General features: G+C 48.7%; 33 protein-coding genes. 21 read left to right on the top strand and 12 right to left on the bottom strand.

The window, feature by feature from the left end:
* Positions 1-186 precede the first annotated feature (186 nt).
* Positions 187-1,725 (bottom strand): hypothetical protein, encoded by a 1,539-nt coding sequence (locus PMI05_RS04750; RefSeq protein WP_007717875.1) that lies wholly within the window; start codon positions 1,723-1,725, stop codon positions 187-189.
* A 144-nt stretch (positions 1,726-1,869) separates the two neighbouring features.
* On the opposite strand from PMI05_RS04750, the gene PMI05_RS04745 reads away from it, so the two are divergent.
* From PMI05_RS04745 to PMI05_RS04705, 9 genes are all read left to right on the top strand, one after another.
* A complete protein-coding gene (locus PMI05_RS04745) occupies positions 1,870-3,273 on the top strand; it encodes a sigma-54-dependent Fis family transcriptional regulator (protein ID WP_007717873.1) in 1,404 nt (467 codons plus the stop codon).
* Positions 3,274-3,475: 202 nt separating this feature from the next.
* The gene (gene gabT, locus PMI05_RS04740; RefSeq protein ID WP_007717871.1) at positions 3,476-4,825 is read left to right on the top strand and encodes a 4-aminobutyrate--2-oxoglutarate transaminase; all 1,350 of its coding nucleotides are present in this window, start codon (positions 3,476-3,478) and stop codon (positions 4,823-4,825) included.
* Between the two features lie 26 nt (positions 4,826-4,851).
* Entirely contained in the window at positions 4,852-6,276 is a 1,425-nt protein-coding gene (locus PMI05_RS04735) for an aldehyde dehydrogenase family protein (RefSeq protein ID WP_007717868.1), read from the top strand.
* 263 nt (positions 6,277-6,539) lie between these two features.
* On the top strand, positions 6,540-7,994 hold the full coding sequence (locus PMI05_RS04730; RefSeq protein WP_007717865.1) for a polysaccharide deacetylase family protein: 1,455 nt from the start codon (positions 6,540-6,542) through the stop codon (positions 7,992-7,994).
* Positions 7,995-8,027: 33 nt separating this feature from the next.
* Positions 8,028-9,341: a nucleotide sugar dehydrogenase gene (locus tag PMI05_RS04725; RefSeq protein WP_007717862.1), complete on the top strand. Its 1,314-nt coding sequence runs from the start codon at positions 8,028-8,030 to the stop codon at positions 9,339-9,341.
* Between the two features lie 26 nt (positions 9,342-9,367).
* Positions 9,368-11,251, top strand: a complete 1,884-nt coding sequence (locus PMI05_RS04720) for a glycosyltransferase (RefSeq protein WP_039960258.1) — start codon at positions 9,368-9,370, stop codon at positions 11,249-11,251.
* A 36-nt stretch (positions 11,252-11,287) separates the two neighbouring features.
* Entirely contained in the window at positions 11,288-13,048 is a 1,761-nt protein-coding gene (locus PMI05_RS04715; protein ID WP_007717856.1) for a polysaccharide deacetylase family protein, read from the top strand.
* A 27-nt stretch (positions 13,049-13,075) separates the two neighbouring features.
* Positions 13,076-14,140 (top strand): glycosyl hydrolase family 18 protein, encoded by a 1,065-nt coding sequence (locus tag PMI05_RS04710; RefSeq protein WP_007717854.1) that lies wholly within the window; start codon positions 13,076-13,078, stop codon positions 14,138-14,140.
* Positions 14,141-14,438: 298 nt separating this feature from the next.
* The gene (locus PMI05_RS04705) at positions 14,439-15,272 is read left to right on the top strand and encodes an undecaprenyl-diphosphate phosphatase (RefSeq protein ID WP_039960262.1); all 834 of its coding nucleotides are present in this window, start codon (positions 14,439-14,441) and stop codon (positions 15,270-15,272) included.
* A gap of 42 nt (positions 15,273-15,314) precedes the next feature.
* Here the strand turns inward: PMI05_RS04705 and PMI05_RS04700 are convergent, their stop codons facing one another.
* From PMI05_RS04700 to efeO, 8 genes are all read right to left on the bottom strand, one after another.
* On the bottom strand, positions 15,315-15,782 hold the full coding sequence (locus PMI05_RS04700; protein WP_007717849.1) for an OsmC family protein: 468 nt from the start codon (positions 15,780-15,782) through the stop codon (positions 15,315-15,317).
* A 178-nt stretch (positions 15,783-15,960) separates the two neighbouring features.
* Positions 15,961-17,649 (bottom strand): hypothetical protein, encoded by a 1,689-nt coding sequence (locus PMI05_RS04695; RefSeq protein ID WP_007717847.1) that lies wholly within the window; start codon positions 17,647-17,649, stop codon positions 15,961-15,963.
* 27 nt (positions 17,650-17,676) lie between these two features.
* Positions 17,677-18,117, bottom strand: a complete 441-nt coding sequence (locus PMI05_RS04690) for a divergent PAP2 family protein (protein ID WP_007717845.1) — start codon at positions 18,115-18,117, stop codon at positions 17,677-17,679.
* Between the two features lie 23 nt (positions 18,118-18,140).
* Complete coding sequence (locus PMI05_RS04685; RefSeq protein WP_007717843.1) at positions 18,141-18,497, bottom strand: SMR family transporter; 357 nt, start codon at positions 18,495-18,497, stop codon at positions 18,141-18,143.
* A gap of 64 nt (positions 18,498-18,561) precedes the next feature.
* Entirely contained in the window at positions 18,562-19,491 is a 930-nt protein-coding gene (locus tag PMI05_RS04680) for a decaprenyl-phosphate phosphoribosyltransferase (RefSeq protein ID WP_007717841.1), read from the bottom strand.
* 222 nt (positions 19,492-19,713) lie between these two features.
* Positions 19,714-21,498, bottom strand: coding sequence for an FTR1 family protein (locus PMI05_RS04675; RefSeq protein WP_007717839.1), 1,785 nt, complete (start codon positions 21,496-21,498; stop codon positions 19,714-19,716).
* A gap of 27 nt (positions 21,499-21,525) precedes the next feature.
* Positions 21,526-22,803, bottom strand: a complete 1,278-nt coding sequence (gene efeB, locus PMI05_RS04670) for an iron uptake transporter deferrochelatase/peroxidase subunit (protein WP_007717837.1) — start codon at positions 22,801-22,803, stop codon at positions 21,526-21,528.
* A 4-nt stretch (positions 22,804-22,807) separates the two neighbouring features.
* Positions 22,808-23,719, bottom strand: coding sequence for an iron uptake system protein EfeO (gene efeO / locus PMI05_RS04665; protein WP_007717835.1), 912 nt, complete (start codon positions 23,717-23,719; stop codon positions 22,808-22,810).
* Between the two features lie 370 nt (positions 23,720-24,089).
* On the opposite strand from efeO, the gene PMI05_RS04660 reads away from it, so the two are divergent.
* The 8 genes from PMI05_RS04660 to PMI05_RS04625 all read left to right on the top strand — a co-directional run bounded on the left by PMI05_RS04660 (position 24,090) and on the right by PMI05_RS04625 (position 32,622).
* Positions 24,090-24,878, top strand: a complete 789-nt coding sequence (locus PMI05_RS04660; RefSeq protein ID WP_007717833.1) for an HAD-IIA family hydrolase — start codon at positions 24,090-24,092, stop codon at positions 24,876-24,878.
* Positions 24,879-24,899: 21 nt separating this feature from the next.
* A complete protein-coding gene (locus tag PMI05_RS04655) occupies positions 24,900-26,978 on the top strand; it encodes a glycerophosphodiester phosphodiesterase family protein (RefSeq protein WP_007717831.1) in 2,079 nt (692 codons plus the stop codon).
* A 61-nt stretch (positions 26,979-27,039) separates the two neighbouring features.
* Positions 27,040-28,140, top strand: a complete 1,101-nt coding sequence (locus PMI05_RS04650) for an ABC transporter ATP-binding protein (RefSeq protein ID WP_007717825.1) — start codon at positions 27,040-27,042, stop codon at positions 28,138-28,140.
* Positions 28,141-28,165: 25 nt separating this feature from the next.
* A complete protein-coding gene (locus PMI05_RS04645) occupies positions 28,166-29,482 on the top strand; it encodes an ABC transporter substrate-binding protein (protein WP_007717823.1) in 1,317 nt (438 codons plus the stop codon).
* A 27-nt stretch (positions 29,483-29,509) separates the two neighbouring features.
* Complete coding sequence (locus tag PMI05_RS04640; RefSeq protein WP_007717821.1) at positions 29,510-30,397, top strand: carbohydrate ABC transporter permease; 888 nt, start codon at positions 29,510-29,512, stop codon at positions 30,395-30,397.
* Positions 30,398-30,410: 13 nt separating this feature from the next.
* On the top strand, positions 30,411-31,214 hold the full coding sequence (locus PMI05_RS04635) for a carbohydrate ABC transporter permease (RefSeq protein ID WP_007717820.1): 804 nt from the start codon (positions 30,411-30,413) through the stop codon (positions 31,212-31,214).
* A gap of 18 nt (positions 31,215-31,232) precedes the next feature.
* Complete coding sequence (locus PMI05_RS04630; RefSeq protein WP_039960260.1) at positions 31,233-32,054, top strand: sugar phosphate isomerase/epimerase family protein; 822 nt, start codon at positions 31,233-31,235, stop codon at positions 32,052-32,054.
* A gap of 1 nt (position 32,055) precedes the next feature.
* A complete protein-coding gene (locus PMI05_RS04625; RefSeq protein ID WP_007717818.1) occupies positions 32,056-32,622 on the top strand; it encodes a glycerol-3-phosphate responsive antiterminator in 567 nt (188 codons plus the stop codon).
* A gap of 108 nt (positions 32,623-32,730) precedes the next feature.
* Here PMI05_RS04625 and PMI05_RS04620 read toward each other — a convergent pair whose 3' ends face one another.
* On the bottom strand, positions 32,731-33,594 hold the full coding sequence (locus PMI05_RS04620) for an S-layer homology domain-containing protein (protein WP_007717816.1): 864 nt from the start codon (positions 33,592-33,594) through the stop codon (positions 32,731-32,733).
* Between the two features lie 230 nt (positions 33,595-33,824).
* Here PMI05_RS04620 and PMI05_RS04615 point away from each other — a divergent pair, with 230 nt between their 5' ends.
* From PMI05_RS04615 to PMI05_RS04605, 3 genes are all read left to right on the top strand, one after another.
* Positions 33,825-34,922 (top strand): nitric oxide synthase oxygenase, encoded by a 1,098-nt coding sequence (locus PMI05_RS04615; RefSeq protein ID WP_007717815.1) that lies wholly within the window; start codon positions 33,825-33,827, stop codon positions 34,920-34,922.
* A 204-nt stretch (positions 34,923-35,126) separates the two neighbouring features.
* Complete coding sequence (locus PMI05_RS04610) at positions 35,127-35,531, top strand: hypothetical protein (protein ID WP_007717813.1); 405 nt, start codon at positions 35,127-35,129, stop codon at positions 35,529-35,531.
* Between the two features lie 174 nt (positions 35,532-35,705).
* Entirely contained in the window at positions 35,706-36,671 is a 966-nt protein-coding gene (locus PMI05_RS04605) for an iron-hydroxamate ABC transporter substrate-binding protein (protein WP_007717811.1), read from the top strand.
* A gap of 70 nt (positions 36,672-36,741) precedes the next feature.
* On the opposite strand, the gene PMI05_RS04600 is transcribed toward PMI05_RS04605, so the two are convergent.
* Entirely contained in the window at positions 36,742-38,364 is a 1,623-nt protein-coding gene (locus tag PMI05_RS04600) for a family 10 glycosylhydrolase (RefSeq protein ID WP_007717807.1), read from the bottom strand.
* A 218-nt stretch (positions 38,365-38,582) separates the two neighbouring features.
* Between PMI05_RS04600 and PMI05_RS04595 the strand changes: the two genes are divergently transcribed.
* The gene (locus PMI05_RS04595) at positions 38,583-39,533 is read left to right on the top strand and encodes an acetyltransferase (RefSeq protein ID WP_007717805.1); all 951 of its coding nucleotides are present in this window, start codon (positions 38,583-38,585) and stop codon (positions 39,531-39,533) included.
* 53 nt (positions 39,534-39,586) lie between these two features.
* On the opposite strand, the gene PMI05_RS04590 is transcribed toward PMI05_RS04595, so the two are convergent.
* Positions 39,587-44,053, bottom strand: a 4,467-nt coding sequence (locus PMI05_RS04590) for an LPXTG cell wall anchor domain-containing protein (protein ID WP_007717802.1), incomplete at its 5' end; no start/stop codon positions are given.

Below are 44,053 nucleotides of genomic sequence, written 5' to 3'. Positions count from 1 at the left end.
AACGCGTGGAGCTGACGAATACTAATCGGTCGAGGACTTATCCACACATTTAGCAATTGATCATGCAGATCCAGTTTTGAATGAATGAAGAAGCCATTCCTTTAAGGGATGGCTTTTTTTATGATAAGCGAATGCCTAAGCACAAAAGCCGCCTTCCTGTAGGAGAGGCGGCGTCTTTTTTCACATTCAAAAATCACGCGTCTGATCAAAAATAGCAAAAAGCTCGTCCACATCTACTTCCACACCTGCAGTAGCCAAATTCCGTTTTGCCGACTGAAGCAGTTCATCGAGCACAACGAAAATTTCTTCACGCTCAACCGTTTCAATAAAGCCAGTCCGGCGATCCATTTTGTTGAAAGTCTCTGTGTACTCTTTGACCAATGCACGCAAAGCAGTTTGTATTTCTTCCGCGTTCGTCGCGTCTTCACTACATTGTTTTTCAAGCGCACTGATCGAGGTGTTCATTTTTTTATAGAGACTGGCAGCCTTGTTGGCGTGGGTTGTTGAGATGTGCTCCCTGCCATCCCAATCGCGAAACGGATTGGTCAAATTATTGGCCAGCCATTCGGGCTTGCGTGGCTTGGTGATGGACAAATCTAGCCCATTTTTTACTTCTTTTTTGTAGGCGGCTTTAATGGTCTTGGCCGCTTCTGCTGGGAGGCTCGTCATCCAAAGCGAGGAGAGCTTGGGACATTGATCTGGCGAAGGGAACTCGTCCCCGGAGAAGCCAAACAGATCGTAGGTCGTAAACGTCAGTAGATTCTTCAAGTGCTTGATACTGCCCAGATTGCTAAGGGTACCAGGCTTGCCCCGCAGTCGGATGTCCTGGAGCGAGGGATACCGTTGGACGAGTGGCTGCAAGTCCAGCTCCACTACATTATGCAGATTGAGTCCTCCTAGCTGGTCGAGTCCACGGTGAAGCGGCAGCGAATCTGAGAATGAGGCGGTCAGCCAATGCCCATTCTGCACGGCATCTATGAACAAGTTTGAGGAAATGTCCTTGCCCAGTATGAGCTCTCTTAGACAATCGTTCAGATGCAGTGACTCCAGCCCGTCCGCGTTTTGGAGAGAGAATTTACTGAGATGGCTTCCTGTCAGATCAAGAGAGGAGCCATTGGCTTTTTCCAGGTGAAGCTCCAGAATAAACGGATTGCTTTTGACAAAGGCAAGCAAGGAATCGGTAGGCTCCTCTGCATAGATTCTTGTCAGGCAAGGAAGTTTTTCCAATTCAGAGATGTCCGTCAGGCTTCGCAGGATGTCAGCATGAATGACGTTGTTAGATCGGCGCAGGCTCTTCCCGCCCAGCGAAATGATTTTGTCATCATTTGCGGCCTGTTTAAACTGCTTGCGACGTTCCTCGGGAATTTGATTCCACTTGTGTTGACGGTACAGGCTCCCTCCGACATCCCAACTGCCGTAACTCCTTGTCTCTTCTGTCACGAGAGGTGGTACATTCCCTACTTTTATGTAGCCTTTAGGTACCGCTGGATCAACATAGATGTGATCGAGCTTGTTGTTCCAGAAGAAGTAATCGCAATATAAGGGCTTCATCTCGTACAGCTCTGATTCATCAGGCAATGTATCGCTGCTCCAGTCCAGCTCGAGGATACTGATGAGGTTGGATTTACTCGGGCCAGGCTCTTTTATCGATGTGACCTGGCAGGCTGTGTACTTTTGCAGCTTCTCGACAAAAACACAGTAGATGTCTCCGATTGTGGGCGTCATTCCTACCATCCTTTCCATCTCGCAAGGCTTGTTATTATTGTTATTTTTACATATTTTTCATAGGTTGTCGTTGTTCTTGCTGTTTTCTATAATGAAAAAATAAACACAGGTCGGACATAACGGCGTGTGAGAGGCGGCGAAGAGATGAAGAGAGAAGAGAGCACGGAGAAGTGGATGAGCCGCGTATTGGAGGCCATTGTTGAAACGTCTCGCGATCATTTGTTAATCACGGACCCTGAGGGCTACATCCGGCTGGTTGGCGATTCGTCCTATGAAATATACGGCATTGGAAAGCAAGAGCTCTTGGGCAAAAACGTCATCGAGCTGGAAAAAAGAAAGGTCTTTTCTCCATCTGTCACGCGAAAAGTCATGGATGCCAAGATGCCGCAGACGATCATGCAGGAAATACCCGGCGGCCGAAAGCTGATGGTGACGGCGTTTCCCGTCTGGAATGAGGATGGCAGCATGCACTCGATCATCAGCTATTCCCATGACCTGACTGAAATTATGGAATTGAAACGGCGTTACGAAGGTCTGACAGAGCAGCTCAAGCAGTTTGAAACCGAGATTGAGGAGCTGCGCGAAAAGCACCAGGAGGGCTTCGTGGCCGTGAGCCAGCCGATGCAAGCGATTGAGCGTCTCGTCAAAAAAGTTGCAGCTGTCGATTCGACTGTCCTGATCCTCGGGGAATCGGGTGTCGGGAAAAACGTGATCGCGAAAGAAATTCATCGCAATAGCCGTCGTGTGGGTGGGCAATTCGTGGAGATCAACTGTGGCTCGATCCCGGAGGGCTTGCTGGAATCCGAGCTGTTTGGCTATGAGGCTGGTTCGTTTACAGGAGCCGCCAAGCAGGGTAAGCAAGGGATTATCGAGATGGCGAACCAAGGCACTCTCCTCTTGGACGAACTGGGGGAACTGCCGCTGACCTTGCAGGCGAAGCTGTTGAAGGTGATTCAAGAAAAACGGTTGCAACGCGTTGGGAGCACACAGTACCGCGACGTGGATTTTCGTTTAATTGCCGCCACCAATCGCGATTTAGAGAAGATGGTGAAGGAAGGGAAGTTCCGGCAGGACCTGTATTTTCGCCTGAATGTTGTCCCGATCCACGTCCCGCCGTTACGAAATCGGTCAGAGGATATCGCGGCTCTCCTGAAGCGCGTCCTGCGCTCGCTCAATGAACGATACGGAATGGCCAAGCGTTTGGACCCTGCTGTAACATATGCCTTGATGCAGTACGAGTGGCCCGGCAATGTGCGCGAGCTGGAGAACGTCTTGGAGAGAATGGTGGTCACAGCGGACGAAGAGGTGATCGCTTCTCAACATTTGCCCGCAGAAATCAGGCTGGCAGGGGAGGAGCAGGCGGCTATGGAGCCGAGTCTGGCTACTTCCAAGATGTCGCTTCGCGAAGCATTGGAGCAGGTAGAGGAAAAATGGCTGCGCTATGCATCGGAGCACTGCCGGACCACGGGAGAAATCGCGGAGTTTCTCGGCATTAGCCAGCCATCTGTCGTGCGGAAGCTACAAAAATATCGGATTCGTTCCAGGTAATTCAAAAATGAATCGTTTATTCAAAAATGAATCGAGCATTCGGGTGTTTTGATTCATTTTTGAATAATTTGATGTGATCGTAGTGCCGGAAACGCGATTTCATCAAGCTCTAGCGTTTGGCATAGGTATTGCTACATATCGTGGTTGAGTTTACAAGCAAGCCATACAACTAATACCATCTCGAACGAGGAGAGGAAACGATATGTCCAAACAACGTCAATTTGTAAACGTAGCTGCTGGTGTGCCTGGTCCAAAGGGAGCGGCGCTGATTGAAAAAAGAAAGCAGTTCGTTCCAAAAGGTGTCGGCAACAATACCCCTGTTTTTGTAGAGTCAGCTTCAGGTGCCTTGGTTACGGATGTAGATGGAAATACGTACATCGATTTTGCTGGAGCAATCGGTACATTGAATGCCGGACACTGCCCACCAGAGGTAGTTGAGGCATTAAAAGCGCAGCTGGACAAATACATTCATCCTTGCTTCCATGTAGGGATGTATGAGCCATATGTGGCCTTGGCTGAGAAGCTGACGCAAATCACGCCAGGCAGCTTTGAAAAGAAGACCATGCTCGCAAACAGCGGGGCAGAAGCAGTAGAGAACGCGGTAAAAATCGCCCGCAAATACACCGGACGCCCAGGCATCATTTCCTTTAGCCGCGGCTTCCACGGTCGTACACTTCTCGGCATGTCACTGACTTCCAAGGTGAAGCCGTACAAATTTCAGATGGGGCCATTCGCTCCAGCTACGTATAAAGCTCAGTTCCCGTATCCATTAAATAAGCCGGAATCCATGACAGATGATGAGTACGCGCAATTCTGCGTGCGTCAGTTCGAGGACTTCCTCTTGACTGAGGTTGCACCGGAAGAAGTGGCTGCTGTGATTATGGAGCCGATTCAGGGAGAAGGCGGCTTTATCGTTCCGCCTGTGTCCTTCGTTCAAGGTGTCTATAACATTTGTAAAAAGCATCAAATCCTCTTCATTTCGGATGAGATTCAAACAGGCTTCGGTCGTACTGGCGCCATGTTTGCTTCTACCCATTTCGGTATCGAGCCAGATATCATCACCATGTCCAAATCAATTGCGGCAGGCTTGCCCATCTCTGCGGTTACGGGACGCGCAGAAATCATGGACGCGCCAAATCCAGGTGAGATCGGCGGTACCTATGGAGGAAGCCCGCTTGGCTGCGTAGCGGCATTGGCAGTCATTGAAAAAATGGAGCGCGAAGACCTGTCTGGTCGTGCGCAGGTGATCGGGGACAAGATCAAGGCGCATTTCCACGCGTTGCAAACAGAGTTCCCTGTGATCGCAGAGGTGCGCGGACTGGGGGCGATGTGCGCCGTAGAATTTATCGACCCAACAACCAAACAACCAGCGAAAGAGCTCGTTGCTGGCTTGACCAAAGGCTGCTACGAGTCTGGCGTCATCGTCCTTTCTGCTGGCGTCCACAGCAACGTGCTGCGCTTCCTGTCTCCACTAGTTATTACAGACGAGCAACTGGAAGAGGCGCTGGACATTATGACGGATGTTCTGAAAAGCCAATACGTGACGAACTAAAAAGCCCGAGGGGGTTCTCCATACTCATGAAAAAGCATCTCTACATCAACGGACAATGGAAAGAAGCAAAAGAATACGCACCGCTCTACTCCCCGTATTCTGGGGAGCTGCTGGCTGAAATCGCTCAGGCAAACGATCATGACGTCGACGAGGCAATCAAGGCGGCCAAAGCAACAGCCAAAGTCATGGCGAAAATGCCAGCCAGTCAGCGCGCCTTGATACTGGAGGGTGCCGTTGCGATTATGGAAGCACGCAAGGAGGAACTGGCGGTCATCCTCGCACAGGAAGCTGCCAAGCCACTTCGCACGGGGCGTGTAGAAATTGCACGGACAATCCAGACCTACAAGTTCGCAGCAGAAGAGGCGAAGCGTATTCACGGAGAGACGGTGCCGCTTGATGCAGCACCGGGTGGTGAAGGACGTCTTGCTTTCACGGTACGCAAGCCAATCGGCGTAGTCGGCGCGATCACGCCTTTTAACTTTCCCTTTAATCTCGTAGCACACAAGGTCGGGCCTGCCATTGCCGCAGGAAATACCGTCGTACTGAAGCCAGCGAGTCAGACGCCGCTTAGCTCGCTGATCCTGGCCGATATTTTCGCAGAGGCAGGATTGCCAGCAGGAGCGCTCAATATTTTACCTGGAAAAGGCGCAGTCGTAGGCGAAAAGCTGGTCAGTGACAGCCGAATTGCCGCGATTACGTTTACGGGAAGCCCTGCGGTTGGCATCGCGATGAAAAACAAAGCGGGACTCAAGCGCGTGACCTTGGAGCTTGGCTCCAACTCCGCAGTAATCATCGACCACAACGTGGAAATCACGCAAGCGTTGATTGATCGTTGCGTGACGGGTGCCTTCTCTTTTAGCGGTCAAGTGTGCATCTCGCTGCAACGTGTTTATATTCACCAGAGCAAGTACGAAGAGTTCCTGGAGAAGTTTAAGGCTGGCACCGAAAAGCTCGTGCTGGGTGATCCGCTGAACGAAGAGACAGACATGTCCTCCGTGATCTCCGCCAAGGATCATGAACGCATGGGAGCATGGGTACAGGAAGCAGTAGAAGCAGGCGCACATGTAGTTACTGGCGGGAAGGCTGTCAGTGACAACCTCTTTGCTCCTACGATTCTGACGAATGTGGGCGCACATGTTGCCGTCTCCTGCCAAGAGGTATTCGGTCCAATCGTAGTCGTTACACCGTTTGAGACGATAGACGAAGCGATTGAGGCGGTAAATGACTCGCGATTCGGCTTGCAGGCAGGCATCTATACGAGTGACATTCACGCGGCTATGCGTGCAGCGGAAGAGTTGGAGGTCGGAGGCGTGATGATCAACGACATTCCAACGTTCCGCGTAGACAACATGCCGTATGGCGGAGTAAAAGACAGTGGCTTTGGCCGCGAAGGGATTAAGTATGCGGTCGAGGAATTAACGGAACTAAAATTAATCGCGATCAAACTGTAACAGCGAATGACGGGCCCGATGAGGCTCGTCTTTTTTTTTGAAAATAGCGTATTGAAGGCGATTTTTGCCATTTCCATAAATTATCATAAATGAAACCGCTTCATAAAGTTGTTTGGTATAGGTGGGTTATGTTAGTCTAGCGTGTAGTGGCAGACTATGTTCATTTTTGCGGAAGAGTGTTTGATTACACTTTACTTGTTGCGCAGATGAAATAGTCGTTTTTTTATGCGTAAAGGGCATTTCTACATGAAAAGGGGACAATCATGATTAGTCATAAGAAAGGGGCCAGTGCGTTCCGATTATTTCACTGGATCTCCCTGGTAGCGATCGTGGCATTGTTGGCAGGCTGTTCACCGTTTCAAGGGAAAGAAAACGGTGCAGATAACGGCCAAGCGCCAGTTAAACCTGAAAAAATCGAGCGTTACCAAGGGGAAAAGAGCAAGGCAGTGTCTATGGTCTACACGACGCAAAGACAGCTTGCTCTTACTTTTAATGGGATGGCAGATAAGGACACGATGAAAAGACTGCTCGAGGAGTTGGACAAGTACCACATCAAGGCAGCTTTTTTCATGCCAGGAATGAGAGTAGCGGAAGAGCCTGACATTGCGCGAGAAATTGTCGCCAGAGGTCACGAAATTGAAAACAACACGTTAAAACAGTCAGATTTGCAGGGTCAATCTTACGAGAAAATGTACGAAGATATCAAATTGGCTAATGAGGTCATCAAAAGAGAGACCGACAAAACACCGCGGTATATCAGAACGAAGTCGGGCGATTACTCCGACGATCTTCGATTGGTAGCTGCGCATAATGGACAAGAAGCGGTCGTGTCCGCCAGTCTGCTTCTGCACAATTGGCAAAAAGAGACGGAGGAGCAAAAAATTCATTACTTAAGAAAATATATGAATCGCGGCGGCATCATCGCGATGGATACAGAGGAGAACAAGTCTGTCGTAGAAAACATCCGTCTTCTCGCGGAGGCAGCTACTGATGTCGGTTACAGATTCGTCCCATTGCACGAGTTGATTGCACAAGGCGGGGAGCGAAAGCCGTTGCAAGAAATTCCGGGTTTTGATGCAGCAAAAATGAATGCGGCGTATTACGAGTCCAAACCAAATCTCATCTATCGAAAAGAAACGGACAAGAAGATGGTCGCCTTGTCCTTCGATGATTGGGGTACGGATCAAACGGTTACGAAGATTCTCGGTATCCTGGACAAAAAAGGAGTAAAGGCTTCGTTTTTCCTTCGCGCAGATGGTGTAGAGCGAAATCCAAACTTGGCGAGAGCGATTGCGGAAGCGGGACATGATGTAGCTAATCACACCTATTCTCATCCGGTGAATACCAAAATTGCGCCGGAAGAATTGCAAAAAGAGATTGTCAGAGCCCATCAGATCATTACCGAAGCGATTCAGCAGAAGCCGACGATGTATTTCAGACCACCAACTGGGGCGTTTGACGAACAGACACTCAAGGCGATTGCAGCGACGGGCTACGAGGATATTACGATTTATGATGTGACACCGTCCGATTACGACAAGAAACGGAGTGCGGACGATATCGTCAAAACCATTATGGAGCAGACGCGGAGCGGAAGCGTGATTCTGCTGCACATGCTCGATGACATTCACACAATAGAGGCGTTACCAATCGTAATTGATCAGCTTAGAAGCAAAGGATACACGCTTGTACCCATGACAGAGATGTTTGGCCAATAAAGCCAAAATAGAACAGGGAGAGGGAGCCAGCTTATGAATTTGTACGAAGGGATTGTGGAGAGGAAAGAAAAAATGGCTGTCGTCGGTCTGGGGTACGTAGGCTTGCCGATTGCGATGGCACTGTCCAAACGTGCTTCTGTGATTGGATTCGATGTAAACAAGGAGAAAGTAGCAGCCTATCAAAAGGGACACTTTCATGATAATGATGTGGATCAGGAGCTGACGAGTGACACCGCTATTGAATTCACATCAGATGAAAATAGATTGCAGGAAGCGCGATTTTTTATCGTGGCAGTGCCTACTCCGGTCAAAAGCGGCAATGTCCCCGACTTGAAATATGTAGAAAGTGCATCCCGCATGGTGGGCAGACAGTTGAGAAAAGGGTCAATCGTTGTCTTTGAATCAACTGTTTATCCTGGGGCAACCGAAGACGTCTGCTTGCCGATCCTGGAGGCGGAATCAGGCTTGCGTTGTGGGGTAGACTTCAAGATCGGCTATTCACCTGAACGCATCAACCCGGGAGACAAGGTAAATCGTCTGGAAAACATCGTCAAGATCGTATCGGGGATGGATGAAGAAACATTGGGAATCGTAGCAAGCGTCTACGAGCTCGTGATCAAGGCAGGCGTTTATCGAGCGGAAAGCATCAAGGTAGCAGAAGCGGCGAAAGTCATTGAAAATGCTCAGCGGGATGTCAATATTGCGTTTATGAATGAGCTGGCCATGCTGTTCAACCAGATGGATATTCCGACGAAAGCAGTATTGCAAGCGGCAGAAACCAAGTGGAACTTCCTCCCTTTTTCACCGGGCTTGGTCGGCGGGCATTGCATCGGTATCGACCCTTACTATTTAACGTACAAAGCAGAAGACAGTGGCTATCGCTCCCGCATCATTTTGGCGGCTAGACACATTAACGATGGCATGGGGAAATATGTCGCTCAACAAATTATCAAAAAGGCTGTTCGTTCGAAGCTCGACCTCAAGGATGTACGGATTGGCATACTCGGACTGTCCTACAAAGAGAATTGCGCGGATATCAGAAATACCAAGGTGACGGATATCATTGAGGAACTGAGGGAGTACGGGATCAACCCACTGGTCGTAGACCCGATGGTAAATCCTCAGGAGGCATATGAGGAATACGGCATCGAGCTGTCAGAGATGAAGGCTCTCCACGACTTGGACATTGTGGTTGTAGCGGTACCGCATGCTCCCTTTGCCCAGATGGAAGTCGCTGATTTTGCCGCGATGTACGGCAAGAATGAAGCAAAAATCATGATTGATATAAAAGAGACTTATTCCAAAGCTGACTTTGAAAACAGTGGATTTCATTACTGGAGCTTGTAGGCAGTGGAGGGGAGAGAGCGACAGTGATGAAACAGTTGATAGAGAAAATAAAGCCTAAAAAGAAAGAAAAAATCGAAGAAGTACTGACGGTTTCCAAAACGGAGAGGCGTGTGCTATCCAATGTGCCAGACCCGGAGAAAATTCGTGTCCAAGTGGACCGACGTGGTGCTAAAGATACGAATGAGCAAGGACAGCTGGAGGACCCGGAATATTTGAATCGCATTCGGATGCTGAGTCTGCGCTATATGGCGGATTTCTCGGTGACGCTATTGACCAAGAAACAGCGGGCCAAGGATGGAGTCAAGGCCAGAGCCGTCGACATTTCTTCGACGGGCCTATTAGTTGAACTAGATTCAGAGATGGAAGACATCCAGGTGGGACAAGTGTTTATGATTCATTGCACAATTCCGCCAGGTACAATGCCAGAAGGCTATGAGTCAACGGTGAAGCTGGATGCAACTGTCGTTCGCTGGTTTACGCAGGAAGAGGACGGGCGTCAGAAGTTCATGCTCGCCTTCGAGTTTTCCAAACCGCTGACCGAGTATTTTCGCAAAAAACGCTGGGGATACGCGATTTATATCGCAAGTGCTTCCCTGTTTTTCGCTGCGGCGTTTATCGTACTCATGCGTGCGGAGAGCGTGATTTATTTCAAATACAACATGTACTTGTATTTGTACAGCTTGATTGCCGCTGCCTTTTTGCTGACACGGTATTTATTCGGTGCTCTTTATCGGGAGGTTCCCGTCAATCCGGACTATACACTAGGCGTGAGCATCATTATCCCGTGTTTCAACGAAGAGCAGTGGATTCACCGGACGATTTTGAGTTGTGTGAATCAGAACTACCCGATTGATAAGCTGGAGGTCATCGTGGTAGATGACCGCTCGACGGACCGATCAGCAGAAGAGATTCAAAAGGTCATCGATATGATTCATAACGAGGCCGAACGCTATATGACCCGTGAACGCGTGAAGATGCACATTCTTTCTGAAAACGGCGGGAAACGGGTCGCTTTGGTAAAAGGTGTGGAAATGGCCAAGCACGATTTGGTTGTCTTCGTTGATTCGGATAGTTTTTTGGAACCGACTGCGATTCGCAACCTCGTACAGCCTTTCCAAGACCCGAAAATGGGTGGTGTCGCAGGGCGTACGGATGTGGAAAACAAGTTCACCAACGCGATCACCAAGCTCCAAACGGTTCGTTACTACATTGCTTTTCGCATCATGAAGGCGGCTGAGTCGTGGTTTGACAGTGTCACTTGCTTGTCTGGGCCGTTGTCTTGCTATCGCAAGGAATTGATTTTGCAGCATTCTGAAGCATGGCTGAATCAGAAGTTTCTCGGGCAGCCCGCCACTTTTGGCGATGACCGAAGCATGACCAACTTTATTTTGCGAACCCATCGGACAGGCTATCAGGATTCTGCAATTTGCTCGACGATTGTGCCGTCAGACATGAGCGTATTTTTGAAGCAGCAGATGCGCTGGAAGCGTTCGTGGTTAAGGGAATCTTTGCGTGCCAGCGGCTTTATTTGGCGCAAGGAGCCTTTTATGGCGATCTTCTTTTACATTGGTCTGATTGTTCCTATCGCTGCTCCTGTCATCGTACTGTACAACCTCGGATACGTCCCGCTCGTTCATCATATTTTTCCGGGTACGTTTTTAATGGGCTTGCTGTTGATGGCGCTCTTAATGAGCTTGGCTCATTTGTTTTTCCGCAGAAGCAAGCTATGGGTTTTCGGGATTGTCTTTTGTGTGTTTTATGAGCTGGTGTTGTTGTGGCAGATGCCTGTGGCTTGGGTGACATTCTGGAAATCTACTTGGGGTACGAGAGAAACACCGCAGGACGTCGAAGCGAGATTGAAAAAAGAAGCCCGAAAGAAGAACAAAAAAGGCTTTGGGCTGCCATTTTAAGAGGGAAAGACAAAGGGAGTGAGGGTGTCAGGAGTTATGGGGAAAACGACGAGCGATGTCTTGGACTATCGGAAAAAAGATCGCAATAAATTCATCAAGACGCTGATCCAGGTCGCTATCTTAGTCGTCCTGGGTGTCATGTTATATAATGCCGTATTTGATTGGGAGAAGTACGAGGAGCCGAATAAAGCGAGCTGGACGAATGACAAAGGCTTTATCGCCATCTCCTATTTTGGCGTAGGTCGTTCGGGTACACCGAAATTGGTAGCCAAGAAGCAATTGGACGAGCAGCTGCAAGCGTTGTATGACCAGGGCTATCAAACGATCTCGCAACAAGATATCTTGGACTTTTACAAGAAAAAGAAGCCACTTCCTGACAAGGCACTGTTTTTGGCTTTTGAAGATGGCCGCAACGATTCGAGCTTGTTTGCCCAGCCGTTTTTGGAGAAGTACAACTTCAAAGCAACGGCATTGTCTTACGGCAACAAGATGGGAAACAGCGAGAACAAATTCCTCCAGCCGGAAGACTTGAAAAAAATGATGGAAAATGGCTTCTGGGAGCTCGGTTCCAACGGCTATCGGTTGACGTATATCAATGTGTTTGATAATCAGGGCAATTTCATCGGGGTAAAGGATGAGAGTGAATTAACGAATAAAACAAAGGTGGGCTACTATAACCACTACTTGATGGACTTTATCCGTGACAGCAATATGATCCCGATTGAAGACAGAAGCAAGATGGAAGCGAGAATGAACAAAGACTACAAGCTGATGAATGATACATATATGGATCAATTGGGCTTTGTCCCAGGTGCCTATATGATCATGCATGCGAACACCCTGTATGGCGGCATGAATCGCCTGGTAGCGGATGCGAACGACGCGAATATCAAAAAGTATTTTACGATGCACTTTAACCGGGAAGGAATCGCCTACAACGACAGCGAGGGTGATCTGTACGACCTGACCCGCGTGCAGCCAGAGCCTTACTGGTACACGAACCATTTGTTGATGCGCATCCAAAAAGACACTGACGAAAAGATTCGCTTCGTTCGCGGCGATGAAGAGCAGGCCAAAGAGTGGGATCGTCTCGGTGGCGCCGCGCAATTTATGGAGGATCAGATCGTCCTGACCTCTCCAGCTGCTGGCTCTGGCATGTTATATTTAAAAAACAGTGACAGCCAGAAGGATATCAAGCTTTCTGCCAAGCTGGAAGGGAATGTAATCGGCAAGCAGTCGATTTATTTGCGCTATGATCGGGAAAAAGGCAGCTTTGTACGGGTCGTTCTGCATGATAATGAGCTGCGCGTCGAGCAGAAGAAGGAAAAAGGAGAAGTTCAGGAGCTTTTCAAGACGGAATTGGGTCAAGTGATTTGGAATCCTGAAGATTTGACCTTCGACCGTGCCTCAGTTTATACGAGAGAGCAAGGGGAGTCTGGTGCTCCCGAGCTGGAAAAATACCCGATCAACATTAAAAATACGCGGCCATTCGAAATGACTGTTCAAGGCGACCGTCTCAGTGTTTCCGTGGACAAGATCCCGCTTTTGGATAAGCAACAGATCGACACAAGCATTAGTAGTGGTGGTGTCGCATTGGAAGCGGCCTATAGTGAAGGGAACAAAAAGGACGACATTTATGACGGGGTGTTTGCGGACGTAAAAATAGAGTCCTTGGCGCAACCGAATGGTGAGCAGCAGACGCTGTTCAGTAATGTGCAGACAGGGCTTGCAGGAGTCGTCAGTTCGATCAAGAAAGCTTTTTCTTCCACAATGGACTGGGTCATCGACACCTTTTAAATCCGAAACAAGGGGGATCAGTGTAAGGTGTCAAACATCAAGAAACGATCGATCATTTTGACTGTTCTTCTGATAATAGTGTGTATCACCCTCGTGTGGTACATGATGAAATGGAATGAGACCGAAAGCTTGGAGATTGTAGATGCAGCCAACAACACGACGGAATTGACTGCCTGGGTGGTAGATTGGCAGTGGGAATCCGGATTGGAGGATTTCCGCAGGATGACGGATGGCTTGTCCAGTATGCAAGTCTTCGCGGCGTATTTTGATGAAAATGACAAGCTGCATTTTACTGACCGTATGACCAAGGCGATGCCTGCGATCAAGGAAGCATCGAAGCAGGGCAGCTATGTCGATCTCGATTTGACCATTGTGAATGATCGTCTTAACAGTGATGGTACCCAAGTTCAAAAGGACCCGTCGATTGTAAGCCGGCTCATGGCGACAGATGCAAGCCGTACCAAGCACATTATGGAGATCAAGAATGCCGTGATCCAGAATGGCTTTCATGGTTTAGAAATCGATTATGAGAGAATTGACGAGAAAGACTGGGACAACTTCCTTACTTTTATCCATACCTTGTATCAGCATATGGAGCAGGAGGGAAAGTCGCTTCGCATCGTATTGGAGCCGCGCGCCCCGATTGAAGACTTGGCATTGCCAAAGGGCCCTACTTACGTCATGATGGCCTATAATTTGTACGGTACGAATACAGAGCCAGGTCCCAAAGCCGATCATGCATTTATTGAGCAGCTCGCCAATCGAATGAAAAAGGTGCCGGGTGACAAAGTCATGGCCCTCTCTGTAGGCGGATTTGATTGGGCTAGTGATGGAAAAGTGACGGCTGTGACGGAAAAACAGGCAGCAGACCTTGCTGTGTCCAGTGTCGAGCCGCCAAAGCGGGATAAAGCGAGTGGCAGTTTGTACTTCGACTATATGGGTGAAGACGGACAAAAGCACACGGTTTGGTATGCGGATGAAGAAACGCTGTCTCAATGGGTTGCGGTCGCCAAGAAAGCAGGTATTGAAAAAATTGCACTTTGGCGACTAGGTGATATGGGGGAAGGGACATTGCGATATGTGAATCGGTAGGGGGTGTAGTGGAAGGAAGAAGCGAATTTCCAGTCTACGCTTCGGCCTACGCCCCGCAAATTCGCTTCTTCCTGCGCGGCTTTTCGATTCACATCTTGCAGAGTTAAAATAAATTCAGAAAAAGCAAGATGGCTATCACTGTGGGGACAACCCATCCGGAATTTGCTAGAATGTTTTTCTATCATGATGTAACTTTGTACCGGAGATGAACGTTATAATGCTAGAAGCGGTAGTCTGCTCTTTTACAGGGCGGCTGCTACATATGATTTTGGACTTCATTCATAGGAGCGTGGAATTTTTGGGTCTCTGGGAAGCTTTTGTCGCGATTGTGTTGGGGCTAGTAGAAGGTTTGACTGAATTTGCCCCTGTTTCCTCTACGGGTCACATGATCATCGTGGATGACTTTTTGTTCCAAACGAAGGAGATGTTTTCACCAGAAGTGGCGAACACCTTCAAGATTGTCATTCAGCTCGGCTCGATTTTGGCTGTTGTGGTTTTGATGTGGGATCGGTTCATGAGCTTGCTTGGCCTTAACAGACTAGCGGGTAAGCGCGAGGTTCAGGCAGGACCTCGACTGAATTTGGCTACGGTCATTGTCGGTTTGATTCCTGCGGGGATTCTGGGTGTTCTGTTTGACGACTACATCGATGAGTATTTGTTCTCTACGAAGACCGTGGTAATCGGTCTGGTGCTTGGCGCTCTGCTCATGTTGGCTGCGGATTGGTTCCGACCAAGACGTGCCAAGATCGAGTCGGTTGACCAAATTACGTACAAGCAAGCGTTTCTGGTCGGACTTATTCAATGCTTCTCCCTGTGGCCTGGCTTTTCCCGTTCGGGTTCCACGATCTCGGGGGGCGTACTGTTGGGTATGAGCCATCGGGCGGCGGCAGACTTCACGTTTATTATGGCGGTGCCGATCATGGCGGGCGCGAGCTTTTTGTCGCTGTTGAAGCGTTGGGATGCGATTACGATGGACAGCATTCCGTTTTTCGTCGTCGGTTTTATTAGCGCGTTTGTGTTCGCGCTTCTGTCGATCCGTTTCTTCTTGAAGCTGATTAACCGCATTAAGCTGACACCTTTTGCGATTTATCGCTTGGTGCTGGCAGCAGTTATTTACTTTGTGTTTATGTAAAAATCTAAAATACGACAAAGGCTCCCAATTGGGAGCCTTATTTTAATCAGTCGCCTTTATCTCGCTCGGTTTTTCAATAACAATTCCGTTTAATTTAAGAGTGACAGGATTCGCAATCGTATCTCCAACGGGGCATGTCTGTTCCAAAAATTCCACAAAAGACTCTACTTGCTCTCTTGGAGCATCGGTTTTGATATGAAAGGTGTATCGGATTTCAGAATACCCGCGTCGAACATCAGATTTGTTCATGAAGCCATCTGTATCGAGATCGCCTTCGACTTCCACCCAAAAATCGTCGAGTTGAACGTTAAACTTTCTGGCATATACTCTGGCAACGATAGATTGGCATGCGCCTAATGCGGAGAGTACCAGTTCAACGGGGTTCATCCCAGTATCCGTTCCTCCCAAGCTTTTCGGTTCATCGATGGTTATCTCGAAATTTCTGGAACTGGCCTTCACAACCATTCCCTTCTGTAGATGTGCAGTTGCTTTGAATGTTTCAACAGGCATGATGCACACTCCCTTCTGAATAATTAATACAAGTAAACTCTACCATAGTTTACCAATCGCCATTATGAAAATTTTTACAATCGCACAAGCTGATGTCTCGTCCATTACACACACCTAGAAATAAAAAGGGGCTGTCTCAAAAGTCAATTTCCCGACTTAGAGACGCCCCTTCTATGTTTTATTTCAACAGGTAAACGGCACGCGTAGTCATAAATCCTTTGACATCTTCGCCTTTATCCAGCTTTTGCTCGACATAAGGAATGCCAGCTTCTTGCAGACGTACTTTTACTGCGTTGAAATGGTGGAAGTCTACGACCAGCGTTTTGTTGCTCGCCTTAATCTCTTCAAGCTGCCTTTTAACTAATGCATTGGCGCCAGACTGTCCAATGATATGAGAAGCATTTACCATCACCATATTGGCGAGTAAAATGACGACCAGAACCTTGCCCGCATGGCGGAAAAATCCCTTCTGGATATCCCAGACTGCCAGCGCAATCAAGAGTGGAATCAACCAGAGCTGCGGAACATAGCGCGCCCACCAGCTTTCCGGATTAATGAGTACGGTCACGAAGAGCGCCAGGCTGATCCACAAGAAAGGTGCCGCTTTTTTTCGATGAGTCCCCAAAAGCAAGGCAACGAGAATCAGGCATGTGACAATCACAGCTCCTCCGAAAAGCGGCCCGAATCCGGCTACACGCACGTCAGGAGAGTAGAACACTGCGAGCTCTTTCAAGGTGACCGTAAATGGCACCTTCCATGTAGGGCTATGGGGTGTTGCGATGTTCTCCGATTTAGAAAATAAGGAGAAAGCCAGATTTTCTATGCTCGTATTGTCTTTGAAGCCATGCGGGCTGTTCGAGGTCATGATATCAACAGCACCTTTGCCTGCCAACGGATAAAACGGATGTCCCTTCGTTAGCGCGTTGGCCACATACGGATTGTACCCAACAACCCCTACCGTGATAACCAGACTAATTGAAAGCCACACGAGCATGCTCTTGATGTGCTGACGGCGATCGTAGAAAAAGAAGAGCACGAGAATAGCCAAGCCGAGCAATCCAGCATACCCCAATGCTGTGAATTTGATCTGCGCCAGCAGCATGAGCGTTGCGCATAGCGCTAGTAGCGTCCACACATGGTAGCGCTTATACAGCAGATAGCCGAGAGCGCAGATGATGAGCACGAGTGAGCCGAGCTGTCCGTCAATATAGAAGGAGGTCGATTGCGTGATCACCGCGGGATTGAACGCTGCGAGTAGCGCGAAGGCAATCGCCGCCCCTTTTTTCTCTGGGAAAGCGGTCCGGATGGCAGCGAGCGTCAGGAAAAAGGACGATGCAATCAACAACAGGTTAAATATTTTGCTAACCTCGATCTGACCAGTCAGTTTATACATGACTGCATCGAGCATCCAAGGACCTTTGGCGTAATGATTGATCCAAAGGTGAAAGGCTGAGAGAACCTCTTTATTATCCATCTCCTCCACTTCTTTTGAACCAGAAGGCTTGAGGATGGGCTGGTCACGAACCGGATTCCAGCCGTTGGTTATCTTCACGATTGCTTCTTGATGATACGTTTGTCCGTCAAAAGAGAGATCATACGTATTGGCACTGATGGAGTAGCTGATGCCTGAAACAATCACCAGTCCAGCCAACAGGGAGAAAAACCAGGCCAGACGACGTGAACTTACGAAGACTGACACCATCCCGCCCATCGCAGCCAAAGCCGCAACGAGGCCAATCCAAAAGCTGACGGCCGTCACGGATACACCGAACAAAAATAAAACCGATGTGCTAAGCACAATCGTAGCCATAAAGAATAGCAAAGCCGTCCCAAGCAGGAACGAGTACGTAGCTGTACGGTTATTCATGAATATAATCTCCTGTCTACGAATCTACTAGCCAATGAGGTTAGGGAGGTTCGCTGCCAGCAGATGCAATACGGTCGCAAGCAGTACCCCGAGCACCAGACCCCCGGCAATTTCCCATCTGGTATGTCCCATGCTTTCGCGCAAAGGCTTGGCGGGAAACACGTCCGGATGTTCCTTTGCGAGCTTGTTGAGTGCCTCTGCATGTTTTCCTACCGCTCTACGCAATCCAGTCGCATCGATGATCACAATAAACGTCACAGCCACACCCAGCCCGAATGCAGGATGAGTAAAGCCCTCCTGCAAACCAATCAAAAACACAATCGTGACCATGACAGTTGTGTGCGTGCTGGGAAATCCGCCGTTCCCGACCATTTCTTTGGCCCGGGACCCAAAACGGAGGTAATTAATCAAAAATTTGGTTATTCCGGACACGAGCCAGCCGATAAACGGCGCTAGCGCATATAACATGAGAAAACTCCTCTACGTGATGATTACGATTGAGAAATGACGACGACGCCCACGACGATAATCGCTAGACCGGCAATACGTGTAAGGGACAACGGTTCGTTGAAGATCAAGAAGGACAGCACAGCTACCAACACGTATCCGAGTGCTGCCATGGGATAAGCATAGGAGAGCTGCACCTTTTCCAGCGCAGCAATCCAGATAAACGCCGAAAGTCCGTAAAGCGCAAGTCCCACCATAATCGGCAGGTTCGTGAAATAGTGCAGGAACTTCAGTAGCAGCATGTCACTGTTGCTGGAGAGCGAGGATGCGCCCATCTTCATCGCGACTTGTCCACACGCACTGAGGACCACGGAAATGATGATTAGAACAATTGATGGCATAGCCTGATCCACAACCTATCTGTGCAAGGAAATTCAAGTTCAAAAGCCGACCTTTTGAACTTCCTTATTTAAATTCAAATACGTAAATAATCCCGGCCACCATGACGACATACAGGAACACCGTAATGAGAATCGGCTTGTCCTGCAACAAAACTTTTTCCGGACTGCCGCCCTGGCCTGCGACGGTGATCAAATACAGGTAACGGAAAATACCAAAGATCACGAGTGGAATGGTCCACATCAAGTGAATCGTGCGTCCTGATGTAAAAGTGAACAAGGAATAGCTGATGATCGTCATGGTCGTAACAATCGTATTCAACTGATTCAACAATTCGGAGGAATAACTGTCGAGCACTTTGCGATGTGTTCCCTTATCCTGTTGTAACAAAATCAATTCGTGGCGACGTTTGCTGATGGCCAAAAACAGCGCGAGCAGCATCGTACAGAGCAAAAACCACGGGGTGAACGGTGTTTGGATCATCAGACTTCCACCGATGGCACGCAAAACAAAACCGGCTGAAATAATCATGACGTCTAGAATGACCACATGCTTCAGCCTCAACGAGTAAGCGACGTTGAGCACAAAGTAAACGAGCAGTACGAGCGCGAATAATCGGTCAAAGTAATAAGCACTAAAAAGGGAACCCAGGAGCAAAAACGCACCGAATGCTAATGCGAGCGCTGGCGGCAATGCACCAGAAGCCATGGGCCGGAACTGTTTCTCCGGGTGATTTCGGTCATTTTTGATATCGACAAAATCATTGAGGATGTAGACACAGCCGGATACAAAACAAAACAGCAGGAAGGCCAGCACTGATTTCCCAATGACATCCGGACTTACTTTGTGCAAGGAAAATAGCAAGGCAGCAAAGACAAGAAGGTTTTTCGTCCATTGATGTGGACGAAGCTGCTTCACTAATAGGTAGACCATATTTTGTCGAACGCGTGGCGTTGTTTTGACGTCAACTTTAACAGAATTTGATGTTGCCCCCATATCTAACCCCTATCCTAATATCGAATCTTGTACCTTCTAATGACGGAAAATGTAAAAAGAAGGTTACACCTGTAATATGGTAACATAACTTCCCCATAAAAATTTAACGATAACAGAAAAAATGTGAACTTGCGATAAAGAATGATTGCCAAAAATAATATCGGGGTTTACAAGAAAACGCAGCCCTTCTGAAGGAGCTGCGTTTTTCAGGTTTTCACTCTTTTAGTTCACCCGCGGAATCGGAGTGGCTGCTTTTTTCCGCGAATACAGGAACAAATTGAAAAGAACGATCACGAGAATGATCAATTGCGGGATCGTCGTTTCCCAGCTCGCGTAAATGCCGAGAGTCGGTGCATACAACAAGTAATCGCTGCTGTGTGCAGATAAGCTTCCCGTCACCTGCAAAGCGTGGATGCTGACGCCGACGAATTTAAACGCCATGTAGTAGAGCAAGAGACTAGCTACAAAAAAGAACGGACGCACCGGAATGCGTGCACTGAGCTTGATGATGACCAAGCCAATCACGGCCAAGACAACAAGCGCGCTCAAAATGCCAATCGCCAGGTCTGTCATGGAGATCGTAGCAGCCATCCCCATATAAAAGATAATCGTTTCTGCCCCTTCGCGGGCGACAGCGAGAAAGGCGGTGAATGAGAGTGACCATAGAGCTCCTTTTGCCAAAGAAGAGCCGATAGATTTCTCGACAAATTGATTCCATGCCTGCAAATTGGACTTCTTATGCAACCAGGCACCGATCGTTACCATAAAGAAGACGGCAATCAGTCCGGTTACTCCCTCAATCGTTTCTCGCGAGTTGCCAGTGGAGAGATTGGAGAAAACGAAACTGAGGATGACGGCAAGAATGGTGGAAACTACGATCCCGGCAATGGACCCGGACCAGATCCATTTGCGCTTGTCGGCATTACCTGACTTGTTCAGGACAGTAAGCAGAGAGACGATGATCAAGATAGCCTCCAGTCCTTCGCGGAACAAGATGAGTCCCGCATCCCAAGCGGTGTACGAGGATGCTGTCGCAAATGGCGCCAGCTCTGTCTTCATTTCCGCAAGATGAGCCGTCGCCTTTTCCCATTGCGGGGGATTGGACAGGATGAGTGTCGGGACGGCGACCATCTTGGCTTCGATACTGCTGTAGGTAGCTTGCGATTTAGTCATGACCACGCCTTCTACAGAGGGCCAAGAGGTGATAAAGGTCTCCATTTTGTCAGAAGCAGCGGTTGCATTCTGATTGGCGATATCTGTTTCTACCGATGTAAGGAGTTCCAGTAGAGAAGAGATGGTGGGCTGCTCAGAAGAAGGATTGGCAGCGGCCTGTTGGACTGCTTTTCCTGACAAATAATTGTCCACGGTAGTAATGAGTGCCTGTACTTTCTCTGCGCTCTTTTTAGGGTCTGGTGGTTCTGTATTTAAGGCAATGCGTGCACTGCTGATTTTGATTTCCATATCCCCGTAGATTGCGGCATTTTCCGCTCGAACAAGACCCTCTGCCTTGTACCAGCCAGTGACGAAGCTATTGTACGATTGCTTGGCTTTCGCCAGATCGCCTTCCGTGATGGCTGTCATGCTGTTTTGCAAGAGCGGTAGCAATGCCGCAATTTGCTTGTGTGCGCGTTCTTTTGGCTGACTGCCTTCTTCTTTGGACGAGACATAACGGTCCGTTGCTTTTGCCAGATTGGAGATGGCTGCTTTTGCAGTGTCAGGATTCGCTTTCGCTTGGGCAAGGGCTTGATCTGCTTCCACGATTGCTTGCGTCAATGCTTGTGTATCTGCGGAGGTTTCTTCCGAATTGCCTTCCCAGATGCTCTTCATACTGCTGATCGCTTTAGCTGCTTCTTCCCATTTGTTATCTCCACTACTAATCAAGGCATCGCTAGAGAGGGCGATCATTTGCTTGAGCTGCTCTGGCACCAGCGGCGCGGCTACAGCGGCAGACAGAGCAGATGTCCATAGCAGCATGCAGGTACAAATGATAAACAGATAGCGTTTCAAGGTGTTCACTCCATCCCAGATAGTTGGTTAAAATAGCGTGTCCCCGATGTATCCGCCCTCACTTGCACCAGGAAGACAGGCGTACAAACCACTGCCAACATGGGTGATATATTCATTGAGCAGGTCGACGGATGCGAGCTTTTGTTGCATCGGAATGAATTGCTTGCGCGGATCACGATTGTAGCAAATGAACAAAAGCCCAGCATCGAGCTGACCAGTCTTGAGATCCATTCCACTCGAATAAGAGTAACCGCGTCGCAAAATTTTCACCTTACCCTCCATATGGGCTAAGGCAACATGGGAATCCACAGGAATAACCGGTTTTCCCTTGGCATCCTTTCGATCCAGCTCCAGCTCGTCAAACTCGTTTGCTTTGCCAAGGGGAGCTCCGGTTAACCGGTGACGACCAAATGTATTCTCCTGATCGGTGAGGGAAGAGCGATCCCATACCTCGATCCGCATGCGGATTCGACGCATGACCATGTAGCTTCCGCCTGCCATCCACGCGGGACTTTCAGCAGTGTGAGCCCAGACGACTTCATTTGCGGTAGCGGGGTCGTTCACCGGTGGATTGTTCGTGCCATCCTTGAAGCCCATCAGATTCCGTGGTGTGGAGCCAGTCGGGTCGGATGCGCTGGTGCGCTGGAAACCTTCCTGTAGCCAGTGGAGAACAGCTTTGCCTCGAGCGATCCGGGCCAAATTCCGCAGGGCATGGAAGGCGACCTGTGGATCGTTGGCACAGACCTGCACGACAATATCGCCACCCGACCATTCTTTTCGCATTTCATCGCTGTTGAAGCGAGGTAAATCGACCAAGGGAGCTGGGCGTTTGGCTGCAAGACCAAAGCGCTCGTCAAAAAAAGAAGCGCCAAGCCCAAATGTGATCGTCAATTTCATTGGGCGCAGGCCCATGGCTTCTCCCGTATCGACAGGAGGAAGAAGGGCGTTATCGCTCTCCTCATCGACGTTTTTGCCGGCAGTCATGCGTGCTGCTGCCTGCGTCCAGCTTTGAAACAAGGTGCGGACATCCCCTAGCGAGGTCGTCGTCAAATCAAAAGCACCCATGCAGATAAAATCCTGCATAGGTGTAATGATCCCGGACTGATGCTTGCCATAAAAGGGAATGACCTCATCTGCACCGGTCGGAGTGGCACTTGTCTGCTCATTTTTAGGAGTAGAAGGCAAAAGGCTATTGACCCCAGTCGCCCCTAACAGCAGTCCAATCCCTCCGACACCAGCCAACTTCAGAGCTTCTCGACGTGTGAATTTGTTCGCTGTGGTGTTTGCGAGATGCTTGTCATTCATCTTGTTAGCCTCCTACGATCGTACCCATTTTGGACAATGGTTCAGCCAATGCATCGAGGGACTGACTCAGCTTTTTCACCTGGTCTTCCTTAAGTTCGGTGTACAGCACATAGCCGTCGCCTTTGCGGTATGGTGCGAGTGCTTTATCCAAATCAGCGAAGCGAGCTTCAATTTCATTTGCAAGAGCAGAGTCTTTAGCCGTAACAGCAGGCTTCAATACTTTGTAAATCTCGTGGGCGCCTTCCACGTTCGCAGCGAAATCGTACAAGTCCGTATGGGAATAGCGTTCTTCCTCGCCAGTCACCTTGCTCGTCGATACCTCGTTCAAGAGCTCAACCGCACCCGTTACCAGCATAGGCACATCGATTTCGACGCTCTCTACCTTCACGCGGAGCTGCTTCACATCTTGCAGCAGTTGATCCGCCACTTTTCCTTGGTCAGCAACCGATTTGGTTTCCCAGAGTGCTTTCTCCAATTTGTGATAGCCGCGCCATTCGTTATCAGGCACATCGCCTTCGCGGGCATCGATCCATGGGTCAAAATCGCCGAGAGATTCCGCGATAGGCTCGATTCTCTCAAAGTAAGCACGGGCTGGAGCATACTCTTTTTTCGCTTTTTCCATATCGCCTGCTTTAACGGCGGTAGTGAAGCTTTCTGTTGCTTTTACGAATTGGTCGGTTTGGTCGACGACCCATTTTCGGTATTGATCAATAGAGGCTTGCAGCTCAGGAGAAGGAGCAGAAGCAGAAGCAGTGCTCGCTGTCGCTGTCGTAGACTGATCAGCAGCGGCAGGCTTGTCAGGCTGAGCGGCTTCTGTTTTTTTCTCTTCGGTTTGTGTTTGTGCGTTTCCACAAGCGGCGAGCAAGGAAGAGCCGAGAACAACTGCGGCGAGTGGATAACTCCATTTTTGAATCATGAAAAGACATCCCTTCATCTAATATGAGTGCATAATTATATGATTATATGTCGATAATGAATATCATTATCATCCACAAAGAATTTATCTCTTTCTTAGACAGTTTGCAATCTTTTTTTCGCCATCGATCACTGGTTAGTTTTGGCGTTGTTCACAAAAAACCAAAAGTAGCTCAACAATCCCTTAACAATGACTTGTTATGATCGAGCTATCAACCAAATGAATAACGTCTGTAAGTGGGTCGAGACGTGGAGAAAGCCCTCATACAGCAATAGATTCGAAAAAGACCGTTCGTTCGGTTTGTTTCTTTGTGCTATTGCCGTGTATGAGGGCTTTTTGTGTTTTCGAATGAAAGGAGCGAGCAGGGGATTTGCTAGATACAGATAGGTACGATGCGTATTTTTTTGATTTGGATGGAACGATTTTTCTCGGGAATGAACTGCTTCCTGGGGTGGAAAAGACACTTGCCGCGCTACGGGAGAAGCAGAAAAAAATCATGTTTTTGACCAATACGACGGTACAGACAAGAACAGCTTGTCAGACTCGCCTCCAGAAGCTCGGATTGGCTGCTCAGCTGGAAGAAATCATGACGGCTGCCTATGCTGCGGGATTGTATCTTCAAGAGAATGCAGAGCAAGCGCGTGTCCTGATTGTTGGAGAGCCTGCCTTGGAGGAAGAGATTGCGAGCTTTCATATAAAGCAGGTGCAAGATGCGGAGGAAGCTACGCATGTATTGGTCGGAATGGACCGAGCATTTACGTATGAAAAGCTGCAACAGGCTGCTGACGCTGTGCGAAATGGAGCCCACCTGATCGTAGCGAACCCCGATCCGTTATGTCCGGTGCCAGGGGGTGCCATTCCTGATACATGGGCGTTGGCGAGAGCGATTGAAACGGCTGGTGGAGCCTCTGTCTGGGCGATGACTGGCAAGCCGTCCCGGTACTACGCCGATCAGGTTTTTCAACAGCTTCAAGTGCAGCCAGAAAGATGCGTCATGGTGGGCGACCGTTTGGAGACAGACATTTTACTAGGGAAAAACAGCGGCATGAAAACGGCGCTGGTAATGACAGGAGTAACGACCAGTCGCGAACTGGAAGCCACAGAGATTCAGCCAGATTACATCCTTCCGACGATGGAAGCCATGGTGCAAGTCGAGTAGGAAAACGAGGAGGCATGGGAGATGGAGTTGGGTAAGAGCAGCAAAAAGTGGTTGTGGTCACTAATGGTAGCAAGTCTGGTGACAGGCAGTATGCCCGCGATGGCGCAAAGCGCGGTGAGCAAAACCTTGCTCATCACAGAAGTTGTCAATGATCCCCTTTTTGATGAAAGCACAGGCGAGTTTATCGAAATCACCAATGTCTCCAACGATTCGATTGATTTGAGTGGATACATGATCGGCGACGAGGAAAAGCGTGGAGGAAATGAAGGGATGCATGCGTTTCCGGAAGGAACCATGATTGAGCCTTACCAGACGATTGTCATTTCTCGCTATGCCGACGGAATCGTGGAACGCCACGACGTCACGCCTGATTTTGAATTGTTCGATTCCATGGAGGACGTTTCTGAGATGTTGCCGACGGATTGGGCGACAGGCAGCATTTATTTGGCGAATGGCGGTGACCACGTCATTCTGATGGATCCTGATTACAATGTGGTGGATTCGATGGCTTATATGGATGCGAAGGTCCCGGGAGTCACCTCTCATCCAGGAGTAGCGGGCGGACACTCGATGGAACGCCTGACGGAAAAGGATACGAATGATGCTTCTAGAGATTTTGTCGATCAGCCCAAGCCGACTCCTGGTGAGTTGTTGTTTGGACCGAATGCACGAAAAGACAAGATTCCAGTCTCTGATCTGAAAGACGATGTGCTGATTGTCCCTGAACCTAAGACGGGAATTGTCCTTCCGCCGACGGTGATTACCATGTACGACAAGAAGTCCGAGATCGATGCGATTCTGGAAGCAGAAGCGTCTTCCATTTTTATCCCGGTGAAAAAATCCGGGAAGAACGGAGTCGTCACGCAGGACGGCACATCGCTGGACGAGGTACTGGAGCAGATCAAGGGCAAGGCGATCCCGGTGATTCATATCGAGGACAAGAAATTGGTAGCGGAGGTCGATCGCCTGCTCCAGAAAGAGAATCTCTCTGATGTGCACATTGTGTCTTCCCGACCGGAAATCGTCCAAGAGATGCGGGAGAAAAACAATGAATACCGTGGTGCCCTCGTGTATATCGACGGCAAGCTGAACGAAAAGAAGCAAAAGGAGCTCGTACGCTCAGCCAGGAGCAGTCGTTCCAATGTGATCGTTCTCTCGCAAACTGCGATGACGGAGGAGGTCATTCGCTACTTCCGCAATCGCGGGTTGTCCGTGTGGGGAATCGATCGGGCGAACAAGAGCCAAGCGAGTGAAATGATCGAGATGGGTGTGGCCGGGGTTGTCTCACACGATCCAAAAGAGGTACATGAGCTGCTTGCTGCGTACCCGGAGAAAAGCATCACGCAACCACCGATGGTCATGGCGCATCGAGGTATCCCTTCCTTAAAGCCGGAAAACACGATGTACGCCTTTGAAGAAGCGATGGAGCTGGGTGTGGAGATCATTGAGACAGACGTCCATAAAACAAAGGATGGCCACCTTGTCCTGATCCACGATTTTGATCTGGAGCGTACCACCAACGGGACAGGGAAGGTAAAGGATTTCACGCTGAAGGAACTGCGCGAATTGAACGCGAACAAGCTCGACCCAGCAAATCCTTCCTGGTACCAGCCTGAGATTACCGATGCTGTCATTCCTACCATGGATGAATTGTTGGAAGCGGCCAAAGGCAAAGCAGTGCTCATTCTGGAAGCAAAGGGGATTGGGTACGAAAAGGAAATGGCGAAGGCCATCAAGGAGCATGACATGGTTGAAGATGTGATTGTTAGCAGCTTCAGCTCAGAAGTATTGGAGCGTTTTGCCAAGCTCAATCCGGAATTGGGACTGGGCTTTACCTTGAGCGGGACCAAGCCAAAGGAACAGCTGGAACAGTATGCCGAAAAGCAGATAACAGACGCGGTTCAACTGAATGCCCAATACTATATCAACCATCAGATTGTCACGCCAGAGCTAATCCGATTTGCCAAGCATCGGGGAATCATCTTGACCGTGTATACAGTTAACGAGGAAGCAGATATGAAGCGGGCAACCGAGGCTGGAGTCGGGGGAATTATTACGGACTATGCCCAAAAACTTTACAATGCCCAAATATTACCTTAGTAAGCAATTGTTATAGTCGAGTGATACGTAAAAAACAGCGAGAGGTTCAGGGGGGAAAGTCGTGGCTGAAGTGGAATTGCGGCGCATTTCCAAGATGTATGGGGGCCAGAAGGTAGTCAATGAAGTGAGTGCTCGTATTCTACCAGGAGAATTTTTCGTGCTGGTAGGGCCTTCTGGTTGTGGGAAATCAACCACACTGCGCATGATTGCCGGGCTGGAGGAGATCAGCACGGGAGAGCTGTTGATTGGCGGCATGCCGATGAATCAGGTCCCTCCGAGCGGGCGAAACATCTCCATGGTGTTTCAAAATTACGCACTTTATCCGCATTTGACGGTAAAAGATAATATTTTGTTTGGTTTGCAGGTTCGAAAAGTAGACAAAGCGGTGCAGGGCAAGCGGTTGGAGCGTGTAGCGGAGATGTTGGGCATCGCGCATCTTTTGCAACGCAAGCCGAAGGAATTATCCGGGGGACAACGACAGCGTGTTGCACTCGGACGGGCCATCGTCAGTCAGCACCCTATCTGCTTGATGGACGAGCCGTTATCCAATCTGGATGCCAAGCTGCGCGGGCACATGCGCACGGAAATTCGTCGCTTGCAGCAAGAGCTGGGCATCACGATGATTTACGTTACGCACGATCAGGTGGAAGCGATGACGATGGGAGACCGCATGATGGTCCTGCGCGACGGCGAGGTCCAGCAAGTCGGAAAACCGCTCGAAGTCTACAACCATCCAGCGAATTTGTTCGTGGCGGAGTTTACGGGGGCACCCCCGATGAATACGGTACCTGCCATTTGGCGGGCAGGCGATCAGGCAGGGATTGAGCTGGCAGGTCAGCATTTTTTGCCGCTTCCAAAGTTTAACGGTATCAAGGACCAGACCCCGGTCGTTCTCGGTCTGCGTCCAGAGTCACTGCAGCCCGCCCTTGAAGGGCAATCTGTGGATGCTTCCTGCCAACTTCCTGTCACCGTGCAGGGAGTAGAGATTCTCGGCTCTGAGACCATTGTGGAATTCACCGTGGGAGACAAGCTGTGGAAGGCCAAATGGAACGGACAATGGCACTGCAAACGAGGCGAAACCATGCATGTTCGTTTTGATCCAGCTCAGGTGAACGTGTTTGATGGAGAAACCGGAAAAAATCTAGCGGTTACGACCAATTGAGAAAAGAAAAGGGAGAGGTACTGTGATGCGTAAAGTTGTCAAAAGCTTGTTTGCGGTCGTCATGAGTATGAGTCTGATCACGGGTTGCTCCAGTGGCAATTCTTCGTCCACGAACAACGCGGTGCAAGGAGCCACTTCGTCAGGCAAAACAGAGCTGTCCTTCTATTATCCGGTTGCGGTTGGCGGTCCTTTGACCAAGATCGTGGACGGAATGGCAGAGGAATTTAACAAAGAAAACCCAGATATCACAGTCAAGCCAGTGTATACGGGCAGCTATCAGGATACGACGACAAAAGTACAGGCAGCTGTACAGGGCAAGACTCCTCCCGACGTAGCGGTGATGCTCTCAACTGAGCTACATACGATGATGGACATGGATGCAATCCTTCCGTTGGACGACTTTATTGCCAAGGATGGCGGCAGCGAATACGTAAAAGATTTCTTCCCAGGCTTTTTGGCGAATTCCCAAGTAGACGGCAAGACATACAGCATTCCATTCCAACGCAGCACCATCGTGCTCTATTACAACAAGGACGCGTTCAAGGAAGTCGGGCTTGATCCGGAAAAACCACCGACATCATGGGACGAGCTGGTTCAGTACGCTGGCAAATTGAAAAAGGACGGACGCTACGGCGTCGAGATTCCTTCCTCGAGCTTCACGTATTGGATGTTCCAAGCGCTGGCCCTGCAAAACGGCAAGAACTTGATGTCCGAAGATGGGAAAAAAGTGTTTTTTGATACGCCAGAAAATGTAGAAGCTCTGCAATTTTGGGTAGATTTGTCCAAAAAGCATCAAGTTATGCCTGAAGGCGTCAACGAGTGGGCGACTGTACCTTCTGATTTCTTGGAAGGCAAAACGGCGATGATGTTCCATACGACAGGGAACCTGACGAACGTGAAGAAAAGCGCGAAGTTTGATTTTGGCGTAGCGTTTTTGCCAGCGAAAAAGAACTACGGCAGCCCGACAGGTGGCGGTAACTTCTACATGTTCAAGGGAACGGATGAAAAGAAACAGGAAGCGGCATGGAAGTTCATTCGCTTTATGACCGAGCCTAAGCGCGCTGCTCAGTGGAGCGTCGATACGGGTTATGTTGCTACACGCAAATCTGCATACGAAGAAGAGACTATGAAGCAATACGTCAAGGACTTCCCGGCAGCAGCAGTAGCTCGCGACCAGCTGGAATACGGTCATGCTGAGCTGTCTACACACAATAACGGCAAAGTGACAAAGCTCTTGAACGACACACTGCAATCTGTGATTACTGGTCAATCTGAGCCTGCGGAAGCATTGAAAAAAGCGCAGGAAGAAGCGGACAAGATGCTGGCGCCGTTCAACAAATAAATCAAGCAAGGCAATGGGGGAGCGACAATGGGGGAACTACGCGCAAAATGGAAAGTGAACATGTACGCCTGGCTCTTGCTCCTTCCCTCCCTCATCTTCCTGCTGTTGTTTACCTTCTATCCGGTTATACAAACGTTCATACTCAGTTTTCATCAAGCGGATCTGGGTTCTCCAGAGCCGTTTTTTAACGGGATAGATAATTATAAACAAATGGTGGAAGATGAAGTGTTTTGGAAGGTGCTGACCAATAATATCTGGTTTGCCATCGGAACGGTGCCGACGAGTGTGGCTCTCGCGCTAGCTATGGCTCTGTTCGCCAACAAGGCATTACGAGGGAAGAGCTTTATCCGCACGGCTTATTTTTACCCGACAGTTGTTCCGATGATTGCAGTGGCGAACATCTGGCTGTTTATTTACACACCGGAGTACGGAGCGCTTAGTCATGTGATGGAGTGGTTCGGAAAAGGCGACATGAACTGGCTCGGCGATCAGAAAAATGTGATGTGGGCGATGATCTTCATGGTCATTTGGAAGGAAGCGGGCTATTTCATGATCTTTTATTTGGCGGGGCTGCAAAACATTTCGCAGGAGCTATACGAATCCGCCTCCATGGAAGGGGCATCGTCGTGGACAGTTTTTCGCCGCATCACCTTTCCGCTGCTCATGCCAACGACGATGTTTGTCAGTATTATCGCCTTCACTAACTCTTTCAAGCTGGTAGACCATTTGGTGATCATGACCAAAGGCGGACCGGATAATGCCAGCAATCTCTTGCTGTACTACATATACGAGACGGCGTTTTCATTCTGGGATCAAGGAATGGCTTCGGCATTGACGATTGTCATGGTCGTGCTGCTGCTGTTAGTCGCTGCTTTTCAGTTTTTTGGTATGGATAAAAAGATTCATTACAACTAAGGGGGGATGGCAGATGCTTCGCAAAATCACAACGGTTGGAATGTACGGCTTGGCCGTTCTCTGGTTGTTTCCTTTGCTCTGGGCGGTCTGGACTTCCTTTCGCCCGAGGGAGCTGGCGACTTCGTGGTCGCTCAGTGCAGATTTTACACTCGATAACTATGCGAAGGTGTGGGACGCAGCGCCCTTCGATCAGTACTACATCAATACCTTTTTGATCGTGACTGGTATTTTGGTGGCGCAAATTATTACGGCTACACTGGCAGCCTATGCCTTTGCGAAGCTGCAATTTTGGGGAAAGGATGTGTTGTTTGTCCTGTTCCTGGTCCAGCTCATGGTCCCGGCGGATATTTTGATTTTCCCCAACTATAACGTCTTGCGTGACTTGTCTTTGCTGGATACCAAAATCGGCATTATGCTGCCGTACTTCGCTTCTGCCTTCGGGGTCTTTCTGTTGAGACAAACTTTCAAGACAATCCCGAACGAGCTGGAGGAGGCGGCGCGGATGGAGGGCTGCTCCTGGTTCCAAATTCTGTGGCGGGTGTACGTTCCGTTAGCGAAGCCGACCTACATTGCGTTTGGTTTGGTCTCGGTGAGCTACCATTGGAACAACTTCATGTGGCCGTTGATTATTACGAATTCCGTGGAAAATCGTCCGTTGACGGTCGGTCTGGCGATTTTTGCCCAATCGTTTGAGACAGGGGCGCAGTGGGCCGAGGTAAGTGCAGCGACGGTCATGGTGATTTTTCCGTTGTTGCTGGCATTTTTGTTGTTTCAGCGGCAGTTTATCAACAGCTTCATCCACTCCGGCGTGAAATAAGAGGGAGGGTCATGAATGATGAGAGACAAAAGCTCGTTTGCCGTATCCACTTATGCGATATTTGATCTGTCCTTGCGCAATGCTATCATTCAGCTTTTGCACCATGATTGGAAGGGCATCGAGATTATGTGTGAAGAGAATCATGCCGACCTCTTGGACTGGTCCCGGGAGCAGTTGAAAGAGTTGAAGCAGCTGGGAGACGAGAGAGGGATTGCCTGGTCGATTCATGCGCCGATTAGCGGATGCAATCTGGCGGCGGACACAGGATCAACCCGGGATCAAACGATGGACACGATGAAGCGCTGCCTGGAGATTGCCAGCTTTCTCGACTGCACCCATGTCGTGATGCATGCGGGGGAGGTAGAGGACCGACTCGCGGAAACAGAGCGTGCCAGAGGTGTGGAAAATGTGAGTCAGGCACTCCAGGTGTTGACCTCCGAGCTGTCCGCAGAGAGTAGAACCATACTGACGGTCGAGAATGTTCCCCCTTATCCAAAAGTGCTGGGGTGGAACGTCGAGGATCTCGTGCGTATATGCCGTCACGTACAATCCTCTCGCGTGGGAATCGTGTACGACGTGGGCCATGCACATTTGATTCGTCCGGGATATGCGATCGATGCATTGCAGGAGGTACTTCCTCATTTGTCTGCTCTTCACCTGAGTGATAACCTTGGCAAGCTGGACGACCATTTGGCAGTGGGTGACGGAACGATTCCGTTCGCATCTATCCTGTCACTTTTAAAAGACAATGGATTCGCGGGTCATTGGGTTGTAGAGACCAAGCAGCTTGGCTGCGCTGAGGTAAGTGTTGAACGGCTACTGAGGGCAGGAGGCGAATAACATGGACATGCAAACGATTTTGAAAACGAATCCGGTTATTGCGGCAACCGAACAGGATCGCTTGGGAGAGGCAATGGCGTCCCGAGCTTGCGCGATCCTTTTGATGTACGGAAAGCTGACCAAGCTGATGGAGGAAGCCGAAACCATCCGTCAGTCGAGCAAGCCGATTTTTTTGCACACAGACCTCATGAATGGCTTGTCCAATGACAAAGAGGCTTTTCGTTTCTTGTCGACCTATATCCAACCAACGGGCATTGTCACTACCAAGGGACCAATGATTCGCGCGGCCAAAAAGGAAGGGATGCTGACGATCCAGCGCGTATTTTTGATTGATTCGACCTCACTCACGACGACCATTAAAAACGTCTTGGAAAACCAGCCGGATGCGATTGAAATCATGCCGGGGATAGCGCCGTCGATTATTTCGTATATCAAGGAGCATTTGGCGCAGCCGATTATTTTGGGTGGGTTGATTTGGAATATGGAACAGGTCAACGAAGCGTTGAAGAGTGGAGCAGATGCTGTTTCGTTGAGTAAGTCGGAGATGTGGAACCATATGACGGTTTAGGAGAAAGGGCAGGTGTGAAAGCACCTGTCTTTTTTTCGTCTACATAAAAACACCTCCATACCAGTTAAGGAAGTGGAGGTGTTTTTATTGAGTAACAAGTTTGATCTTCTATTTGCTCGAGTGTAAGTGCAGGTTGCCTAATTCCTTCATATCTAGATACATTCTATACAAAATGGTTACTGCTTCTGCGCGGGTTAACATTTCGTTCGGCTCGAATTCGCCATTCCATGCGGTCATGATCCCTTTTTGTTGCAAGAGGGCAATGTTGAACGCAGTATTTACGCTGTAGGTATCATAGAAGCGATATAAGTCCCCTTTTTTCTTGACGATGAAAGGGAAAAGTGTGTTCGTCCGGTTTTCCCCGTCATCATCAAAGCCAAACCGTCCATCTGAGAGTAAATCGACTTTAGGCGGTAAATCTGTATCGGGAGCAATGATAATGGGGATATCACGCATAGACATAATCGTCTGAACCACGGCAGGGTCATCGATATCGTATGAGCTTTCTAGCAACCAAACAGGGAGGACGTAGACTGTGCCGATGCGATTTAACTTGGAATCTGGATAGAAGTTGTAGCCGTGTTGAGAAAGAAAAACGGCATTCGACAATTCCATTGTCACGATTGAGCTGATCTCCTTATAGGCCCAGTGGTTTTTCGGCACATCGGCAAAGTGATCAATTTGAAAATCTGGGATATAGTAGTTACCATTTGGATCGAAAGGTCTGTAGCGATCAAACAGGCGATAGATCATCACCGTCATTTCAGCTTTGTCCACCCATCTTCCCGGCTGAAAGCTTCCGTCGGGATAGCCGCTGACGACCCCAATGTCTACCATGAAGGAGATAGCGTCCATTGCCCAGCCATATTGCTTGGGATCGACATCTTTAAATGCTGGTGCAGCCAGTGCTGCAGGTTGCTGAAAGGCAGTTAGTCCTAGAATAAGTGCTAGTAAGAGAATGATGCGTTTCATGTCCTTACCTTCCTTTCTTGACATTCTCTGGGTGATCTTTATTTATTCATCGGCGAAAAGACCTTGACGTTACAGTTAGGTTGAATGCTTCCGTGTTTCTTACAGATATGTGTCCATATGCCTGCATGATTGGTAATCAAGCACGAGTAATTTTATAATGTAGGTAACAAAATTCTACGATGAAGAAAATAACAGCGAAGTGACACCCTTCAGCGTGAAAAGAGGGTAATATGGAACCAATTCAATTGATGGAAGCGGCAGAGCAATTTATCCGGACATGCTATCGTGAGCTGGACAAGACAACGGACGAAACCGAGCAACGGCTACAAGAAGTACGACAGCTGATTCATCAGCAGGGATACTATGAGCATACGGCTGAGGAGCTTCGGCACGGAGCAAAAATGGCCTGGCGCAATAGCAATCGATGTATTGGGCGATTCTTTTGGGAATCGTTACTTGTGATAGATGAGCGGCACGTCGAAACAGAAGAAGAGATGGCGCAGGCCATGCTCCGACACATCGACTTTGCCACCAATGATGGGAAAATTCGCCCGACCATCACGGTTTTTGCACCTGCTGTAGCAGGCAGAGCTCCCATGCGCATCTGGAATGACCAGCTAATTCGCTACGCGGGATACGAGACAGAGTACGGCGTATTGGGTGATCCAGTTTCGCTTTCGCTGACGAAGCTATGTGAGAGCTTGGGATGGCAAGGGAAAGGCACAAACTACGACGTTTTACCGCTTGTCGTGCAAATTGGAGATCAGACGCCGCAGTTTTTTGAGATTCCTCAGGAGCTGGTCTTGGAAGTGCCGATCGTGCATCCCGATTTGCCGGGCTTTGCTGATATGAAATTGCAATGGTATGGGGTTCCTATTGTTTCGAATATGCGCATGGAGATTGGCGGTATCGACTATTTGGCCGCGCCTTTTAACGGCTGGTACATGGGGACGGAGATCGGTGCGCGCAATTTCGCTGATCAAGAGCGATATAACATGCTGCCAAAGGTCGCAGAGGTCATGGGGCTCGATACGAGCAAGGAAGCGACACTTTGGAGAGACAAAGCGCTCATCGAGCTAAACGTAGCTGTCTTGCATTCCTTCAAGGAAAAAGGAGTATCGATTGTCGATCACCATACGGCGAGCCAGCAATTCAAGCGATTTGAGGAAAGAGAAGAGAAATGTGGTCGACCCGTTACTGGTGACTGGACATGGCTAGTTCCACCGATCTCCGGAACAGCTACACACATTTTCCACAGTCTGTACGATAACACAAACCATACGCCGAATTTCTTTTACCAAGACAAGCCGGAGCTCGGCAAAAAATAAGGCTTTCACATGTCGCGAACATGCTTCGCGGCATTTTTTTGTGACGAATTGTGAATGGTATTTCGGAGAACCGAGGATGTGCGATGACTTAAGGAAAATTTTAGTTTTACCCCACAATTCTTTTTAACATTTCATCTTAACCTAGATTTAGCAAGTAAGAGATTTACTTGCACATAAAAAAGGAAATGAAAAGGAGCGAGACCAATGAAAAAGAAATGGATGACAACTGCATCAGCTTTGTTACTTACTGGGGTGATTGGTACGGTTATACCGTATGCAACCACAACCGCAGATGCAAAAGTAAACGTAGCGGAAAAAAGTAACCTAGACCTAACGATTGCATTCGTTTTTTCTAAGGATGGCCAGTCAGTAACCATTAAAGACAGTCAACTAGGTGAGCACAAGGCTACGGTTAAAGATCTCTCCGAGAAGTTAGGTATCAAGGCAGATGATCTTAATCTATCTTCATATATGATTGAAATGAAACCAAATGCGACAGGCAGCAAGATTGTTGTCAAAGAAACCTCCTTTAAAGGTGAAGTGAAAGAGTATGAGACCAACGATAATGATGTCCTCATGCTGTTCGGTCTTCACAAAGTAACTAAATAAGCCAAAAAAATAAAGCTACCAATGTCGCGAACATACTTCGCGGCATTTTTTTGTGACGGATTGTAAATGGTATCTCGGAGATCGAAAAAGATGGGCAGAGCTAGCTCTTTATGCTAATATTCACGAGAATGATTATCAATTTCAATTCTTGATGAAGGAGAGGTTCTTTTGAGAATGAGAAAATCAGGCTTAGATAAGATCATAATGGTAGCCTTTATTATGATCATGATCAGCATGTTATCAGCCTGCGGACAAGCACCAGCTAATCCAACTGCTCAACCCGCGCAGGAAAGTTCAGTTAACGAGACTAACAATGAATATATCAACTACCAGGCGTTTAATGGCACAGTGAGAATTCCTAAGGACCCAAAAAGGGTTGTGATACTTGCGGACAGCTATGTTGGACATTTTCTGACACTGGGGATCAAGCCTATCGGTATCACGGAGCATGCTATGGGAAACCCGTATTTTAAAGGGAAGCTGGATGGTATCGAAAGCGTGGGCGACGGAACATCGGTAGAAAAAGTACTGGGGATGAATCCTGATTTACTTATTGTGTTTGAAGGGGATCAGAATATCGAGCAGTTCACCAAAATAGCTCCAACGGTAGTGATTCCATACGGTAAGAAGCCAATTCGCGAAGAACTGCGGGAGTTTGGCAAAATGACAGGAAGAGAAGACAAGGCGAATGAGTGGATTGCCGAATGGGACAAGAAAATAGCTGAGGCAAAACCCAAAGTACAAGCAGCGGTAGGAGATAAAACCGTTTCGATTCTGCAGCCATACGCCAAGGGGATCTATGCGTTTGGGCACAACTTCGGAAGGGGTGGAGACATCCTTTACGGCGAATTCCAGTTGAAGGCTCCGAATGCCGTACAAAAAGAAACCATTGATAGCAATACCGGCTGGGCGGAGGTCTCGCTTGAAACACTGCCGGAATTTGCGGGAGACTACATTTTTACCAGTGCATGGTCTGGAGATGATGCCAATCCGGAGAGTGTATACAGTACAAACGTTTGGAAAGGCTTGTCGGCAGTAAAAAATAACCAGGTTTTTCAGATTGATCAGAAAGGCTCCTATTTTAATGACCCGATCTCCTTGGAAGCGCAACTCAAGTTCATTGTAGAAAAATTAACGTAGAAGAAAAAAGCCCCGAAACACATGTAGCAAGTTTGCTCTGCTACGAGTATTCGGGGTTTTTGCTATTTATCTAGCGGTTGTAATAACTGCTAAGAGCTGGGAGCAGTCCTAATGGGTTTTTCCGCAAGTCCTTGGCACTAAAGAAAATGCTGCCCTGAACCTGAGGAACCATCGCGTTGTAATTCAACTGGTTGATAATCTCCTGGGCACTCTGCCAGCCTGCCTCAGCCGTTCCCAGCTTGTAAGGGGAATGACCGACGTAGAGCTTGACGTTCGTCCCTTGTACTTCGTTTGCCCACCAAGTAACGAGTTTGTCGTATTGGGCAGGGGCGAAGGAAAAGCTCCAATAAATTTGCGGAGTCACATAATCGATCCATCCTTGTTGAATCCACGTGCGCACATCGGCAAACATGTGGTCATAAGCAGTAACGCCAGCTTTTGTATCGGAGCCAGTCGGATCGACGTTGCTGTTGCGCCATACACCGAATGGACTGATCCCGAACTGAACGTGAGGCTTGACGCTCTTGATGGACTGATTCAATTGTTGAACAAACTGATTGATATTATCGCGGCGCCAGTCTGCTTTGGACACGATTTTTTTGCTGTTGTAAGCCTTGAATGCTGCATCGTCTGCAAAGGCGACATTGGAAGGATAGAAATAATCATCCAGATGGACACCATCGATGTCGTAGCGCTGCACGACTTCCATTACTTCATTGATAATTTGCTGACGTGCCGCCGGAACACCCGGATTGATGTACAGCTTTTTGTTGGCATTCACAATCCAGTCAGGGTGCTGCTTGATCACGTGATTCGCTGGCAATTGGTCTGTTTTTGCATCCGTAGTGGCACGAAACGGGTTGAACCAAGCATGGAATTGCATCCCGCGTCTATGCGTTTCTTCTACCATAAAGGCAAGCGGGTCGTAGCCAGGATCTTTCCCTGGAGTTCCCGTCAAAAATCTCGACCATGGAGTGAGTGTAGACGGATACAGAGCATCTCCAGATGGACGCACTTGCACGAAGGCAGCGTTCATTCCCATAGCTTGCAGCTCATCGAGCAACTGTATGTATTCTTGTTGCTGTTTCGCTGGGTTTGCGTAAGAACCGGAAGAGGGCCAGTCCAAGTTGTAGACCGTAGATATCCATACCCCGCGCAAATCTCCGTTTGTCACGACAGGTGTGCCTGGTTCCATTCCGCCAGTTTCACTCAATACATCCTGTGGTGGCGGAGTCATGGTAGCGACGTTGCCGCTTTGCAGGCGAATGGTTCTTGTTTTGTCTTCCCATTTTACCGCAAGGCCCAACTGCTCGGAGACAAAACGCAGCGGAACCATGATTCTTCCTTGTTTGTTCTGAACAGAAGCATCGAGTGGGATGCTGTTGTTGTTCACGAGAGCGTTCTTCTGATTAACCGTCATGGACAACAAGGTATCTTGTTTGCTGATCATTGCGGTTTGAGACTTTGGCTCCCAATTTACTTCGGCTCCCAGATTTTCGCCGATCACTCGCATAGGGACCATTGTTACGTTTGCTTTTGGAATTATGTACGGAGCGACGTCACTTTTGATTTGTTGCCCGTCCAAATAGATGCTGATGCCAGAGGATGTCTGCGCGGCCTGCACGGATATCCCCATCGTTGGAATACATAGTACGAACATTAGCAAAAGCATAAACCACTTGCGTACTTTCATTTTTGCCAATCCTCCGACAAGATAGATTTGCTTAATACATTAGCCAATTCGTTAGACGCTTTATTATATCGCTTTGTTTCGCTCAAGTGGGAAGTTTCGGCAAAAAATGACGAGACTCATCGAAGCAAGGGAACCACCCAAGCTGCTCTGGCATAGGCAAAAGCATAAGTTGTTTTCCTTCTGGTCATGGGACAAAAGAGAGGGAAAGGAGTGCAAGCATGAGTTCTTTTCTTGCGCCAAAGGCACCGATTGTTTTTGTTCCGGGGTTGTTTGGGTCGATGAGTGATCAAATTATTCCGGGTACTGGTGACTGGGGCTTCGGGTTTGCCCGAACGGCTTACGAGCCATTTATCCGTTTGCTTGGAAAAATGGGTTACCCCCTCAATGAACAATTGTTTGTAGCCTTTTATGATTGGCGAAGGCAGATCGATATTTCAGCCGAGCGATTTTTGCTGCCTGTCATCGAGCGAGCGAAGCAAACGACAGGTTCCCCGTATGTCAATCTCATTTGCCATAGCATGGGGGGCCTTGTTGCTAGAGCCTATGTCCAGAGCGAATTTTATCAAAACGATGTGGATCAGCTGCTCGCTTTTGCGACTCCCAACGCAGGATCGCCTGTCGCCTACAGCTATTGGGCAGGAGGGAAGCTGCCGCGCTCCGTTTCTGCCAAAAGAAATGTCGTAGAGCTATACATGAATGTATATCTGGCATATTTGGAGCAAAGCATCCCTTTTCATCGTATACAAGCTATTCACAGACACTTTCCCAGTCTCCTTGATCTCACCCCGTCAGCAGCATATGGCGATTATTTGCTGGAGAAAAAACAGGGGGTAGAAGCCTTCGTACCTTATGAACAAATGGTCGTGAAAAATCAATACATGGACTTCTTGAACGCAACGATGGGGATTATCGCTGCTCGCAATATTCGCGTCACGCTGGTAGCAGGCATTGGACACGAAACGATTCATTACCTGCGAACAGTCCCTTCGCTGTCTCCCGATAAATGGGTAGATGGAAGAGTAGTGGGCTCGATCAATAGTGACGCTGGGGATGGGAGTGTCATGGCAAACAGTGTATTCGCGCTGGAAGGTGAGCGTTATTACGTAGAGGCGACACATCTGGAGATTTTGTATAAAAGTGAACCGCTTCTCCGGCAATTGCTAGAGTAGGGAAAAAAGAGGACCAAGCCGGGAAAATCCCTGGACTTGGTCCTTTAGATGAGCTACGCTTTCCTGTTTCTGCGATACATGATCGAAATACCGATCAAGATCGAAACGATACCTGCAACGATTGGGAGTGGGTTAGCCTGTTCTCCAGTCTGAGGCAAGACTTTACCTGTAGATGGAGAATCGTTGTTGGTTTCCAAGACGTTGGAGTTATTGGCAGCTCCCGAATCGCTTGGTTTGGTCGTATTTCCTGTTTGATTCAACTCTCCTGAAGTGTTGGGGTTCGTAGTGTTGTTGTTGTTGTTGTTGTTGTTGTTTGCATCAGGAGTGCCAGGTTGGACTGGGTTACCAGGTTGATCTGGGTTACCAGGTTGATCTGGGTTACCAGGTTGGTCTGGGTTGCCAGGTTGATCTGGGTTACCAGGTTGGTCCGGTTTGCTAGGTTTATCTGGTTTGTCTGGTTTATCCGGTTTCTCTGGCTTCTCTGGTTTTTCCGGTTCAGGCTCTGGCTCAGGTTCTGGTTTAGGCTCTGGCTTAGGTTCTGGCTTTGGTTCGGGCTTCGGCTCAGGTTTCGGCTCAGGTTTTGGCTCAGGATTTCCGCCACCACCGCCACCGCCACCACCGGAGGTCACGTCATTTTCGACCGTCACCAGCACATGGTCGCCAGCTACTTGGTTTCTTTTAATCTCGAACTCGATTGGCTTGCTGCTTTTTACATAACCAGCAGGTGCCTTCGTCTCGATAAACTCATACTTGCCTGGATTCAGGCCTTCGACAATCAGCTCTCCGTTGCCATCTGTAGTCAGCTCTGTAAGCTCCTGACCGTTCATGTCTTTGGCTACCTTACCAGTTTCATCGCGGAGCGTAAATTCGGCTCCTTTGAGTTTATGGTTTGGGTATCCCGTTCTAACTTTGGTCAGTTTCACAGATCCTGGGTTCAATCTGTTGGTCAACGTGAGAGAGGCCGTGCCTTCATCTGTCACTTCGAATTTCAGTGGTTCAGCCAGCTCATAATCAGCAAGAGCTTTTGTTTCCACGAGCTGGTAGAATCCTGCTTTCAAGTTCTCGAGTAGAAGGATACCGTCCTTATCCGTTGTGAGTCCACTTTTCAGTACTTTCCCGTCAGCATCTTGAAGCTCAAAGGTTACGCCAGGAAGTGGCTCTTTGGTGTAGTGGTCCACTTTCAGCAATTGAACGGACCCGATATTTTTGGCGTTCTTTTTCGTAAGGGTCACAATTTCTATCTGGTTGGAGGCGATTTTGAATGAAATAGGAGTCGCATCCAGTTTGTATCCCTTCGGAGCTTTCGTTTCGACTAGCTGATAGTTTCCTTCAGCCAGATTGCCTTTGGAGACTTTTCCGTCAGAGCCGGTTGTCAGCTCAGCGATCGTTTCGTATGCTCCGCCCTTTTCAACCTGTAGATTGAAGACAGCGCCTTCCAGCGTTTTTCCAGCATTCTCCGCGTCAACTTTTGTTAACTCAAATCCTTGACGGAGCAGCTTGTTGTCGATGGTCATTTCGATTGTAACTGGAATAGCTGGATCAGCACCTGCAGGAGCTTTTAACGTAATGTCTTTTCCGTTTCTGTACTCGTCTGCGATGACGTAGCCAACAGGAGCGGATAGTTCTTTTAGCTTGTACGCTTTAAATTTGTAGCCTTTGAAGGTGGCAATGCCATTTTCATCGGTCACGACTGTTTCCAGCAAGGTTTTCCCTGTCTTGTCGTACAGACCAAACGTGGCGCCTGCCAATGCTTTTTTTGTATCGGCGTCTGTTTTGACGATTTTCAAGTCGCCTTTACCAGGTGTGCCGGCTCCGCCACCAGCACCAGACAAGCTGACTTTGATACCCTCTTGTCCGTCTTTACCTTTACCTACAACTGTTTTCCCTGCAAAAGAGGCTTCGTTTTTGATGATCTCTCCATTATCAGCATTGATAAAGGAACGGTACTCCAGGATGTAGGCAGTGTGCAGATCGTTTTTGAAAGTCAGTTTAAAAGTGTTGCCGACTACTTCTAACGTGTAGTCCTCGGGGGCCATTTCTTTTCCGATAGCCAGAGCACCGGATTCAGAGACGATTGTCGTAAAGAGTTTGAAGGAGTCTTTCATCAGAATTTGATTGCTAGATAGCGTATCGGTCAATACAGCCCCAGCCGAAATATGAGACTGGCTCGGATTGATTCTTACTGTCCAGGTTGCATACTCTGAATCTGCTCCTGTACCTTGTACGCCTGTTTTGAGGACGTATTGCCCACCGTATGTCGGTCTGACGGTCGTCTTGCCTTTATAGAGTGGAGTGCCTGTTATGTCACTATCGTGCATAGTAGCATTGTTTTCGTACACTTCTCCGACAGGCAGATCAGCCAAACTGGTTGTGTACGTGATGCGATAGGCCGAGTCGATCTCGCCAAGATGCAGCTCAAAACCGTTGGTTAGTGGGTCGAATTTGATAGGAACAACTGGTCCTTCGACCACTTTCACGCCGTCTGCTCCACCTGTAAGCAGCAACTTATGCACTCGTAACGAGTCCTTCACAAAAGTTTGTTCTCCGGTATAAAAATCCCGGATGATCGCGTTGTTAATCTTGTGAAGGTTATAGTTCACATCGATTGTCCACGTGATTTCTTTTGTGCGGGCGTCGTATTTACCCGTTTTGTTGCCGTTATTGTTGGTGTAGCTGTCTGGTTTAACAGTAGCGGATTTCGTGATAGGGTCTTGTGCTTTCCCATTTTCCTTCCAGTTCAGTTCAGCCTTGTTTTTGTACGCGGATGGACGGTCCTTGGAAGTAGGATCGAACTTCGTCAGGTACGTAATCACAAGGGCTTTTGTAACTGGTTTGTGGAAGGTAATCTTGAGTCCGTCTTCGTACGTTGGATTCGGAGAGATGCTGTAGTCTTTGTCAGGACCTTCTTCCAAATCCTTTGACCAATCGTGGATCTTTACTTTGTCAGGAAGAAGAGTCAGCCCTTGACCCGCAAAACTGTCGGTAATGACGACTTCATCCATCACCTGATTGTCGTCGTTTAGACTAAGCGTCCATTCGATCGTTTTATCCAGGTAGTTCACTTTTTCTTTTTTGGCGTTTTTCCAGAAGATTGCTTGATTGATCTCTCTGGATGCATCTTTTTTGGTTCCATCATAGATCTCTACTTCATTTTTCACGAGGTAGCTGTCTTGGTGGACCCGATTTTTGGCTTTGGTTTGGTAGGTGATTTCGTAAGCAGCCGACACGTCATGGTCAAACTCCAAGCGGAAGCCGGTTGCCGACTCGGTTACGTTGTACCCTGTGATGGCAGCCCCGTCTTTTGTTCCGTTTCCGTTGTCGTCGATGGTCATTTTATGAACGGTAAAAGAACTATTCACGAGCTCTTGATGACTGGTATCAAAGCGATCCTCGAGCCATGCATCACCTTGCTTGATTAGTTTTTCATTGTAGTTGTACTGAATAGCCCAGGTGATCGTTTGTTTGTTGTAATCGTAGTTAATCGCCTTTTTGTTCAAAGGCTGGCTGAATCGGACAGAGACATTCGCGGAATCGATTAAATCCTTTGGAAGGTTCGTTCCTGCGACAGTGGCTTTATTCGTGTAGGTTGTATCTGTCGTACCGGTGACGTTGGTCTTGTACGCGACGCGATAAGCACCGTCGATGTCGCCAAAGTTTATTTTGAACCCGTTTCCTTCTGTTAATTTCTCAGGAGTGAAGGTGGTTACCTCAGCCTTTGGATTAACAGAGCCATTCAACTGAACTTCTAATGGGAAGACCTTAATCGAGCTCATGTCGATATCCAGATCGCTTGGAAGCTCATCCGTAAAGACAGCGCCTTTAATCGAATTTTCACTCAGATTAAAATCGACGGTCCAGTCGAGATAGCTAGGATTCATGCCCTTGTTTGCTTTTCCGTTCTTGTCGATTTCATTGTTGTTTTTGCCTTTGAAATGGACAGAGATCGGGGCGATGCCATCGAATTTGAAATCGATCTCCTGTCTCGTGCCACCCTCAAACTTTTTCTCATCGAATTCCCGCCACACATAGAATGTTCCGTCAGTAATCTCAGCGCCGTCATTGATGGCATCACTGAAAGTGAAGGTGACGGTGCCGGTTCCGGTGTCGTCTGTTGTCACTTCATAGGTGCCGTAGCCTCCGTTCAGATCTCCGGTCAAAATGCGATCGGTCCTAAACTTATCTGGGAGAGGGAAGGTAAAGGTGGCACCTTCTGAGTAAGGATGTCCAGCAGGGATTTGCCAGGTGAAATCAACTTGAACACGCGAGCCCTGATCGGGGCGGATGTCTTCAATGTTGTTTCCGTCTTTGTCCTTCATGACTACGCTGGTGATGATGTTGTCTTTGATGATGTTGTCTTCAGGGTCTGGAACTGGTACCGGTACCTCTGGTAGAGGAACTGGTGGTTCAACAGGTGGCGTAGTCGGAGTTCCCGTGCCCGGCGGAGTAGTAGGAGTTCCTGTGCCTGGATCGGTAGGAGTTCCTGTGCCCGGATCGGTAGGAGTTCCTGTGCCCGGATCGGT

This window comes from Brevibacillus sp. BC25 (assembly GCF_000282075.1).
GTDB lineage: Bacteria > Bacillota > Bacilli > Brevibacillales > Brevibacillaceae > Brevibacillus.
The sequence above is the reverse complement of the archived record's forward strand: the minus strand, read 5'-3'. Positions and strand labels throughout refer to the sequence as shown.

Excerpts from the sequence above, each read along its gene's own strand:
- gabT (WP_007717871.1), top strand. The coding sequence starts at position 3,476 with ATGTCCAAACAACGTCAATTTGTAAACGTAGCTGCTGGTGTGCCTGGT.
- PMI05_RS04610 (WP_007717813.1), top strand. The coding sequence starts at position 35,127 with ATGAAAAAGAAATGGATGACAACTGCATCAGCTTTGTTACTTACTGGG.
- PMI05_RS04745 (WP_007717873.1), top strand. The coding sequence starts at position 1,870 with ATGAAGAGAGAAGAGAGCACGGAGAAGTGGATGAGCCGCGTATTGGAG.
- PMI05_RS04735 (WP_007717868.1), top strand. The coding sequence starts at position 4,852 with ATGAAAAAGCATCTCTACATCAACGGACAATGGAAAGAAGCAAAAGAA.
- PMI05_RS04605 (WP_007717811.1), top strand. The coding sequence starts at position 35,706 with ATGAGAAAATCAGGCTTAGATAAGATCATAATGGTAGCCTTTATTATG.
- PMI05_RS04655 (WP_007717831.1), top strand. The coding sequence starts at position 24,900 with ATGGAGTTGGGTAAGAGCAGCAAAAAGTGGTTGTGGTCACTAATGGTA.
- PMI05_RS04680 (WP_007717841.1), bottom strand. The coding sequence starts at position 19,491 with ATGGGGGCAACATCAAATTCTGTTAAAGTTGACGTCAAAACAACGCCA.
- PMI05_RS04685 (WP_007717843.1), bottom strand. The coding sequence starts at position 18,497 with ATGCCATCAATTGTTCTAATCATCATTTCCGTGGTCCTCAGTGCGTGT.
- PMI05_RS04720 (WP_039960258.1), top strand. The coding sequence starts at position 9,368 with ATGAAACAGTTGATAGAGAAAATAAAGCCTAAAAAGAAAGAAAAAATC.
- PMI05_RS04620 (WP_007717816.1), bottom strand. The coding sequence starts at position 33,594 with ATGAAACGCATCATTCTCTTACTAGCACTTATTCTAGGACTAACTGCC.
- efeO (WP_007717835.1), bottom strand. The coding sequence starts at position 23,719 with ATGATTCAAAAATGGAGTTATCCACTCGCCGCAGTTGTTCTCGGCTCT.
- PMI05_RS04645 (WP_007717823.1), top strand. The coding sequence starts at position 28,166 with ATGCGTAAAGTTGTCAAAAGCTTGTTTGCGGTCGTCATGAGTATGAGT.
- efeB (WP_007717837.1), bottom strand. The coding sequence starts at position 22,803 with ATGAATGACAAGCATCTCGCAAACACCACAGCGAACAAATTCACACGT.
- PMI05_RS04700 (WP_007717849.1), bottom strand. The coding sequence starts at position 15,782 with ATGCCTGTTGAAACATTCAAAGCAACTGCACATCTACAGAAGGGAATG.
- PMI05_RS04595 (WP_007717805.1), top strand. The coding sequence starts at position 38,583 with ATGAGTTCTTTTCTTGCGCCAAAGGCACCGATTGTTTTTGTTCCGGGG.
- PMI05_RS04615 (WP_007717815.1), top strand. The coding sequence starts at position 33,825 with ATGGAACCAATTCAATTGATGGAAGCGGCAGAGCAATTTATCCGGACA.
- PMI05_RS04725 (WP_007717862.1), top strand. The coding sequence starts at position 8,028 with ATGAATTTGTACGAAGGGATTGTGGAGAGGAAAGAAAAAATGGCTGTC.
- PMI05_RS04625 (WP_007717818.1), top strand. The coding sequence starts at position 32,056 with ATGGACATGCAAACGATTTTGAAAACGAATCCGGTTATTGCGGCAACC.
- PMI05_RS04635 (WP_007717820.1), top strand. The coding sequence starts at position 30,411 with ATGCTTCGCAAAATCACAACGGTTGGAATGTACGGCTTGGCCGTTCTC.
- PMI05_RS04640 (WP_007717821.1), top strand. The coding sequence starts at position 29,510 with ATGGGGGAACTACGCGCAAAATGGAAAGTGAACATGTACGCCTGGCTC.
- PMI05_RS04690 (WP_007717845.1), bottom strand. The coding sequence starts at position 18,117 with ATGTTATATGCGCTAGCGCCGTTTATCGGCTGGCTCGTGTCCGGAATA.
- PMI05_RS04695 (WP_007717847.1), bottom strand. The coding sequence starts at position 17,649 with ATGAATAACCGTACAGCTACGTACTCGTTCCTGCTTGGGACGGCTTTG.
- PMI05_RS04730 (WP_007717865.1), top strand. The coding sequence starts at position 6,540 with ATGATTAGTCATAAGAAAGGGGCCAGTGCGTTCCGATTATTTCACTGG.
- PMI05_RS04715 (WP_007717856.1), top strand. The coding sequence starts at position 11,288 with ATGGGGAAAACGACGAGCGATGTCTTGGACTATCGGAAAAAAGATCGC.
- PMI05_RS04630 (WP_039960260.1), top strand. The coding sequence starts at position 31,233 with ATGAGAGACAAAAGCTCGTTTGCCGTATCCACTTATGCGATATTTGAT.
- PMI05_RS04750 (WP_007717875.1), bottom strand. The coding sequence starts at position 1,725 with ATGACGCCCACAATCGGAGACATCTACTGTGTTTTTGTCGAGAAGCTG.
- PMI05_RS04600 (WP_007717807.1), bottom strand. The coding sequence starts at position 38,364 with ATGAAAGTACGCAAGTGGTTTATGCTTTTGCTAATGTTCGTACTATGT.